This is a genomic window from Streptomyces sp. M2CJ-2, from assembly GCF_016757295.1.
Taxonomy (GTDB): Bacteria; Actinomycetota; Actinomycetes; order Streptomycetales; family Streptomycetaceae; genus Streptomyces.
Genome location: NZ_JAESIF010000057.1, coordinates 1 through 42,883 on the forward strand (window position 1 = coordinate 1; position 42,883 = coordinate 42,883).

Here is a 42,883-nt window from a genome sequence, read left to right on the forward strand (position 1 = left end):
ACAGGCCGCATCGCGCTGACCTGCGACAACGACGCCCCGGACCCATTCATGTGCCCATCAACTGATGAACTCGGGGGCGGGGGCCGGCACCGATGTCGTCACGGCCTGTCCCGGGACGCCCGGCGGGACGGTCCGTATGCCCTCGTCCGTATGCCCTCGAGGGAGGTCCGCCGTCCCTCAAGGACACCCGCTGTCCTCAGAGGAGGTCCTCGATCGTGATCGGCAGCTTGCGCACCCGGCGCCCGGTGGCGTGATGCACGGCGTTGGCGATCGCCGCCGCCACGCCGACCTGGCCGATCTCGCCGACGCCCTTCACGCCCAACGGGTTGACGATGGCGTCCTCGACCTCGATGAGCTCGACGTCCACGTCCGGAGCGTCCGCATTGACCGCGACGAGGTACTCGCCGAGGCTCGAGTCGACCCAGCGGCCGGTGTCCGGCGCCGTGTGGTCGGCCTCCAGCAGCGCCTGCCCCAGCCCCCACAGCATGCCCCCCATCAGCTGGCTGCGGGCCGTCTTGGCGTTGAGCACCCGGCCCGGGGCGAAGGCGCCGGTCATGCGCCGCACCCGGACCAGACCCAGTTCCGCGTCCACCGCGACCTCGGCGAACTGGGCGCCGAAGGTCATCATCCCGTAGGGGATGTCGTGGGCGGGCGGGTTCCACTGGCCCAAGGCCTCGACGTCCGGCTGGGACGTGCGCCGCAGCAGATCGGTGTACGCCTCGGACGCGGTCCCGGCGGTCATGACGCCGTCCCGTACCACGACGTCGACCGGGTCCGCGCCGTGCAGAGGTGAACCGGCGTCGTTCACCGCCTTGTCGATGAGCCGGCCGCGCAGGGCGGTGGCGGCACTGTGCACGGCCGCGCTGATCATGCCGGCGCCCGCCGAACCCACCGCGGCGGCGATGGTGGGCAGGTCGCTGTCCCCGTTCTCGAAGCGGCAGCGTTCCACGCCCATGCCGAGTCCGTCGGCGGCGACCTGGGTCATGACCGTGGCGACGCCGGTGCCGAAATCGGGGGTGGCGGCCTGGACGACCGCCGTCCCGTCGGCGTAGAGACGCGCGCGGGCGCGCTGCGGGTTGGCGAGCGGGGCGACGGGATACGCCGCGGTGGCCATGCCGGTGCCGATCAGCCAGTCGCCCTCACGGCGCACGGCCGGCCGGGGATCGCGGCCGGACCAGCCGAACCGCCGGGCTCCGCGCTCGTAGCACTCCCGCAGCCCGCTGCTGGACCAGGGGAAGCCCGACATGGCGTCGACGTCGGTGTGGTTGCGCAGCCGCAGTTCGACGGGATCCACGCCGAGTTCGTGGGCGAGTTCGTCCATCGCGCACTCGAGCGCGTGCATGCCGGTCGCCTCACCCGGCGCCCGCATGAACGTCGGGGTCATGGTGTTGGCCCGGAACAACCGGTAGACGCCCTGGTAGTCGGGGCACGCGTAGATCTGCGACGAGATGCCGACGGAGGGTTCGGCCCAGTCGTCGAAGTGGGAGGTCGGGGAGAGTTTGTGGTGCCGGACGGCGGTCAGCCGGCCGTCGCGTGTCGCGCCGAGCGTCAGGTGCTGCTCCTGCTCCTCTCGATGGCCGACGGAGGTGAACATCTGCTCGCGGGTGAGGGCGAGCTTGACGGGCCGGCCGACGGCGCTCGCCGCCATGGCGGCGAGCGTCGGGTGGGCGTGGACCATCGCCTTGCAGCCGAAACTGCCGCCGACGTAGTGGCCGATGACCCGGATCCGCGACATCGGAACGCCGAGCAGCCGTGACACGGTCATCTGCGTGGCGTTGACTCCCTGGGTGGAGTCGTACAGCAGCAGGGTGTCACCGTCCCAGTCGGCCGTGGTGGCGGCCGGCTCGATCGGATGGTGGTGGTTCGCCGCGTAGGTGTACGTGCCCTCCACCCGCACGTCCGCGCCGCTCAGCCCGGCCTCCACGTCTCCGCGCTCGATGTGCCCCGGTATCCACCCTCCGAAGATCCTCTCGGGCACGTAGGCCCGGTCCCGGCCCTGGTCGAGCGTGGTGACCGGGGCGGTCTCCTCGTACGAGACACGCAGCAGGCGCGCCGCGTGCCGGGCGCGTTCCCAGGTGTCGGCGACGACGAGCGCGATCTGCTGGCCCGCGTAGTGGACGACGTCGTCCTGCATCGGGAAGAACGTCTGTCCGGGTGCCGCCGTGCCGGCGAGCGAGGGCACCAGCGGCGGCTGCTCCGCGATCCTCGGCAGGTTCTCGTGGGTGAGCACCGCCAGTACGCCCTCCGCGGCCGTCGCGGCGCTCGTGTCGATCCCGGTGACCCGTCCGGCGGCGATGCGGGAGCCGACCACGTAGGCGTACGCCATGTCCGGGAGGGGGATCTCGGCGGAGTAGCGCGCGCCCCCGGTGACCTTGGGGCGGCCGTCGACGCGGTCGAGGGGCCGTCCGATGGCGGACGGTGTCGTCGTGGTCATGGCGGGCTCCCGGTCCCGGGTGCGCGCTCGGACCCGGATCCCGTTCCGTCGCTCAGCAGCTCGAGGGTGCGGACCACGGCGCGCTGCACGAGTTCGACCTTGAAGGCGTTCATGGGGGTCGGCCGGGCATCGACCGTCTCGACACGGGCGGCCATGGCGAAGTTGTCCCGCTGGACGCGTGCGCCGACCAGGAAGTCCTCGGCCCGCCTGGCCCGCCAGGGTTTGGTGGCCACTCCGCCCAGAGCCATCCGCACGTCGGCGATCACGCCGTCCACGACGGAGAGCGCGGCCGCGACCGAGACGAGCGCGAACTCGTACGACGCGCGGTCCCTGACCTTCAGGTAGTGGGAGTGCCGTGCGACGGGCGTGGCGGGCACCTCGATCCCGGTGATCAGTTCACCGTGTTCCAGGGGGTGCTCCCGGTGCGGGGAGTCACCGGGGAGGAGGAAGAAGTCGTCGATGGCGTAGGCGCGTTCGCCGTGCGGGCCCGTCGTGCGCACCCGGGCGTCCAGCGCGACGAGAGCCACGGCCACGTCCGAGGGGTGCGTGGCGATGCAGTGCTCGCTGGTGCCGAGCACCGCGTGCCCCCGGCTGAAGCCCTCGACGGCCGGGCAACCGGTGCCGGGCTCGCGCTTGTTGCAGGGGGACTGCGCGTCGCGGAAGTACGAACAGCGCACGCGCTGGAGCAGGTTGCCTCCCATGGACGCCATGTTGCGGAGCTGTGCGGACGCTCCCAGCTCCAGTGCCTGGGCGATCAGCGGGAAACGCTCACGGACGACGGGGTCGGCGGCGACGTCGCTCATCCGGGCCAGCGCGCCGATCCGCACCCCTCCTGCCGGGGTGCCCTCGACATCGGTCAGCGGGAGATCGTTGATGTCGACGAGGCGGCGCGGGTTCAGCACGTTCTGGCGCAGCAGATCGACCTCGGTGGTGCCCCCGGCGAGGAAGTCGCTGGTGGGGTCGGTGCTCACGGCGGTGACGGCGCTCGCCGTGTCGGTCGCGCGGAGGTAGGTGATGGGCCGCACCGGGCGCCTCCCTACATACGGTCGCGGGCGGCGCGTATCGCGGCCCGTATGTGGGGATAGGCGGCGCAGCGGCAGATGTTGCCGCTCATCCACTCCTTGATCTCGTCGTCGTCCCCGGCGTGCCCCTCATGGACCAGCGCCACGGCGGACATGATCTGGCCGGGAGTGCAGTAGCCGCACTGGAAGGCGTCCTCGGCGATGAAGGCCCGTTGCATCTCGTGCAGTTCGCCGTCCCCGGACAGCCCTTCCACGGTGGTGATCTCGTGGCCTTCGCAGGTCATCGCGAGGGTGAGGCAGGCCAGCGCGCGCCGCCCGTCGACCCACACGGTGCACGCCCCGCAGGTCCCCTGGTCGCACCCTTTCTTGGCGCCCGTCAGGTGCAGGTGTTCACGCAGCGCGTCGAGCAGGCTGACGCGTGGCTCGATGTCCAGGGTGCGCTCGGTTCCGTTGACCGACAGAGCGACCCGGACCGGGCCGGGGCCCTGTTCCAGCAGTGCCGCGCCTCGCTCGGTGAGGGTCGGGCCGCGTGCGGGCATGACACACCTCCAGAAGAGCCGGCCCCCTCATTCTCCTGGACACCCGAAAGCGCCGCAAACGCCCGCGGGGGCGGCCACCCGACGGTGACGGCCACCCCCGGCGGGCGGGCCGGGCAGACCGCGGTGATCCACCGTCCGGCGGACGCCCCGGCCGCCGGACCGCACGGCTGGGAGAAGATCTGATCGTGAGCCCCCCGCTGGCGGAGGCCGTCTCCGTCGTTCTGCTCCTGACGGTGCTGGCGTGCGCCGTCGTCCGCCCGTTCGGCTGGCCGGAGGCCGTCGTCGCCGTCCCGGCCGCGGGCGTGGTCGTCGCCACCGGAGCGATCTCGCTCGACCACGCCCGTGACGAGGCCGCACGGCTCGGACCGGTGATCGGCTTCCTCGCTGCCGTCCTGGTCCTGGCCCAGCTCTGCGACGACGAGGGCCTGTTCCACGCGTGCGGGGCGTGGATGGCCCGTACCTCGGCGGGCCGCCCGCGTCGCCTGCTGGTCCAGGTGTTCGCAGCCGCGTCAGTGATCACCGCGGTGCTCAGCCTGGACGCCACCGTCGTGCTCCTCACCCCGGTGGTCTTCGCCACCGCCGCCCGGCTCGGCGCCCGGCCCACACCGCACGTCTACGCCTGCACCCACCTGTCGAACACCGCCTCGCTGCTGCTGCCGGTCTCCAATCTCACGAACCTGCTCGCGTTCACCGCCAGCGGACTGAGTTTCACCCGCTTCGCCGCCCTGATGGCCCTGCCCTGGCTGGTCGCCGTCACCACCGAATACGTGGTCTTCCGCCGGTTCTTCGCCACCGACCTGGACGCCGGAGCCCGGACTCCGCCCACCGCCGAGCCCCGCGAGCTGCCGGTCTTCGCCCTGGCCACCGTGGCCTGCACCCTGGCCGGGTTCGTCCTGACCTCCGCCCTCGGGGTCAACCCCGCCTGGGCGGCCTTCGCCGGCGCCGTCGTGCTGGCCGTGCGTGCTCTGGCGCAGCGCCGCACCAGGCCCGCCGCCCTCGTGCGCGCCGCCGCGGTCCCGTTCCTCGCCTTCGTCCTGGCCCTGGGCATCGTGGTCCGCGCGGTCGTCGACAACGGCCTCGCCACCGGCCTGGGCCGTCTCGTCCCGGACGGAACCGGCTTCGCGGCCCTGCTCGCCGTCGCGGCGCTGGCCGCGGTGCTGGCGAACCTCATCAACAACCTGCCCGCCGTGCTGGTGCTGCTGCCCCTGACCGCACCGTCCGGGCCCGGTGCCGTCCTCGCGGTGCTGCTCGGGGTGAACATCGGACCCAACCTCACCTACGCAGGCTCCCTGGCCACCCTGCTGTGGCGGCGCATCGTGCGCGAACACGACAGTGACGTCGAGCTCGGTCAGTTCACCCGGCTCGGCCTGTGCACCGTGCCCGCCGCCCTGCTGCTCGCGGTGGTGGCACTGTGGACCTCACTCACCGTCATCGGAGGCTGATCACCGTGAGAGTCATCGCCTGGATCACCGAGGGCACCTGGCCCTCCTGCGTCGACGCCGCCCGCAGCCACGCCCCCGAGGCCGCCGACATCGTGCTGCTGCACGTCACCGGTCCCGAAGCCCCCGGCGCGGCGCACGGCGCCTTCGCCGGGCTGCTCGGCCGTGGCCGTCCCGAACGCGACCCCGGCACGGCGGTCGAGCACCTGGCCACCGCCTCCGCCGAACGGCTCCTCGCAGAGGCCGCGCAGCGTCTGGCGCGTCCCTGTGACCGCGTCGAGCGCGCCGGCCGCGTCGAGCGGGAAGTCGTGGCCGCCGCCGAAGGCGCCGACCTGCTCGTCCTCGCCCGCGACGGCGACCGCACCCGTCTCGGGCCTCGCAGTCTCGGCCCCGCCGGCCGCTTCGTCGTCGACCACGCCCCCTGTCCCGTCCTGCTCGTCTGGCCCGAAACCGCCCCCGACGTCACCACCATCCCACCCCCACCGCCCCACCACCGGTAGCCGCAGACACCGAACGCCGGACCGCACCGCAGAGCGGCACACCGGACCGAAGCGCCGGCCACGGCCACGGCCCACGGCGAGCAGGCCTGTGCCCGTCGCACCGGTCGTCAGGACCAGTGTCTTTGAGCCACTTTGGTTCACTGTTGAATGTGTGCCGCACACATCGCCAGTGTTCTCGTGTCACCTCTACTGTTCCGCTACCGCACGGACCGGCACCTCGACCGGACCTCATGCCTCAGGGAGCAGGTGCACTTGATGCGAGCCCGTCAACGCTTCTTCCGGTGGTCCCCCGCCTTGATACTCTCCGTCCTGGTGGCCCTGCTGACGTCGGCAGGTACCGCCCAGGCCGCCACTCCCCACACGGTGCCCCCGGTCTCGGGCAGTCTCACCGGCCACAACATATCCGGCGTGTACGTCTCCGGGATCTCCTCCGGGGGCTACATGGCAGGTCAGCTGCACGTCGCCTACTCGAAGAAGATCAAGGGCGCGGCGATCTTCGGGGCGGGACCGTACTACTGCGCCCAGAACAACGTCTACCAAGCCCTGTACGGCTGCGGGGACAACATCTACCCCACCTATACGAGCACTCTGACCTCGAGGACCTCCACCTGGTCCTCCTACGGGTGGATCGACCCGGTCGGCAACCTGTCCGGCAGCCCCGTGTACCTCTACCAGGGCAAGAACGACACCGTGGTGAAGCCCTCGGTCGGCGATGCCGGGAAGGCCTTCTACCAGCACTTCGGCGCGAACGTGACCTACGACAACACCTCCGCGGCGGGGCATTCCTGGGTCACCCCGTACGGGCCGAACAGCTGCACCGCCAACAGCGCGCCGTACCTGAACAACTGCGGCACCGACCCCCAGAGAGCGCTGCTGCAGAAGCTCTTCGGCTCGGTCTCCTCCCCCAACACCGGGCCGCTGACGGGCAAACTCATCAAGTTCGGGCAGAGCACCCACGCCGTCAACGGAATGCCGAGCACCCTGAGCATGGGCAGCTCCGGGTTCGCCTACGTCCCCAAGTCCTGTGAGTCGGGGCAGAGCTGCCGCCTGATGGTCTCCCTGCACGGCTGCCTGCAGGGGTACGACAAGATCGGTACGACCTTCGTCGACCGCGCCAACCTCAACCAGTACGCCGACAACAACAAGATGATCGTCCTGTACCCGCAGGCCACGTCGTCCTATGTGAACCCCAACGGATGCTGGGACTGGTGGGGCTACCTCGGCGCCACCAACTACCCCATCAAGGGCGGTGCCCAGGTCGAGACCATCATGAACATGGTCTCCGCACTCGGCGGCTGAGCCCCACCCGCCGGGGTGGGCCCGTACCGCGGGCCCACCCCGACGTGCTCCGCCCTCACGGTGAGCGGCTCTCCCGGGCATCTCGGGAACGACATGTGCGCCGACCCGGAGGCGGGGATCCTCGCGAGAAATGACGTCCCTCTCTCGTGCCTGGAATTCCCATTCCCGTGCCTGTTCTTGCCCGGGATCATGCCGGTATGACGATCTCTGCCGTGCTCTTCGACGTGGACGGAGTCCTGTTGGACTCCGCAGCCGCCCACCGGAGAGTCTGGACCTCCTGGTCACGAGCACGGGGACTGGATCCCGAGAAGGTCTGGACGCTCACCTTCGGACGGCGCCCCGAGGACACCGTCAGGGACGCGGCTCCGCATCTGGACGCAACCACCGAGCGAAAGGCGCTCGATGAGCTGTTGGCCCGGGAAAGGGGCGGTTTCCCGCCGATCGACGGAGCTGCCGATCTGCTGGAGGCGTTGTCCGACAGCCCTTGGGCGATCGTGACTTCCGGCGACCGGGACTCCGTCACGGAGCGTTTCACGGCGACCGGCCTCCCCCTCCCCGCGGTGCAGGTCTACGGCAGCGACGTGGAACACGCGAAACCCGCCCCGGACTGCTTCTCCCTTGCTGCCGCCCGGCTCGGCACGGCCCCCGCCGCGTGCCTGGTCGTCGAGGACGCGCCGGCAGGAGTGAGCGCGGCTGTGGCGGCGGGCTGCAAGGTGATCGGTTTGACCACCACCCATGCGGAAGCATCCCTCCGGCAGGCGCACATGTGCGCCGATTCTTTGGCCGAGGTACAGGAACTACTGCTCGCAGAAGGACTTTTGGCCAGGTCCTGAAGCAAGAACGCGCTCCGAGACGGGCCGGCAAGAACCCACCCCGCAAACGGGACTGAGCCGCCCTGAGATTCAGGGAAGAGCACGGGACGCTCGTCACGGTCACGGTCGACCGGCTGCCGCATCACGCGCACATCGTCCTGACCGAAGGCACCGGCCTCCGGCTGACCCGGGCGACCACGGGCCGCGGGGTCAAGCCGCTCCACCAGGTCCTGTCCGGCGGATCATGCGGCTCATAGACTGCGACAATGGAACGCGTGACCGAGGTGCCCGAGAACTTCGCCCAGTCCGCCGATCCGGCTCGGGTGAACGACTACAACGCTTTCGCCGAGGCGTACTCGGCGGAAACCGAGGACAACCTCGTGAACGCGTACTACGCGCGGCCCGCGATGGTGACCCTCGCCGGAGACGTGGCCGGCCGCCGGGTCCTGGACGCCGGCTGCGGTTCGGGCCCCCTGTCCGCCGCACTGCGCGACCGCGGCGCCGTCGTCACCGGCATCGACGCCAGCGCCGGGATGCTGGCACTGGCCAGGCGGCGGCTCGGTGACGACGTGGCCCTGCACCTGGTCGACCTGAGCGACCGTCTGCCGTTCGCCGACGGTGCGTTCGACGACGTGGTCGCGTCGCTGGTGCTGCACTACCTGGAGGACTGGGGGCCGACGCTGGCCGAGGTGCGGCGAGTGCTCAGGCCCGGCGGCCGGCTGATCGCGTCGGTGGATCACCCCTTCGTGGCCTACACGATCCAGGATCCTCGACCCGACTACTCCGCGACCACCAGCTACACCTTCGACTGGACGTTCGACGGGCGGTCCGTCCCGATGAGGTTCTGGCGCAAGCCACTGCACGCGATGACCGACGCCTTCACCACCGCCGGCTTCCGCCTTACCGTCATCAGCGAGCCGCAGCCCGACCCGGCCGCCCGTGAACTGTTCCCCGACGACTTCCACGACCTCTCGACCAAACCCACCTTCCTGTTCTTCGTCCTCGAGGTACCGTCGTCGGCCACCGGCTCGGACGACCGGACAGGCGCGGAGCACCAGCGGAGCCGGAGTCGGATCGAGGCGACCGTTCGCACCCCTGCCATCGACGAGCAGCGTGACCAGCAGTCATGCGAACCCGGCCAGGATGGCGCGTGAGCGTCAGGAGCTCATCGCGGCTCGGTCGGACTCGCTGCGCAGAACGCAGAATTCGTTGCCCTCGGGATCAGCAAGGATCGCCCAACCAGAGCCATCGGGATTCCGGTGATCGGCGACAAAGGTGGCGCCGAGGCCCAGCAGCCGTTCCACCTCCTGCTCGCGCGAGGTCTCAGGGCGCAGACACAGATGGATCCGGTTCTTGATCGTCTTGGCCTCGGGCACCTGGTTGAAGTGCAGCACCGGGCCCTCCGCCAGCAGCACCTGAACCTCCCGGTCGCCCGGTCTGTCCTCCGGATGCAGGGGACGGCCGGTCACCCCGCTCCAGAACCGGGCCAGCTCGTAGGCATCCGCACAGTCGATCGCCACGTTCTGCACCACCGAAACCATGCGCGCAAGCCTTCCCGACTTCCGCCCCGGACGCCACCGATTTGCGCTCGGCCTTCGTGCACACGGCTCAGCGGCCTCGGGGCCGAACGACGGGCTGAGCCGCCCCACCCTCGTGCCCCGGCGTGAACAGCGGACTCCTCCCGCCGCCCGCCCGGCCCTTAATCGCCTTTCGTGCCCTGCCGGGTGGGAGCTAGTGTTCGCGCAGCGAGTGACTCACAAGGAGCGAAGACATGGTCGTTCGTCCGAGCACGCGTTGACGTCTGAGGCCGCGAGCGGCCTGTCATCGCGTGCTGCCCTCACAGCGCGGCACAGCGAGCCTTCCCTTCCCGCTGCCTGAAACCGTCGGTGCGCCTGGCGTGCGCCGGCCGGCGGCTCTCGTCTTCGGTCATCCGAGGGGCCCTGTGCTGTCTTCTTCCTCCGCTTCCTCCGCTGGATCCGATTCCGTTCGGCCTGCTCCGTCAAGCCTGGGGCGGGACGGCGACTTCCGCCGGCTCTGGGTGGGCCAGACGGCCTCCCAACTGGGCGAACACGCGAGTCTGGTGGTTCTGCCGCTCTTCGCCGTCCTGACGCTCGACGCCGGCGCCGGCCAGTTGGGCGCCCTGCGCGCGGTGGGGCAGGCGCCGATTCTGCTACTCTCGCTCTTCGTCGGCGCGTGGGTGGACAGGTGGCGGACCCGCACGGTGATGGTGTTGACGGACGCCGGCCGGGCCCTGGCGCTGGGCGCCGCCGCCGTGGCCGGCCTCCTCGGCTGGCTCGTCCTGCCGGCGCTGCTCGTGGTCGCCTTCGCCGTCGGGGCACTGTCCGTGTTCTTCGACGTGGCGTACCAGGCGTCCTTGGTACGGCTGGTGAAACGCGATCAGTTGGTGCGGGCCAACAGTGCGCTCGAGGGCAGTCGGTCCGCGGCGCAGATCGGCGGCCCCGCCCTCGGTGGTGCGCTGGTGTCCGTGCTGTCGGCGCCGATCGCTGCCGCCTCCAGCGCGCTGTTCTTCGCGCTGTCGTTCCTGTCGATCCGACGGATCGGTCGCCACGAATCCGTCCCCGAGCGCTCGGAACATCCCCCTCGGGTCTGGCGGCGGATCCGGGAGGGCCTCCGCTTCGTCGCCGGCGACCCCTCGCTGCGGGCCGTGTGCCTCGCGTCGGCCGCCTTCCAGTTCTTCTTCGCGGCGGTGACGACCCTCTATCTGCTGTTCCTGCCGCGGGACCTGCACCTGTCGGGCACCGCCGTCGGGCTGGCACTGTCGGCGACGGGACCCGGAGCGCTCCTGGGCTCGCTGCTGGCCGCCCGCCTGCCGAGCCGGTTCGGGCATGGCGCCGTGCTCGTGTCCGCGGCGGCACTCGGCGACGGCGTGTTCCTGTGTGTGCCCGCACTGCACGGTTCCTCCGCGGTGACGGTTCCCGCGCTCCTTGTGATCAGCTTCGTGTTCGGGGCCTTCGGTCAGTTGGTGAACGTCACGCTCATGGCCGTCCGGCAGACCCTCACTCCGGACGGGATGCAGGGCCGCGCGACCGCGACGATCAACTTCGTCGGCATGGGGCTGCCCCCGCTCGGTTCGCTGCTCGGCGGCTTCCTCGCGGAAGCATGGGGGACGCGCACCAGTCTCCTGGTGACAGCCGCAGGCATGCTGCTGTCACCGGCACTGATGGCCCTGTCCCCACTCGCCCGCCTGGGACGCACGCTTCCCGCCCCGCCGGAGGCTCCGGCCCCGGCTGCGTGACGGCCTGGCCCCTGCCGCCGCGAACAAACGCGGGTACTGCGCACCAGCCGGTGCGCCTGTCCTTCTCATCGGGTGAGCACGTACCACTCGGGCGAGTCCGTGTCTCCGAGCTGGTAGTTCAGCTTGGGCCGGCCGTCCGTACCGCTCAGTGTCCACTGCCCCGACCAGCAGTCGCCGACATCGATGGTGACGCTCTGGAGCCAGGGGTTGTCGTCCGGTGCGAACCTCCACGTGCCCGAGCCCTCGCATCTCCCGTCCGTCGGCTCCACTCCACCTTCGCTCCAGGTGCCGGTGGCCACCGCACGCCCTTCCTCGTCCAGCCGCAGCGCGCCGCCACGGCCGTCGTTCCACGTGCCGACCAGGTCCGCGGCGTGGACCCGGGGCGGTGCGTACTCGTCCACCAGCCCGGTCCCGTAAGCCAAGGACCCCACGGCGACCACGGCGACCGCCGACAGCAGGCCGACCCCGACGACCGTCCCGTACGGGCGTCCACGGGTGAGGGCCCACCGCGTCAGCAGCGTCACCGTCGACAGCGCCGCCGTGCCGGACAGCCACACCCACAGCCAGGTCTCCAGGCCGTTCCCCCTCACCGCCGGCCACAGCGCCACCGCGGCCGCCCAGCAACCGGCCACCGCCGGAATCCACCACTCCACGTGCCGACCGGCACACCGTCGCCCCGCCCACACGGCGACCGACAGCGTCGGCAACACCCCGAACAACGTGCCCAGGAACGCCACGGGAAGACCGAAGCAGAACAGGAAAGGAAGCATCAGCAACACGATGCCGGGACCACCGCTGCGCATCGGAGACTCCCCTGCCATCTCCACGAAGCCCACGATCTCCACGGCCGTCGGAGCCATCATCAGCACCGCCACCATGGAAACGGAGATCGGCTGCGGCCCCCGCGAGCCGTGCGGGCGCCCCGGCTCCTTCACCCGCAGCCCCGGCGGCCGCTTCACTCTGTCGTTCACATGCCCCTCCCCCATCCGGTGTCATCATTCCTTGCCTTCGGGGCAGCTTCGACGACGCGGGCCGCGATGCTGACCTGCCCGTGTCGGAACCGCTCCCCGCAGGTGCGGGGAGCGGTTTCCGGGCTGGTACTACAGCGGCGGTCGGACCGAGTGCGTACGGAAGTTCCGGAGATTCGGTCAGGCCGGTACCGCCCGCCGCACGGCCTGCTCCCAGATACACAGCCCCACGCGGAGGAATTCGCGCACGACCGCGGTCTCCTCGCCCGTCCAGGCTCCTTCACCAGCGGTCGGTTCGAGAGCGTCACCGCCGAAGATCTTTTCGTAGGCGCTGTCGTGGATCGCCCCTTGGGAGGGAAGGGGCGGGCCGACCTTCAGACTGCGGGAGAGGTCTTCGAAGAAGTTCCACGCGTCCAGCAGCAGTCCCGCAGACACCGAGCCTGGGTCAGGGTGCTCGACCCACCGCCGTACGGCGGCCAGATCGAGAGCGGCTTCGTCCTCCCAGATGAGCTCCCGGTCGTTGCGACCGCAGTATTCCCGCAGCGTCTCGAGGTCATGGAACGCGAGGAGCCTTCCGAGGCCGTCGACGGCGAACTCATCGGGGGCATCTCCCTCTCCGGGCCGCCAGATCAGCGTCAGGTCCCCTCTCCCGGTCCCGATCCGGTACGGATGGTGCTCAGCCATGCAGGGGCTCCCGTGGTCTCGCGGCGACGCTCGCCGCGTGGGCCATCCTGCCTGCAATCGGGGCGCGGTTGAACGTCGAGGTGGCGATGCCGGGACACACTTCCACGCCCGAGGAGGACACCGTCCCAAAGCCGTGAGCACTTCGGACGCCATTGCCCCAATACCGCTCGTTTGAGCGCTTAAGTGACACGCGCTCGCCGACTGCTCACGGTTTTCGGCACGACATCCGTCTCCGGCCCCGCAGCACCGGGCCCTCGGAGGCCTCCACACCACCCGGCGGAACACCGTCCTCGACCTGGTGCAGCCACTCCCGCACCCGCACCCGCACCCGCACCCGCACCCGCACCCGCACCCGCACCCGCACCCGCACCCGCAGGGATGGTCCCGGTTCCGACGACCGCCGTGGGCACACCTGTCCTTGCCGGACACGGCCCCCGAAGCCGGCGGCCCCAGGGTCGGCCACGTGCGTCGCGGCTGGGGCGTGTGTTCGTCGGTCCCGCGTCCGGCGTCAGCGCGGTTCTCGGATGCCGTCGATGATGCGGGTCCAGTTGTCGCCGCCGTGTCCGTCCTCGATCGCGCGCCGGTAGTGGGCCTGCACGGCCAGGGGGAGCGCGAGGTCGAGGCCGAGTGACGTACTGGTCTCGACGATGTGGTCGGACGTCGCACCCATCATGGTGACCGTGCTGAGGTCGCCGGGGTGCTCTCCGGCGTCGAGCGCGGCGCCGGGGTTCTCTTCACCGGCCCTCAGGATGTCGCCTGTCGAGTCGGCGGAGGAGAGCAACTCCGGCAGCGCTTCCCGGGCCTTCATTCCTGCGGTGCCCAGCATCGCGGTGGCGTGCATCAGTCCGGACAAGGTGCTGAGGAACAGGGTGAGTTGGGCTTGGTACATCATCTGGGCGAGGCCTGGGTCCGCGCCCAGATGCTTCGGTGTCCCGAGCAGTGCCAACGTCGCCAGGTGGCGCTGCATCGCCTCGTCGGGGCCGCTGTAGTAGGCATGGGCGGCCTCCGTGCCGACCATCGGCGCGGGGACCATGAGACCTCCGGTGAGGAAGGCGGCGCCGTGGCCCGCTGCCCAGGTTGCTGCCTCGCGTGTGCGGCCGGGGGTGTCGGAGCTCAGGTTGACCAGAGTCCGGCCGGCGAGCGATTCGGTGGCGCTGTCGAGGACGTCGTACATCGCCCGGTAGTCGGTGAGGCTCAGGAGCACGAGGTCACTCGCTTCGACCGCCTCGCTGGGTGTCGCCGCGAGCGTCGCTCCGTCGGTGACGACGCCGTCGGCCCGACCGGCGGTGCGGTTCCAGACGGTGACCGGGTGGCCGGCGGTGAGGAGGGTGCGTGTCATCGCCCGGCCCATCGGGCCGAGTCCGATCACGGTGACAGCACTGTTCTGCCTGGTGGTGAGGTTCCGTTGTTCGTTCACTCCTCCATCCTCGAAGAGCGCCACTACTCTCGGAAGTACCCACTGTTTTCTGCGGTACTTACCTTTCAGTAAGGGGACCAGTGATGGCCAAGGCACCGAGACGCGGGCCTTACATCTGCGGCATCGACGCTGCGCTCGACGTGGTGAGCGGCAAGTGGAAGGGGCTGATCCTCTGGGAACTCGATTCCCGTCGTGTATGCCGCTTCGCTGAGCTCCGTCGCGCTCTGCCGGGAGTGAGCGAGAAGATGCTGACGCAGCATCTGCGCGAGATGGAGGCGGACGGTCTCGTGCACCGGGAGGTTTACGCCGAGGTGCCGCCGCGGGTGGAGTACTCCCTGACCGAGCACGGACGCACGCTCAATCAAGCGCTCGGGCAGCTCGGCATCTGGGGAAGTGAGCGGATGCGTCGCGAGGGCATCGAGCAGGTCGTGACGGCCACGGGCAGGTGACTTCGCGGAAGGCGACCACGTAGACGTGGGACCGTCTGCACCCCCGGCTGATCCGCTGCGGAGAAATTCCGTGAGGGTTCTCGCGGGTCGCGCCAGGGTGAGTGCGCGGCAAAGACCGAGACGGCAGATGCGCTTGCGGCCGGACGCCGTGGTGGGGACGGGAGTCTCTGTGCGTACCGGGTGCGGGGGCTCGGCCGCAGCGGGGGGGTTCTGCGGATCGGTGGCAGGGGCGACGAACCCGACCGGGTGCGCCGGCGCGTCCCCTCGGGTGCGGTGCTGGAACTGATCATGGCCGGGGTGGAGCTGTGGAACTCCTGCCCAGTGGTCGTGAAGCCCTGTTCGCGCAGCGTCTTCGGCAGTGGGCAGGGTACCCCCCGGGGTTTGTGATTCGTGGCGGTGGTGGTTTTCCAGGAGACCCTGCCGGTCCGGCCGTCGTCGGTTCGTAAGATCGCGTATGTGGCTCCCTGCTGACCGCCGAGCGCTTGAGCTGGGAGAGAATACGGCTGGATTCGTGAGGCATCGTGGGTCCCCGCGGCCTCCTGCCGGAACGGACACGGAGCGAGGGCGGCACGCTCGACCGATGTCCGGTGGTGGTGAGTGACTTCACCAAGGGGGAGAAACGTGACCAAAGGTTGGTTCAAGCGCTGGTGGACGATGGCTCTCCTGGCTGTGGGGCTGGCCGGCATCGTGATCTACGACGTCTGGCGGGTGGTGAGGATTCTTGCGGAGCCGGTGGTGGACTGGTGGGGCCTTCTCGGGCCGTGTCTGGGGGGAATCTGGCTCGCGCTCCTGGCTGCTCAAGCTGCTCGCCGAGCGGTCAGCCTCTACAGGGCGGCGCGGCCCGTAGGCGGTGAGGCGCAGGTCGGCCACTGAATCCGTGGCAGGACTGCACGAACCTCGACCACGCGGTCGGCGGAGCCTTGATGGCCGGGTCACCGTCAGCAGCCGGCGCAACGGAGCGACTGGGTGGGTGGTCTTCTCCGCCTCGATGAACGCGTACACGTCGTTCATCGATCGCTCTCCTTCGCGAAGAAGACCGCCGCACCATGGCCGCCGAAGAGGACGACGCGTCACGGCGGGCGTTCCTGGAAGAGTTTCCGGACACCTTCGGGCTCGTCGAGGACGCGGCCTGACAGGATCTTCAGGCGAACCGCTGAGTCGCATGGCGGCAGTGGCGCGTGGGCGGGGCGGTGGTCAGGCGGCGCGGATCGCGGAGACGTCGAACTCCAGCTTCACCTTCTCGCCGACCAGCACGCCGCCGGTCTCCAGCACGCTGTTCCAGGTCAGGCCCCAGTCGGTGCGGTCGACCGTGGTGGAGCCCTCGAAACCGGCGCGCTCGTTGCCGAAGGGATCGGTTGCCGTGCCGGTGTGGGTCAGGCCCAGGACGACCGGGCGGGTGACGTCCTTGATGCTCAGGTCGCCGGTCAGACGGTAGGTGTCCGCGGAGAGCTGCTGCACGGAGGTGCTGCGGAAGGACAACGTGGGGTGGGCCTCGGCGTGGAAGAAGTCGGCGCTGCGCAGGTGCTGGTCGCGCTGCTTCTGGCGGGTGTGGAGACTGGCGGCCTTGATGGTCACGTCGGCGGTGGAGCGCCCGGGACGCTCGCCGTCCAGGTACAGGCGGCCGTCGAAGTCTTCGAAGGTGCCGCGGACCTTGGTGATCATGGCATACCGGGCGACGAAGGCGATGCTGCTGTGCGCGGGGTCGATGGTCCAGATGCCGGTCAACCGGGCGGTGTTCGGCGCGGAGGCTGAGTCGGCGGCCGGGGTGGGGGCGGTGGCGCGGCGACGGTTGAACAGGCCCATGGGGTCGTCCTTCGGGGAGGGGAGGTCTTCCGCCCTCCCCTAACATATTGAACCTTGAATCAATTCCGGGTGATTTCTGCATTCCCGGCGGTCCGGCAACCTGAGCACGGCAGCCACGAGAATCCGCCGACCCCACGGCCGGGAAGGTCGCCGACACGGTTGCCGTGCCGGGCGGGGATCCGCTGAACCGGCCGCACTGCGGAAACTTTCGTCAGGTCGCACCCCACGGGCCGACCGCACGGATCGCTGCGCGCGTCACGCCGCGGTGACGGCGGCGTGCATTTCCCACATCAGGACCTCGGCACCGTCGGGGCCGGCGGTGATGCGCTGACCCTCCGCACCGGTGACGCGGACCGCGTCACCGGTGGCCAGCGGGCCCGCGCCCTCCAGTTCGGCGCTGCCCCGGGCGAGGAAGAGGTGGGTGAAGGGGGCGGTGACGATCGGGAGGGTCTCGTCGGGGCGGATGCGGGCGACGTGCAGGGCCGCGTGTTTCTGCCGGAGGCCGATCGCGCGCTGGTGGGCGTGCCGGGGCATGCCGGAGGCGAGGGTGGTCCAGCCCCCGCGGGCGAGTTCACCGTTGATGTCGAGCTGCTCGTAGCCGGGCTTGATGCCGGCCTCGTCGGGGATGACCCACATCTGGATGAAGTGGACGGGATCCTGGTGGGCGGGCTCGCCGGTGAGGGTCCAGGAGTCGTTCTTCTCACTGTGGAGGATGCCGGTGCCGGCACTCATCCGCTGGGCGAGGCCCGGATAGATCACCCCGTTGTGGCCCTCGGAGTCCTGGTGGACCAGACCGCCGTCCAGCACCCAGGTGATGATCTCCATGTCGCGGTGGGGGTGGGTGTCGAAGCCGGTGCCCGGCGCGACGACGTCGTCGTTGGAGACCAGCAGCAGCCCGAAGTGGGTGTTCGCGGGGTCCCAGTGGCGGGAGAAGGAGAAGGAGTGCCGGGAGTCGAGCCAGCCGGCGCGGGTGCGGAAGCGCTCGCCGGCGCGGCGGACGTCGAGGGCGGAGGCCATGGCGGTGTCCTTGTCGTCGGTGGGGGCAGGTCATCGGACCAGGGGTTAGTTGAACGTTATACCAATCTGCGAGCCCGGCCGCCTCTCCACCCCCGCAGGCACGGACGCCCTCGCAATGGTTTACCGTTCAACTAACACCCGGCAGTGGGTGTTCAGCACCGGAACGAAAGCTGTCATGGGCATCTTCAGCCGTCACCGCACCCCCGACACCAACCGAACGGAGACCGCAGCCGTGCGCACCCAGACCAAGCTCGCCGTCGTCTACTACTCCTCCACCGGCATCGTCGCCGAGATCGGTAAGGAGATCGCCCAGGCGGCGGAGAAGGCCGGCGCCGAGGTCCGCCTGCTCAAGGCCGCCGAGCTGGCCCCGCAGGCCGCGATCGACTCCAACCCGGCCTGGGCCGCCACCGCCGCCGCCACCGCCGACATCCCCGTCGCCACCCCGGCCGACATCGAGTGGGCCGACGCCGTGATCTTCGGCTCGCCCACCCGCTTCGGCAACATCGCCTCGCAGCTCAAGCAGTTCATCGACACCCTCGGCGGCCTGTGGGCCCAGGGCAAGCTGGCCGACAAGGTCTACAGCGGCTTCACCGCCTCCTCCACCGCCCACGGCGGCCAGGAGTCCACCCTGCTCGCGCTGTACAACTCCGTCCACCACTTCGGCGGCATCCTCGTGGCCCCCGGCTACACCGACCCCGCCAAGTTCGCCGACGGCAACCCCTACGGCACCTCCCACGTCGACGCCCAGGGCAACAACCCGGTCGACGCCACCACCCGCACCGCCGCCCGCGTCCAGGCCGAGCGCGTCGTCAAGATCGCTTCCGGTCTCAAGGCCGGCCTCGCCGCCGCCTGAGCCGTCCCTCCTTCGGGAGCGCGCCGGAGCCCGGCCCGTCGGCCGCACAACGGGGTGCGGCCGACGGGCCGTCACGGATCCGACCGATCCCCGCCCAGTCGGCGGACCGGCACCCGCCCACCTTTTGCCTTGCGCTCAAGCGGGTACTGCGATGTGTCGGGTTCGTGCATGAAGCCGAGAGGTCGCAGGCGACATCACCCGCTTCCGTTTCAGAGGAACCGGCGAGACCCGTGAGACCAAAACAAGCGAGTCACCGAACACCCTGGTCCCGGGGCCCTGTTCGACGGCTGGTGACGGGGTGGCGCGCCGGCCTGGAGCCGGGATCGCGCCAGGTCGGCGCTGTGCAGAAAAGTGTCGAGCGGGAGCGGCTGCGTGGCGAGGGCACCCTCGTGCAGCACGAGGAGCCGGGTGGCGAGGAGGTCCTGGCGATGGGTGTGCCCGAGTCCATGTGCGCGGTGCGCATCACAGGACACGGAGGGCCGGAGGTTCTTGAGCTGACGGAAGTGGCCGTGCCTGCTCCGCGGGCGGGAGAGGTACTGGTCCGGGTCGGCGCGGTGGCGCTGAACGACACCGACCTGTGGACCCGGGAAGGCGCCTACGGCCGCCCGGGAGACCCGAAGGCGCTGTCGGGCCGGCGGGGCCCGATCGACTTCCCGCGCGTTCAAGGCGCCGACGTGGCCGGCCGGGTCGTGGCGGTCGGCGCCGACGTGGACGGGAGCCTCGTCGGGTGCCGGGTGGTCGTCGACCCGGCGGTCTACGACACCGAAGGGCCGGACGCGAACCCGGTGGGTCTGATGGGGAGCGAGCGCGACGGTGGTTACGCCGAGTACGTGACCGCGCCGGCGGAGCGTGTGCACGACGTGACGCGGTCCCCGCTCACGGACGATCAGCTCGCGACACTGCCGACCGCCTACGGCACGGCGCTGGGCATGATCGAGCGGGGTCGGCTGCGGGAGGGGGAGACCGTCCTGGTCTCGGGGGCGTCCGGCGGCGTCGGCCTCGCGCTGGTGCAGATCGCCCGCGCGCGGTGCGAGGGTGCTCGCCATCAGTAGTGGGCCCAAGATCGATGCGGTGCGCGAGGCAGGCGCGCACGAAGTCGTCGACCGCGCGGGAAACGTCGCCGAGCAGATCCGCGCCGCCGCCCCGGAGGGCATCGACGTCGCACTCGACGTCGTGGCCGGCGAACTGGTGGGTGAGGGGCTGCCGCTGCTGCGCGAAGGAGGCCGGTGGGTGATCGCCGGCGCACTGGGCGGGTACGACGTGACCTTCGACGTGCGCCGCCTCTACCTGCATAACGCGCAGGTCGTCGGCTCCGCGATGCACACGCCCACGCACTTCGGCCTCCTCATGGACCTGGCTCGTCAGGCCGAGGTCCAGCCCGTTGTCTCCGCGGCCCTCCCACTGGAGCAGGCCGCTCAGGCGCAGGAGGAACTCGCCCGCGGGAGGCACGTGGGAAAGATCGTCATGCACCCCTGAGTTCTCCATCCGGCGGATCACGGTCCGCCCCTCTCACGCGGACCGGAGCGGGCCGGGTGAGAGGGGCGTCGAAGAGGGAGGCACACCATACGCGTGGCGGGCCTGGGGGTCCGGGAGTTCTACAGGTCCTGCAGGAGGCTCGTCACCGAACCGTTCTCGAAGATCTCCCGTATCGCCTGGGCGATCAGTGGGGCGATGGACAGGACCTCGACCTTGTCCAGTCCGGTCGCGGCGGCGGTCGGCAGGGTGTCGGTGAAGACGAACCGGCTGACCCTGCTGTTCTTCAGGCGGTCGAGGGCCGGTCCGGACAGGATGCCGTGCGTCGCGGCGACGATGACGTCCTCCGCGCCGGCGTCGTAGAGGGCGTCCGCCGCCGCGCAGATCGTGCCGGCGGTGTCCACCATGTCGTCCACCAGGACACAGACCCGGCCCTCCACCTCGCCCACCACCTCGTGAACGCTCACCTGGTGCGCGACGTCCTTGTCCCTCTTCTTGTGGACGATCGCGAGCGGCACGCCCAGCCGGTCGCACCACCGGTCGGCCACCCGCACCCGCCCTGCGTCGGGCGACACCACCGTGAGCCGGTGGTGCTCGGTGAGGCCGGCCACGTGGTCGGCGAGCAGGGGAAGCGCGAACAGGTGGTCGACGGGGCCGTCGAAGAAGCCCACGATCTGGTCGGTGTGCAGGTCGACCGTAATGATCCGGTCCGCGCCGGCCGCCGTGAGCAGGTCCGCCAGCAGACGGGCGGAGATCGGCTCGCGGCCCTTGTGCTTCTTGTCCTGGCGCGAGTAGCCGTAGAAGGGCGCCACGGCGGTGATGCTGCGGGCGGAGGCCCGTTTCAACGCGTCGATCATGATGAGCTGTTCCATGATCCACGTGTTGATGGGGTGGGTGTGGGACTGGATGAGGAAGCAGTCCGCGCCGCGCACGGACTCCTCGTGGCGGACGTAGATCTCGCCGTTGGCGAAGTCCCGTGCCTGGGTGGGGACGAGGGCCGTGCCGAGCCCGGCGGAGATGCGTTCGGCGAGGTCGGGGTGGGCCCTTCCGGTGAAGATCTGCAGCCGGCGCCCGACGGCCGGCGACCCCGGCTTCACCGGCTGCTTTCCCGGCCGAGGGCCGGGTAGTCGGTGTAGCCGCGGTGGTCGCCGCCGTAGTAGGCGGACTCGTCGGGGGTGTTGAAGGGGCCGCCTGCCTGGATACGGGCGGGCAGATCGGGGTTGGCGAGGAAGAGGGCGCCGAGGGAGACGGCGTCGGCGAGGCCCTCGTCGAGCACCTGCCGGGCGGCCTCGACGCCGGCCGGGAAGGAGTCCGGGGTGGCGTGCGGGTTGACGATCAGGTTGCCCTGCCACAGGTCGCGCACGGTCCTGGTGACGGGACGGGTGACGATCTCGCAGACCTCCAGGAAGGCCAGGTCCGGCAGAGCCTGGACGAGGGCCGTGTACAGCTCCTCGGTTTCGCCTTCGGCGATGTCGTTGTAGGTGTTGCCGGGTGAGACGCGCACGCTGGTGCGCTCGTTGCCGATGGCGGCGGCGACGGCCTCGGTGACCTCGACGGTGAAGCGGATGCGGTTCGCGATCGAGCCGCCGTAGGCGTCGGTGCGGTGGTTGGTGTTCGCGGCCAGGAACTGGTGCAGCAGGAAGCCGTTGCCCGCGTGGATCTGCACACCGTCGAAGCCGGCCTCGACCGCGTTGCGGGAGGCGGTGACGAAGTCCTGGACGGTGGCGGCGATCTCGTCGGCGGTCAGCTCGTGCGGAACCGGATAGTCCTGCGGGCCGTCCGGGGTGAAGCACCGGCCCGCGGCGGCGACCGGCGAGGGAGCGACCGACTGGTGGGCGCTGTCGTAGAGGGAGGGGTGGCCGATGCGGCCGGAGTGCATCAGCTGGACGACGATCCTGCCGCCGCGGGCGTGCACCGCGTCCGTGACGGCGCGCCATGTCCTGACCTGCTCCGGGTGGTGCAGGCCCGGCGTGTTGAGGAAGCCCTGACCGACCTGGGACGGCTGGGTGCCCTCCGTGATGACGAGGCCGGCGGAGGCGCGCTGAGCGTAGTACTCGGCCATCTGCTCGGTGGCGCCGCCGCACGGCTTGGCCCGGTTGCGGGTCATGGGCGCCATCACGAGGCGGTTGGCGAGCGTGATCTTGCCGAAGGTGACGGAGTCGAACAACGTGGTCATGTTCTTCCTTGGCTGGTTCTAGTTCTGGGATTCGGCGGTCTGGTGGCGGGCGTAGGCGGCGGCCAGGCGGCCCCCGACTTCGGCCGTGGAGATGAGGACGGCCATGTTGGCCTGCGCGGTCCGTCCCCCGGTGGCCCTGTCGACGGCGTGCATCAGGTACTTGGTGAGGCCCTGGCCGGTGACACCGTCCCGCTCCGCCCTGGCGAGCGCGTCGGCGATCGCGGCCTCGGCCTCGGCGGCGTCGACGGCGTCCTCCGCGCGCGGCGGGGTCGTGAGGACCACACCGCCGGGGTGGCCCGTGGCCCAGTGGGTGGCGACGACCTTCGCGACGAGGTCCTCGTCGTCGATGCGGTGCGGGGCGCGGACGCCGCTGGAGGCGCAGTAGAACGCGGGGAAGTCGTCGGAGCCGTGGGAGATCACCGGGACGCACTGCGTCTCCAGGTACTCCATGGTCAGCTTCAGGTCGAGGATCATCTTGGCGCCCGCGCAGACGACCGCGACCTTGGAGCGGGTGAGCTGGATCAGGTCCGAGGAGATGTCCATCGTCGTCTCGGCGCCGCGGTGCACGCCGCCCAGGCCGGCCGAGGAGAAGAACGGGATGCCGGCCAGTTCGGCGGCCACCAGCGAGGAGGCGACGGTGGTGGCGCCGCGTCCGCCACGGGCCAGTGTCACCGGCAGGTCGCGGCTGGAGACCTTCGGGATGCCGGATTCGGCCGCGAAGCGCTCGATGTCCCGCTCGGTCATGCCGACCCGGATCGTGCCGGCCTCGACGCAGATGGTCGCGGGGACGGAGCCGCCCTTGCGGACGGCGGCCTCGACCTTGAGCGCGGTCTCGGCGTTGTGCGGGTACTTCAGTCCGTGCGTGATGACGTTGGACTCCAGGGCGACGACCGGGCGGCCCTCGTGCAGGGCCTCACGGACCTCTTCGGTGTACGCGACGGGTATCGCGGGGCTCATCGGGTTCCTTCGGTCGGGACGGGCTGGGAGTAGTGCGGCTGCTTCCACAGCAGGTGGGCCTTGGCCTCGATCTCCGGGGTGTGCACATCGGCCGTCCAGTCGGACGGGGCGACGGGCTCGACGGCGATCGACACCGCTCCCGGCTCGACGCCGAACACCCGGGTGACCGTCCGCGTCAGTGCGGTGACCAGGTCGGCCTTCTCGGAGTCGGTGAACGTGCGGGAGAAGTGCTTGATGCTGACGTGCGGCACGGCGGCGGAAACCTTTCGTGCGGAGGGGGACCTCGCCCCGCGGCGGGGGACACGCGGGGCGAGGTGCTCGGGCGGCGGTGTGCCGGTCGTGTACGGGACGCGCTTACCGCCGGTCGCTGACGTGCCGTATGCGGTCGATGAGTTCGTTCACCCCGTGCTTCTTCAGCACGCCGTAGTGGTCGCCGTCGAGGTCGACGATCCGCGGCGGGTGGGCGGAGTAGCCGGAGCTGTTCTCCAGGAACGAGTAGTCGTCGCCGCGCGCCCTGAAGATGGTCACCGGGGCGTCGATCGTGCGTTCCTGCAGCTCACGGAAGCTGTACTCGAACTCGTAGGTCTCGGCGACGATCCGGCTGATGCGGCGGATCGTCCCCTCGTCGAGTGCGGGCATCCGGCCGTGGACGAAGGCGACGAAGGTGTCCTCGTCCGTCACCTGTTTCAGGCAGGCCCGTACGGCGGGGCCGTGGGCGGTGCCCGCGAAGACGGAGAAGAGGATGGTGACGTAGGCGGGGTTGGCGAAGGATGCCTCGCGGCCCCAGCGCCGCGTGTCCTCGTTGCGGATCTCCGGGTTGCCGGGGCAGATCAGCAGCAGGTTCTCCACCTTCTCGCCGAACTGCTCCAGCTGCCAGGCCGCCTCGAAGGCCACCCGTGCTCCGAAGGAGTAGCCCCACAGGGTGTACGGCCCCGACGGCTGGACGCGGCGGATCTCGGCGACGTCGGCCATCGCCGTCTCCCGGATCGTGCTGTACGGCGTCTCGCCGGGGTTGATGCCGTGTGCCTGGATGCCGGTCACCGGCCGGCCGAGGCCGACGCCTTGGGCGAGCAGGCGCAGGTTCATCGGGTAGCCGCCCAGGCCCGGCCAGGCGAACACCGGGTCGCCGTAGCCGCCGGGGTGCAGTGACACCAGACGGGAGCTGCGCCGCGGCGTGCCGTCGTCGACGCGGGTGGCCAGGTCCTGGAGCTTCGGCGTCTCGAAGATCACCTGCAGCGGGAGGTGTGTCCCGAACTCCTTGTTGATCCGGTTCACCAGCGCCACGGCGTGCAGGGAGTTGCCGCCCGAGGCGAAGAACTCGTCCTGTGTGGAGACGTCGTCGTACCTCAGCATCCGGCCCCACTCGGCCGCCAGCCACTGCTCGGTCGGGGTCGCCGGGGCGATGTGGACGGCCGAGACGCCGGTCGCGGCCACCTCCGGCAGCCGTGCGGTGGCCTTGGCGTCGATCTTGCCGTTGGCGGTGAGCGGCAGTTCGTTCACCACCACCACGCGGGCCGGGATCATGTAGTCGGGCAGGAACTGCGCGAGGTCGTCGCGGATCGTCTCCGCCGGGCCGTTGGTGTGCACGGCGTCCTCGTTCATGCCCTCGTGTGCGGCCTGTTCAGGGGTGATGCGGCCACCCACGAAGAAGTACGACGCGGGAGCCGCGGGGAGGCCCGCTTCGGCGAGCAGGTCGTCCAGGCGCCGGGAGGCCGGCAGCGGGTTGCCGGTCTTCGAGGAGTAGCCGGAGGACATGAAACCCATGTGCGGGGTGCGCTGCAGGCGGTGCAGCAGCGTGCCGAGCACGATGTAGTGCCGCTGCTCCTCGCCCGCCCGGGACACCGCGCTGATGCCGAACGCGGACCGGTCGTAGACGCCCTGGTTGATGGCGATGACGTGCCGGCGCTCCACCACCTTCTCGCCGAGCGGCTTCAGTTCGCCGTCCTGGTGGTGGTAGAGCCCCGCGGGCAGGCCGGCGACGCGATCGCCGTGTGCCTGTACGAACAGCTCGACCTCGTCGGGGCGGGTGCGGCCGTGGTGCGTGGTGACGGCGTAGGTGCCGATGTAGTGGTCGTCGTCCGCCAGGTCGAGCCGGGACATGACCGCGGGGTGGTGGCCGGCCGGGTCGATGGTCAGGCCGTACTCCGGCAGCACCTCCTCGAACACGCCGAGCATGTGGCCGGCCTCGAACTCCAGCACCTCGACGATGTTGTTCTTGTAGACGGGCTCGATGGCCTGCCGCTTGCCGACGAAGTGGACCCTGAGGCCGCCTTCGCCCCGGTGGGACGCATCGCCGACGCGGACCAGGGTGTGATCGACCGGATGGTGGTAGTAGAGGCCGTCGAGGCCCGCCAGGCCGTCGGCCTCCAGGTACATCTGGGTGGCGTAGAGGGCGCCGGGCGAAGCGTAGGCGTACTTGGGCAGAAGCCGCTCGCCGCTGCGGAACGGTCCGAACCAGCGGAGGATGCAGCCGAGTTCACCGAGCGTGAGGGAGCTGACCTCACGTGGCTCCGCGGCCTCGACGGGGCGCGGGGCGAGCAGGTCGAGGACATCGCCGGCGGTCAGGCCGCCGCCGTCGTAGAACCGGTAGGTCTTGCGGGCGAAGGCCGTCCTGCGCTGCTCCGCGCTGCCCTCCTTGCCCGGCAGCGCGACGACCTGACGTCCTTCCAGCTGGTGTTCCTCGCGCAGGCCCGGGTTGGACAGCTGGGCCTTGACCTGGAGTTTGGACGTCTTCGACTGGTGGTGGGCGGCGTCGCTGCGGCCCTGGTCCATCACCGCGGCCGTACGTTCGTTGAGCTCGACCGCGGCGACGAGGGTCTTGCCGCCGGTGCGGGCGTCGTCGGTGACGACCGCCGCGGCCCTGCGCACCCATGTGTGTTCTTCGATCCGGGAGGCCACTTCCTCCAGTTCGACCCGGTAGCCGCGCAGCTTCACCTGGTTGTCGGCGCGGCCCGTGAACTGGATCGTGCCGTCCGGGTTCCACTGGGCGAGGTCGCCGGTCCGGTAGAGCCGCTCGGTGGGGTTGAACGGCGACACGAGGAAACGTTCCCTCGTCACCTCGGGCAGACCGATGTAGCCGCGGGCCACCTGGACTCCGCCGATGAACAGTTCACCGCTCTCGCCGATGTTCACCGGCCGGCGGTTCTCGTCGAGGATGTAGCAGGTGACGTTGTCGGCCGGGACACCGACCGGAATGATCCCGGGCGACGACCCGGTGAGGGTCTCCGGGTCGACCCAGAACGACGTGGCGTTGATGGTCGTCTCGGTCGGGCCGTACAGATTGACCAGCGACACGCCGGGCAGCGCGCGGAACAGGTCCTGGGCGAGGGTGCGGGTGAGGGCCTCGCCTCCGGAGAAGATGTGGGTCAGGGAGGGGCAGGCGCCGAGTTCTTCCGTGTCGACGAGGGCCTGCAGCAGCGTCGGCACGCCCTGCAGGGCGGTCACCCGGTGCCGGCACATCGTGGTGATGATGCCCTCGGGGTCCCGGAAGAGCCCCGGGGTGCCCATGACGACCCGGGCGCCGACCGCGCAGGCGAGGATCTCCCACTGGGCGGCGTCGAAGCTCATCGGCGTCTTCTGCAGGATGGACACGTCCGGGCCGAGGTGGCCGCAGTCGGCCAGCCAGCGCAGCTGGGAGACGATGCTGCGCTGCTCGATCATCACGCCCTTGGGCTTGCCGGTGCTGCCGGAGGTGTGGATGACGTAGGCGAGGTGGTGGGCCTGTGTGTCGTCGGGCCGGAGGGGGTTGCCGGTTTCCGGGGCGTCGGCGGCGGTGACCACGATCGTGCCCGGGGGGACCAGGCGGTCGAGCCGGTCCGCCAGGTGCGGCTGGGTGACGACGATCCGGGCGCCCGCGTTCTCGACCATGTACCGCAGCCGGGCCTCGGGGTAGTCGGGTGACAGCGGCAGGTAGGCGGCGCCGGCGGTGAGGATGCCCCAGACGCCGGTCACCAGGTCGGCGGAGGGTTCGGCGTAGAGCCCGACGCAGGTGTCGGGTGCTGCGCCGAGCGCCGCCAGGTGGGAGCCGAGCCGGTCGGCCTCGGCCTTGAGTTCGCGGAAGGTGAGGTCGCCGCCGGCGGCGGTGACCGCGATGTCGTCGGGTCTGGACCGCACCTGGTGGTGCAGCAGACCGCGCAGTGACGCGTGCTTGAAGGACACGCCTGATATCGGTACTTGGGTGCTCATTGTCGAGTGGATCCCCCCCGAACGAGTGTGGATCGCGCTAGACCCGGCTGGTGGCCCGGGCCGGCTGCGACGGTGCTTGTCTGGTTCTGCGGGTGCGCGGCTGGGCCAGGACGACGGCTCCGACCACGGCCGCCGCGCCGAGCAGTTGCAGCGGTCGCAGGGTCTCGTCCAGGAAGAGGTATCCCAGGACCGCGGCGCACAGTGGCGAGGCGAACGACAGGAACGAGGCGGCGAGCGCCGGCAACTGCGACAGGCCTCGGAACCACAGCACATAGGCGATCAGCGCGCCGATGATGCTGAGGTAGGCGAAGCCGCCGACGTTGCCCCAGGTGAGGTGGCCCGGCAGGTCTTCGCCGATCAGGGTGACGGGCAGCAGGACCAGGCCGCCCACGGTCAGCTGCCAGCCGGTGAAGGTCAGCAGACCGACGCCCTCGGGGCGCCCCCACCTCTTGGTGAGAACGATGCCGGAACCCATGGACAGCGCGCCGAGCAGGCCGGCCATGATGCCGATGGCGTCCAGGCCCGCGTCCGGCTGGAGAACCAGCAGGGCCACGCCCGCCGCGCCGAGGAGACACGACGCGATGTGAACCGGCCGGATGCGGTCCTGCAGCAGCACCGGACCCAGCAGGAGGACGATCATCGGCTGGACGGACATCACCAGCGCGGCCACTCCGCCGGGCAGGTGATAGGCGGCGAGGAACAGGAAGTAGAAGAACGCGCCGATGTTCAGCACACCGAGTACGACGGCCCTCCACCACCAGATGCCCCTGGGCAGTGTGCGGGTGATCAGCAGCAGGATCAGTCCGGCCGGCAGCGCCCGCACGGTGGAGGCCAGCAACGGCCGGTCGGGCGGCAGGAATTCGGTGGTGACCAGATAGGTGGAGCCCCAGACCGCGGGAGCGAGGGCGGTGACCGCGGACGTGACCGCGACGCGTTGGCTGTTCACTTCTCGGCTCCGGAGTCGGTGGTCCCGAAGAACCGGTCGCCGAAGTCGCCGATGCCGGGGATCATGAACGCGTGTTCGTTGAGCCGGTCCTCGATCGCGCTGGTGACGATCTTCACCCGGGGCCGCTCGATGCCGACGCGGCGCAGCCCTTCGGGGGAGGACAGGAAATTGACCATGACGATGTGGTCCTCGCGCACCCCCGCCTCCAGCAGGACGTCGATGGCGGCGAGGGCGGACCCGGCGGTGGCCAGCATCGGCTCGAGGAGCAGCACGTGCCGGTCGGCGATGTCGTCGGGCAGGTGCTTGTAGTACAGCTGCGGCAGCTTGGTCTGCTTGTCGCGCTGGATGAGGACCTTCCCGATGCGGATGCCGGGATGGATGTCGCGCAGTTCGCTCTCCATGGCCTCGCCGGCCCGGATCACGGGGACGGCGCAGACCTTCGTGGCGAACGCGAGTCCGTGATAGGTGGCACCGACCGGGGTGGTGACCTCCTGCTTGGTGAACGGCAGCAGGTCGAGGCCGTGTTCGAGCAGGAGACGGATGACTCTCCGCGCGTAGAACACGAAGTCCTCGCGGGTGCAGTCACGGTCCCGGATGATCGTGTGGATGGCGCGGAGCTGGTCGGTCTGCGGAAGCAGGTGGACATGGTGGCCCGTGGTCACGTGTGACTCCTCGATGTCGGCTGTCGGCGGAGCGCCGCAGAGGGAGGACGCCGGGGCGGGTGGACACCGGGGCGGGCGGCGGGGCCGGACGCCGCCCCGGTGCACGGCCGTGATCCGGGAAGCCTGGAATGCGGCACGGTCAGCCGATCTCGTCGAAGGCCCGGCGGGCCTCGGCGACGAACTTCGCGACCTTGGCGCGGTCCTTGCGTCCGTCGGGGCCCTCCAGCCCGGTGTGGGCGTCGACCGCGGCGGGCCTGACGGCGCGGATCGCGGCGCCGACGTTCTCCGGGTTCAGGCCGCCGGCCATCATCAGCGGTTTGGGGGAACGGCGGACGAGCTCGGCCGAGACGTTCCAGTCGTGGGTCAGGCCGGTGGCGCCCTTGGCACCGGTCCTCGGGTCGAACGTGTCCGTGATGTACATGTCGACGAAGGGATGGGTGTCGTCGACCAGCTTCAGCAGTTCCTCGGCGTTGTCCTGCTTGACGACGAGGGACTTGAGCACGAACAGGTCGGGACGCAGCCGCTGGAGCCGTCGCAGCTGGTCGGTGTCCACGTCGCCGTGCAGCTGAACGGCGACCACGCCGAGCTCGTGGCAGAACTCGCTGATCTCCTCGGCGTCGGTGAGGTAGCTGATGAGCACGCCCGCGTGCGGGGCTCGAAGGTTCTTGATGATCGCGGCAGCGTCCTGCTCGGCGATGTCGTCCTTCCCGGACGGCAGTCGCAGGGCGAAGCCGAGCCAGTCCGCCCCCTCATCGATGATCATGTCCGCCTCGGCGGCATCGATGACGCCGGCGACCTGGACGAGCTTGTTGACAACGGTCACGAGGACCAACCCCCTGTGTGGTTCGGTGCGAAAGCAGGTACGTGTGCCCTTACCGGCCGTAGGTCTCCTGGAAAACGGTCAGGGAACGGCCTCGGCGGCCGGGATGGACACGGGTCTCGGCCGGGTGGCCGAGCGGGACGAGCAGAGCGATGTGCAGGTCGTCGCGGTCCGCGATGCCGATGGCCTTCTTGACCTCCGCCTCGTCCCAGCCGTTCATGGGACTGGTGGCCAGACCGGCGGCGTGCGCGGCGATCATCAGGAAGGAAGCGGCGATCATGGCGTCCTTGACCGCGTACTCACGTCCCAGACCGCGGGTGTGCAGATCCTCGTGGAAGGCGCGTACGTCCTCGGGCAGGTCCGCGGCGAACCGCTCGGACCAGGCGTCGTTCAGCCGGGCCTGCTCCCAGATGTCGCCGCGGTCCTCACGCCAGGCGCCGGACTCCGCGACGAACACCAGCATCACGGGTGCTTCCTGGGGATGCGGCTGCCCGCCGGTGGCCTCCGTGAGGGCCTTGCGGCCCTGCTCGCCGGTGACGACGACGATGGACCGGGACTGCAGGTTGAAGCTCGACGGCGCTTCCAGGGCGAGGTCGACCAGTTCCCGAAGCAGCGTGGCGGGCACCGGATCCGGCCGGTAATGGCGGACGCTGCGCCGCGAGCGGATGACGCGGGACACCGTGCCGTGGTCCGTCGCAGACAACTCCACGACCCCCCCTTATACTTCGATATCGAACTACCTGACGTCGAAACATTATGGCATGCTCTAGTCTTGAGTCAAACAGTTCGCCATCGAATTAACCTGGGTGAACAAAACATGAAGGCGAGGCAACCCCGCATGCGCGACGCCGTCGACGACTTCCTCGACCAGTGGAGAGCTCAGCGCGGAGACCTGGACCTCGACGCCATGGGCGCCGTCGGCCGCATCCTGCGCCTGTCACGCCTGGTCAACGGACACCTCAAGGAGTACTTCGCCCAGTACGACATGGAGACGTGGGAGTTCGACGTGCTCGCCACGCTCCGCCGCAGCAGCCGGCCGCTCACCGCCAAGGAACTGGCCGCAAGCGTCATGATCGGTTCGGCGGCGCTGACCAACCGCGTCGACCGGCTCGTCGCGCGCGGCCTGGTCGTCCGCGAGCCCGTGCAGGGAGACCGGCGCAGCCTGCACATCGCCCTGACCGACAAGGGCGGGGAACTCGTCGACAGAACCGTCCAGGGCCATGTGCACAACCAGCGCAAGATCCTCTCGGGCCTCGACAACGATGCCACCGACGAACTCAACCAGCTCCTGCGCACGCTGCTCGCCTCCCTCGGGGACGTCCGCCGAGGGCCTGCCGGAGGCCGGTGACGGCGGTGACGGCACCCGTCATGCCGCCTCGCCCCGCACGCTCATCGGCCGCGCGACCGGCACCGTTCCCGGCGTGCCCGCGCCGGTGCGCGGTCGGCACGGCCCGTTCATCGCCCGGTGGTCACTTCGAGCGGACGAGAGCGGCCGGGCCGTTCCTCCTTCGCGGGCCGTCCTGGCCGCTCTCCCCGTCCGCCGCGTTCTTCGCCGTCACCGTGTCCCAGTGGACCGTGTGGTCGCACCAGCGGTCGAGGAGGGTGCGGTCGTGGCCCACGGCGAGGAGGCCGGCGCCGGTTTCGGTGCGGTAGGCCTCGACCACCGCCACCAGTGCGGCCGTGGTCGACGCGTCGAGCATCGCGGTCATCTCGTCGCAGATCAGCCGGCGGGGGCAGAGCACCAACGCGCGGGCCAGGCAGGCGCGTTGGAGTTGGCCGTCGCCACCCCCTGAGTTGTGTTCAGCCTTCGCGCACACAGCTCAGGCTCATGGCAGCACAGAGATCATCCCCGCGGGTGCAGGGAGCAGGGCTACGTCGTCAAGGACGCCGCCGGCAACACGGGGCCATCCCCGCGGGTGCAGGGAGCAGCGTGGCCTGTCCCTTGACCGGCCGCGCGTCGAGGGGCCATCCCCGCGGGTGCGGGGAGCAGCCCAGGCCCGTCAGCGTCAGCGGGGTCGGGACGGGACCATCCCCGCGGGTGCGGGGAGCAGGCCGTCGGGGACGTCTGGGTGAGCCCGGCCGCGGGACCATCCCCGCGGGTGCGGGGAGCAGGGGAGGGTGTTCCTTGATCAGGTCCTTGAGCTGGGACCATCCCCGCGGGTGCGGGGAGCAGGTGCGCAGGATGCCGCCGTTGATGGTCGCGCCGGGACCATCCCCGCGGGTGCGGGGAGCAGCTGCGCGAGCTGCACGACCGGGGCGTACGCACGGGACCATCCCCGCGGGTGCGGGGAGCAGGAGGAGGACGGCGCGGAGTTCGCCGAGGAGACGGGACCATCCCCGCGGGTGCGGGGAGCAGAAGATGACGCCGCAGCCGCAGCCGCCGGCGTCGGGACCATCCCCGCGGGTGCGGGGAGCAGACGGGTGCGGTGGTGCGGCAGCCGGGTATCGAGGGACCATCCCCGCGGGTGCGGGGAGCAGGCGGCGAGTTCGCCGTCGATGAGGCCGTCGTTGGGACCATCCCCGCGGGTGCGGGGAGCAGCGGGCCCACCAAGACCGGGGCGCTCATGCGGTCGGACCATCCCCGCGGGTGCGGGGAGCAGACTGTGTGAGCTGCGGGTTTACCTGGGGCAGTGGCAATTTTGGAGTACTTTCGTCGATTCCGGCAATTCCGCTGAATGGTGCATAGCGCGCACTACGATCGCCCGAAGCGGCGGCGTTTGGATGCCTTGCTCCAGCCTCGTAGCGGAGCTGCCGTAGGGCCGGGCCCGTCAGTCTTGGGGTTGGGGCGGCGGATCAGGGTGATGCCCTCGTGGTCGATCGGGTGCCAGTTGTGGTCGTGGGTGCGGAAGGTGAAGCCCTGTTCGTTGTTCGTGGTGTGGGCGAGCAGGGCGCGGCCCTGGCCGGCGTATTGCTGGACCTCGTCCCACAGCACGTCGCGGATGCGCGCCGACGGGTTGCCGATGAAGACACCGGCGGAGATTTCGAGGAGCCAGCGGGTGAGGAATCCGCGGAGGCCTGCCGGGCAGTTGGTCAGGACGATCACGGTCACCAGGTCATCTCCTTGCCCGCGTCCGGACCGCCGTAGTTGCGTCCGGCAGGGACATCGTGGCCGCCCTCGCTCTGGAGCGTGACGACGTCCCGGTCGGCACCCGCTCCGGCGGAGGATGCGGCGTCGTGCAGGAGGAGGCGTTTGATGTCGTCGACGCAGCGGTCCAGCAGGGACGTCTCGTTGATGCGGTCGCGCAGTGCGCGGCGGGTGCGCGGGCCGACGTCCTCCTCGTCCTCCGCCGCGATGTCGAAGGCCAGCGGGATGCCGATCTCGGTCTTGTAGAGGTCGGCGACGTCGAGGACGAAGGACAGTTCGTGGCCGGAGTGGACGAAGCCGAGTGCCGGGCTGCAGCCGAGGGATGCGACGACCGCGTGCGCGATGCCGTACATGCACTGGGCGGCGGCCGTGACCGCCTGGTTGACCGCGTCGCCGCCGGTGAAGTCGCCGGGGACGTACTTACGGCCGCGCCACGGGATGCCGGTGCGGGCGGCCTGGGCCTTGTAGCAGTCCTTGACGCGTCGGCCTTCACGGCCGAGGAGTTCATGGCGGGTGAGACCGGCGGGGTCCTCGTCAGGGAAGCGCAGTCGGTACATGGCGCGGGCGACGGCCAGGCGGTTGCGCGGGTTGGCCCACTGGCGGGCCTGTGCCTCCATGAGGGCGGAGGAACGGGTCAGGGCGCGGCCACCGGCGTAGTAGCGCACACCTTGCTCTCCCACCCAGCACACGGCGGCACCGGTCTCCCCCAGCACGCTCATCGCCTGGTGGGTGATGCGTGTTCCGGGGCCGAGGATGAGGGTGCCGATGGTCGCCGACGGAATGTGGGTGGTGCCGTCGGCGTCCTCGGCAGTGATGGCGTTGGCGTCCCGGTGCACCGTGCAGCGCTCCAGGTACACGAAGGACAGCCGTTCGCCGGTGCGGGTCAGGTGGCGCGGGGTGAGCGCGGTGCGCCGGGAGACCGTGGTCACCATCTCACCCGACCGGGCCGAGCGGGGCCAGAGTGATCAGGCCGCAGCCGTAGGCCTTGGCCTTGCCGATCCCCTGTGTGAGGGTGCGACGCAGGAGCACGGGGTCGGTGACCTCGAGCCGGCCGTCGAAGGTGACGGTGACCAGGCTGACGGGGGACGGCTTGCGGCTGCCGGCGCCGGTACTGCGGGACTTGTCGAAGGCGAGGGAGCGCTTGTCGCGGACGGCCAGTTCGTACCGGTCGCCGTGGTGCGGCTGCCCGGTGTGGGTGGTACCGCTGGGCAGCAGACGCTTCCCCTCAGGTTTCTCCAGGACGCGGAAGCCGCACGACTCCTGCTTCTTGAGGAGCCAGCCCATCTGGTGCACCGCGGTGAGGTGCGCCGTGCGCTTGGTCGGCTCGCCGTCCTTGCGGCGGGCGTGGTGAACCGGGTTGGCGGTGAGCCGGAACGCCCACCGGTCACCTGCTGCCAGCCGGTCGAGGAACGGGCCGTAGGGCCTGCTCTGCCAACCGGGTCGGTCCGGGTCCGCGGCAGCAGCCGCAGGCCAACCGGCCTGCTCGACGAGGTGGGTGAGGTCGGGCCGGTCGGGGCTGGCCACGTACAACATGACCTCGGCTCGTGCCGTCTGGTCCAGGCGCCACAGCACGCGCGGGGCATCGGGCGTGGGCGTGTCCGTGGGCAGCAGCCCGGGGAAGGACGACATGACGGCGGCGTGCATGGCCTGCGGCGAGGAGAGGAGGCGGCGGGCGCCGGGGCGCGCGGTGTTCACGCGGAAGCGGGTGAGGAACATCAGGCGCTCTCCTCGTCCAGGGCGTCGAACGGGTCGTGCCGGGGCAGGTGCCGGGCGGACGGGTTGGGAATGCGGACGCTGTCGCTGAGTTGGGTGCGCAGGGCGTGGCGGCGGTGTTCGGCGGCGAAGCTGAGTGGCTGGTCGCGCAGGACGTCGGCAGCGTGCTGCTCGCCCTCGTCCGCCTCGCGCAGCACGGTCAGTTCGATCTCGTCCCGGCCGCGGTACGGCCTGCGGTACCAGGCGGATGCCTGCCACGGCATCTCGCGCAGCACGTCCATCAGACCGCCCTCGTCATGGAGGCCGAGTTCGACCGGCAGGGCGGGTGGGCAGGAACGGCGGCCCAGGAACGGCGCGTACACGGGGGTGCGCAGCGCGGTGTGCAACTCGGCGAGCAGTGTGCGGTCGCCTTCGAGAGCGGCGACGAAGACGGCGTCGGCGAGGTAGAAGCGCTCGGACAGCGGCATGGACTTACCGGTGACGCCGTGATGGGCGGTGTGGAAGTCCCGTACCCGGGTGCCGGGTTGGTCGATCCGTACGCCGAACTTCAGCGCGGCCAGCGGTGCCAGCCTGCGGTCGTCGCCGCGTTCGATGCCGGCCGCGGCGGCGAGCATGCCGACGACGCCGCTCTTGGTGGGCGCGGACTCGGTGGTACGTCGGGTGAAACGGGCCGAGGCCCCCCAGGACTGCAGGGGGCCCGCGAGCCGAAGGGTGAGCACGCTCATGCGGGCTTCTCCAGGCGCTCTGCGACGGCCTGCCCGACGGCGGCGACGAGTTCACCGATGTTCTGCGACTCGGTACCGATTCCGGCGAGCTTCTGCGTGTTCGGACCGACGCGCAGCACCCAGGTGAGGGTGGAGTCCTCGTCGCCGTACGCCCGCTCCATGTCGGGGATGTACTCGGCCAGGCGCTCGGACGCCTCACGGACGTGGCCACCCTGGTCGCCGCGCACCGGATCCTCGAAGGCCGCGACGAAGCTGACGGGCCGGGTGGTGCGCAGCTTGACGATCACGGCGTCCGGCAGCGTGTGGTGCCCGAAGGTGTTGATCTTGCCGGTGGGCAGCGAGGCGACGAAGCCGTGCACGAAGGCCTCGACGGCCCGGCGGACGGGGTCGGTACGCGGCTCCTCGTCCCGCAGCCCCTGGCCGAGGGTGGCGGCGAGCTGCTGGACACCGAGGGCGGCGTAGCGGTAGAGGGTGGCGGAGTTGAAGTCGACGGTGCCGATCATGCCGGCGCCGGTCTCCTCGTCGGTGTTCTCGTCGTCGACGGCCGTGTAGTAGTCGGACTCGTTCTCGACGCGGTGGACGCTGATGGCGTGGGCGACCTGGACGGCGGCGTCGACGTTGATGTCCGGTGCGTCGGCGACCATGCGGCCGAAGAGCGCGATGTCGACGGAGTGGCGGGTGTCGGCGAGTTCCTTGGCCTTGTCCTTGTTCTTCTTGTCCTTGAAGAAGGCCGTGATGTCGGCCTCGTCGTCGACGGCGAGGCGGGCCAGGCCGTCGAGCTGGCGAGCGCTGAGGAATACGAGGTACTTCGCCTCGGGCGCCGGGTCCGGCTCGCCCTCCTTGGCGGAGTCGGCCTTGCGCTTGGGCACTTCGGTCTTCAGGCCGGTGGCCTTCACGGTCTCGTCCGCGATGCGCAGTGCGGTCTCACGGGTGAGCGAGGGGTCGAGGGCGGTGATCCGTTCGGCGATCGCCTCCACGATCTTCTTGGTCCGCACGCCGAGTTCGCTCGGGTCCAGCAGGTGCTCGTCCTTGAAGTAGGTGCGCGTTGCCCGCTTCCAGGCCTGGCTGGAGACGCGGGCGCGCGGCACTCCCCCGTACACCGCGGTCTTCGGCGCACCCGTGTCGTCGCGGTTGAGGTTGCTGGGCGGGACGGTCTGCAGGGCGTGCACGTCGAGGAAGATGCGGTTCACGAGGCGTCCTTGTCGGTGTCCGTGGTGCTGGTGGTGTCGGTGTCTGCGGTCACGCCGGCGGTGAGGGGCGGGCGTCCGTCCTTGGACTTGTCATGCAAGGCGTGGAAGGAACGGCCCCATTCCCTGCGGACGGCGTCCACTCCCCCGGGCCGCTGCCAGGTGTAGAGCTGTCCGGCGAGGAGCGCGTAGTCGAGTTCGAAACCCTCGCGGCGCAGCAGGACGACGATTTCGCGCAGCCGTTGGGCGAGGGTGGTCAGGTCGGGGGCGGTGCCTGCGCGGACCAGCCGCTTGTGCACGGGTTCGTCGATCTCGCCGGGCTTCATCATCCGGCGCACCGCGGCTCCGAGGCCCCGGCGGCGGTCCGGCCTGTCGGCCTGGTGCATGCCGGTGGAACGGGACTGCTGGTGCAGCGCGTAGAGGGTGAGCGCGACGTGCAGGGCGTCCTCGGCCCGGACCAGTTCGCTCTCGCTCATCGGCCGAGCGCCGTCCGGGGTGTAGTGCAGAGAACCGGTGTCGATCAGGGCCCACAGGTCGGGCAGCTGCCCGGCATCCCGGCCGGCGCCGCGCCGGAGCCGGGCCAGGGCCGCGACGGCGAGGGACCGGTCGGCGAGGTACTCCCGCTGCAGATCGTCGATGCGGTCGGCAGCGAGCCGGGCGACCCGTTCGCGCGGAGTGACGGGTGCGGTGACGGTGGTCATGCGGGTGCCTTCGCGGTGGTCTCGGGCGCGGACGCCGTGTCCGCGTCCGGCGGCGTGTCGGTGGAATCGGGGCGCCCCAGGCCCTTGTGCAGCGCGGCACGGAACCACTTGCCGGCGAGTGCGGAGTTGAGCCACTCGGTGCCGTGCTTGAGCTGCACGGTCCGGCCCTGCCAGGCGGCGTCCCCGGCTGCGGCCATCAGCCGGTCTCCGAGCCCGCCGACGATCTTGTACACCTGCTGCTGCCAGGCGGTGCGCTGCACGTACGGGTCATCGGTGTCGGCAAGACGGGCGAGCCACGTGCGGTACGGAGCCTCGAGGAGCCCGTAGGCGAGATCGCGTGCGGTGGAGCGGGGCCCGTCGCTCTCGGTGCCGGCCGCGCGGGCCAGGTTGGTGGCCAGATCCCCCAGGGCGTTGACCGCGAGGTCGGCATCAGCAACGGCTGCGACGGCCTGCTCGGCATAGCGCCGGTCCTGCTGGTGGAGCAGGACGACGGCCATGGAGACGTGGTCGTCGACGACCTCGTCGATCACGGACTGCTGCGTGCCGTAGCAGGCGCCGACGACCCGGGCCCGGACGAGGAAGCCGCGTGGCAGCTCTCCCTCCGTCACCAGACGGGCCACCCACTCCAGAATCCCCGGCCGCAGGTAGGCGGCCGCTTCCGACCCTTGGGCCTTGCCGACCTCCCCCGCGACCAGTGAGCCGATCCCGCGCCAGGCGGAACGCTCGGGAGCGTGCTCGCGCGGCAGATAGACGGGGGTCTTCTTGAGCTTCTTCTCCTGGGGCTTGCTGCGCCGCCAGGCGGTCATCGGCTCCCGGTGCTGACGGTCGCGTGCGGGGAGCGGGTCACCGTAGCCGAGGACGACGCCGTGCACGCCGGTCTCGTCGAAGTGCAGGCGCAGGCGCCGCGTCTGCCAGGTGTACAGGTCGCGTACGCCGGTCGGGGCGCGCTCCGCGCCACCCGGGCCGCAGGGTTCCCTGCGCCACGCGGGGGCGTCCTGGTCGTCGATCTCCAGGTTGGCGGTGTCGGCGGCCACGAGGTTCAGCAGCAGCGTCTCGCGCAGGGTGCGGCCTTCGACGTAGACGCCGCCGAGGTTCCCTGCCCAGCCGACACCGAGCGGGTAGACCCTGCCGCCCTTGACACGCTCGTCGCCTTCCACACCGGTCTTGATGCCGGAGGTGTCGTAGGCATGCGTATGGACGACCCAGCGGGCCGCCTCCGCGAAGGTGAGCCGCTCGACGGTGGGCATACGGGCGGTGAAGAACGGCTCCCCGTTGGGGACGTCGGCCACGATCCGGTTGAGGGAGAACACCTCGTCCTTCCCCGTCCGCAGCCCAGCGGTCTGGAAGAACGGCGCGCCGGCGTCCAACAGGTCGAACCGGCCGCGGTGCGTCTCGAGATACGCCCCGACCGGAGCGAAGCAGCTCTCCTCGGCCCACAGCTCCGACCACGCGTCGATGTCCTGCGGTCCCTCGAGTGCGTCGTGCGCGACGGCGAGCAGCAGACGCACCAAGGCGAACTCCTGGGTGGGCAGATCACCGACGACACGCCGCAGGTCATGCGCCTGCTCGAACACCTCACGCAGCGACAACTCGTCCTGCGAACCGTCGCGTCTGAGCACCGGGATCCACGGCCGGGCGGTGAGGTCGAACGACAGCGCGCCGTCGCCTCCACTGCTATCGGTTTCAGACACGGGTCACCTCGAGGCCGTCGCTCTTGCTGTACCGGAGGGAGAAGCCTGCCAGCCGGGTCTGACAGTCCTCGTCGAGCGGCAGGATCAGCTGACCGGCCAGCCAGTGACTGTCCTTCATCTGCCAGGCGGGCACGTACAGTTCCTCGAGCTCTGCGATCGCCTGGTCCATGACGTCGGCGTAGCTGAACTGGATCGGCAACCGCAGTCCGCAGCTCGCCGCTGTGCGCGCCGCCAGGGTGGCCGGCACCTGATCGGTGGGCAGATCCAGTCCGGCCAGCACACGGTCCTTGCGGTCAGGTTCCAGCCACGGCACCGTGGCCAGGGTGCCGTCGGCACGCCGCTGTACGACGACGACCTCGAGACTCTCGCAGCTGTCGCGTACCTGGGCCTTGCCGGCCGCGGTGTCGTCCGCGTCGCCGACGCCTGCCGCGACCCACCCGAACAGCGGCCTGCCGGGCCTGGCCGCCGCATCGAGCCGGAAGGTCGCAGCCCGCTCGGCCTGGTCCGCGCGGTGCTCCACGAACCGTGCGTGAGCGGCTTCGAGCGCCTCGGCCCATTCGGCCGGGCCGTCGGTGCCGTCGGCGTACGCGCGCTGCACCAGCGGACTGATGTCGCCCGGCAGCCGTACCGGTCTCCGCGGGCCGCCGTTTCCGCCGTCGAGATGCGGCAGCAGGGCGGCGGCGGAACGCAGCAGCGCGTACGCCCCGTACACGGCGACCGAGCCGGGCACCGGCTCAGGAACGTCTTCGCTCCAATCCACGCCGGTGACCAGGCAGCGCGCTGTGCGCAGCCGCTCGGGCCGGTCGGACTGCTTCTCCCCTCCACGCAGGTGGCGGTGGAGACGCCCCATGCGCTGCAACAGCAGGTCGACGGGTGCGAGGTCGGTGACCAGAAGATCGAAATCGACATCGAGGGACTGCTCCGCGACCTGACTGGCGACAACGATGTGCGCCTCCTCGGGCCGACCCTCGGCCTTGCCCGGTGGTCCGAAGCGCCACAGCAGGTCTGCGTCCTTGGCCGCCCGGTCGACGTCGATGAAACAGGAATGGGCAACGGTCACACTCGTGTCGCCGAACCTCCGCCGCAGCACGGCTGCCGTGTCAAGAACCCGGCGGACGGTGTTGCGTACGACGAGGACGCACCCACCACCTGCGAGTTCGGTCTCCAGCCGGTCGGCCAGGGTGGCCAGGTCGTCCTCGAGACGTTCCAGCTCGACGTCAACGGTGCGGCCGGAGGCTGCCGGATGACGCATGACGGGCGCGCCACCGGGCGTGACGACCGTCAGGAGCGGATAGCCGTCGGCCTCGGCGACGGCGTCGAACGCCGCCGCGGTGTCCTGCGTCACCTTGCCCGCGTACGCCTCTACCAGCTCCCGCCGTCGCCCGGAGGGCAAGGTCGCGGAGAGCACCACCACGGGTACGCGGTAGGCACCGAGCCACGACAGCACCCGGTCGAGGTAGACGCTCATATAGGTGTCGTAGGCATGCGCCTCGTCGATGACGACGACCTTCCCGGCGACCGCGAGGTGGCGCAGCGCCAAGTGACGGCTTTTCAGCCCTGCGAACAGCAGTTGGTCGATCGTGCCCGCGACGAACGAGGACAGCATGGCCTTCTTCCGGCCACGCAGCCATGCGTGGGCGACAAGCTCGGCCGGGGCGGCGGCACGTGTGCCGTCCGACGGCCGTCGCGGGGCGACTTGTGGTGCGTCGAAGTCGACGGCAGCGACACGCCCGCTGTTGCGCATGAGGTCGGCGAAGTCCTCGTTGAGGGCCGCCTTCGAATGGGCGAGGAGAACGGAGTGACGAGCCCCGTCCTCGGCGGGAAGACGCTCAAGCCAGTCCAGCAGACGGGGAAACATCGCGCTGCCGGTGGCCATCGTCGGCAGCGCGAAGAACACGCCGCCCGCGCCGGAGCGCGCCGCGAGGATCTCGGCGGCGGCCAGCGCAGCCTCGGTCTTCCCCTCCCCCATCGGCGCCTCGATCACCATCAGTCCCGGCTCGTCCATCGTCCGCGCCAGCTCGACGGCCGCCTCCTGCACCGGCCGGACCTTCGCCCCCGGCGGCAGCTCGAAGCGGGACGCGAACAACTCCTGTGCGTCCCCGGCCGGTTCCTCGGGGCGCCACGGTCCGGGCAGGTTCAGCCCGCGCCAGGCCGCAGCGATGCGCTCCTCACTGGTCCGGGGGACGTCCTGCGGGAAGTACGGGAACAGGTCCGGGTTGCTGGCGACCCAGTCGGAGACGATGACCAGTGCGGTGAGCAACACCTGTACAGGCTGGGGGAGTTTCACCGCTCGCCAGTCACTGAGGCGTTCCCGTACGCCGAACTCGTCCGCACACGCCTCGAGCAACTCCTCCTGCACCCGCTGCCACAGCCCCCGGCTCGGGCCGGGCGTCCGCAGGAGTTCGGGGTGGCTGTCGAGTGCGGTGATCTGACCGTGCTCGGGGGGTACTCCGTGGTGCCCACCCAGCGCCACCACGAACTGCCCGGTCTGCCTCGCCGGCCAGCCGTGCCGCTCCTCCAGCCACTCCCCCAGCAGCACCTGTCCGGCCAGCCCATGCGGCGCGAGCCGCCGGTCCATACCCATGGCCGACTGGGAGCGCATCTCGAGCCCGTGGTCCCGCATGGTCTGCGCCAACGACTCGACCTGGCAGGCGAAGGCCGGCGTCGCCTTACCGAGGTCGTGCACACCCGCAAGCCACACTGCGAGCCGCCGGGCATCCGCTTCCCCTTCGGGCAGCGCATCGGCAACCAACTTCCGTACGCCCACGGGCAACCACTCGTCCCACAGCCGTCCGGCAACAGCAGCGCTGTCCTCCATGTGCCGCCACAGCGGCAGCCACCCATCGGAGTCCCAGTCGTGCTTCGCCCACACGGTCAGCACCGGCCCGTCGAGCCTGGCCCGTAACCCCGTGCGGGCTCCCCCCTCGTCTGTCATGCCAGAGGTATACAAGATAGGGAGAACTCGCGATGGAGATATGAAGAAAACGCGGATGATCCGCCCCCGATCGAACCGTAACGCCACGGAGGCTTCGATCGACACATAGGGTCGACCCTTTGCGCTGCGGCCACTTCAGCTACACGAGACAAGGCAAGAATAGTCAAATGCCCCACTTGCCGGTTTCTGTGAAAGTGCATGAAACCATGCCCACCCCCCGATAAACTCCCAGGTCACGCAGTCTGCTCCCCGCACCCGCGGGGATGGTCCCTGCACGTCTACCGATTCACTCATGGGGGGAGCCTGCTCCCCGCACCCGCGGGGATGGTCCCCCCGAACCCGGTGCGCGTTCTGGCAGTGCAACCTGCTCCCCGCACCCGCGGGGATGGTCCCATGGGCCGCCGGCCGTAGGGTCCGCTCCAGTACTGCTCCCCGCACCCGCGGGGATGGTCCCGACCAGGGCGCGCCCGTCAGCCTGGTCGCCGTCTGCTCCCCGCGTCTGCGGGGATGGTCCCGACCGGTTCTTCGGGCAGGGCCCGTTCGGGCACTACTCCCAGCCGAAGCGGGGTGCTCCGCATGGCCTCGTTGGCTGACGGAAGACGGCCCCGTGCTCAACTATTCGGTGTACACGGGGCCGTTATTGACCTCCGCCGGGTAGGTCAGGCACCCAGCTCGCCGGTCTTCACGGCAGTAACGAAGGAGGTCCAGCCTTCCGTCGCCAGGATGAGTACCGGGCCGCCCGGCGTTTTACTGTCACGCACGGGGACGACGGTGGTGAAGTCGTCGGCAACTTCGACGCATGCGCCGCCGTCCTGGTTGCTGTGACTGCTCTTGCGCCACGCAGCGGCGCTCACGTCGACGATCCGCACGGCACTTCCTCCAGCAGGCGCAGGATGTAGTTCCGCGACTCGGCTGGGGACAGCGCCAGGTCGCGCACTGAATCGTACGCCTTCTGGAGGCGCACAACCGGCGCTGTTTCTTCAATGAGTTCACCCCGGTACCCGTTCTCCGTGTAGACGACGGTGTGGCCGTGCGGCAGGAGTAGGTACCAGACGTCGAAGAGTAATCGTCAAGACCTGTGGGCCGATTGACCTCAGTTTCGTTCGGGCGGGTTGATCGCGACGAGTTCGACCTC

Annotated in this window: 38 protein-coding genes, 4 pseudogenes and 2 CRISPR repeat arrays; of the genes and pseudogenes, 11 read left to right on the plus strand and 31 right to left on the minus strand. The window is 70.4% G+C overall.

Annotated features, from left to right (window positions below; genetic code table 11):
• Positions 1-196 precede the first annotated feature (196 nt).
• From JL475_RS29800 to JL475_RS29810, 3 genes are read right to left on the minus strand one after another with little or no spacing between them, the layout of a single operon-like run.
• Positions 197-2,434 (minus strand): xanthine dehydrogenase family protein molybdopterin-binding subunit, encoded by a 2,238-nt coding sequence (locus tag JL475_RS29800; RefSeq protein ID WP_202281079.1) that lies wholly within the window; start codon positions 2,432-2,434, stop codon positions 197-199.
• Entirely contained in the window at positions 2,431-3,459 is a 1,029-nt protein-coding gene (locus tag JL475_RS29805) for a xanthine dehydrogenase family protein subunit M (protein ID WP_202281080.1), read from the minus strand. Before JL475_RS29805 ends, JL475_RS29800 begins: the two co-directional genes overlap by 4 nt.
• An 11-nt stretch (positions 3,460-3,470) precedes the next feature.
• Positions 3,471-3,995: a (2Fe-2S)-binding protein gene (locus JL475_RS29810; protein ID WP_202281081.1), complete on the minus strand. Its 525-nt coding sequence runs from the start codon at positions 3,993-3,995 to the stop codon at positions 3,471-3,473.
• 185 nt (positions 3,996-4,180) lie between these two features.
• Between JL475_RS29810 and JL475_RS29815 the strand changes: the two genes are divergently transcribed.
• From JL475_RS29815 to JL475_RS29835, 5 genes are all read left to right on the plus strand, one after another.
• Positions 4,181-5,437 carry an SLC13 family permease gene (locus JL475_RS29815; RefSeq protein ID WP_202281082.1) on the plus strand — a complete coding sequence of 419 codons (1,257 nt, stop codon included), beginning with the start codon at positions 4,181-4,183 and terminating at the stop codon, positions 5,435-5,437.
• A gap of 5 nt (positions 5,438-5,442) precedes the next feature.
• A complete protein-coding gene (locus JL475_RS29820) occupies positions 5,443-5,934 on the plus strand; it encodes a universal stress protein (RefSeq protein WP_202281083.1) in 492 nt (163 codons plus the stop codon).
• Between the two features lie 255 nt (positions 5,935-6,189).
• The gene (locus tag JL475_RS29825) at positions 6,190-7,233 is read left to right on the plus strand and encodes a PHB depolymerase family esterase (protein ID WP_202281084.1); all 1,044 of its coding nucleotides are present in this window, start codon (positions 6,190-6,192) and stop codon (positions 7,231-7,233) included.
• Between the two features lie 197 nt (positions 7,234-7,430).
• On the plus strand, positions 7,431-8,066 hold the full coding sequence (locus tag JL475_RS29830) for an HAD family phosphatase (protein WP_202281085.1): 636 nt from the start codon (positions 7,431-7,433) through the stop codon (positions 8,064-8,066).
• Between the two features lie 245 nt (positions 8,067-8,311).
• Positions 8,312-9,199, plus strand: a complete 888-nt coding sequence (locus tag JL475_RS29835) for a class I SAM-dependent methyltransferase (RefSeq protein ID WP_237408658.1) — start codon at positions 8,312-8,314, stop codon at positions 9,197-9,199.
• Between the two features lie 3 nt (positions 9,200-9,202).
• Here the strand turns inward: JL475_RS29835 and JL475_RS29840 are convergent, their stop codons facing one another.
• Positions 9,203-9,586 carry a VOC family protein gene (locus JL475_RS29840; protein ID WP_202281086.1) on the minus strand — a complete coding sequence of 128 codons (384 nt, stop codon included), beginning with the start codon at positions 9,584-9,586 and terminating at the stop codon, positions 9,203-9,205.
• Positions 9,587-10,050: 464 nt separating this feature from the next.
• Between JL475_RS29840 and JL475_RS29845 the strand changes: the two genes are divergently transcribed.
• Positions 10,051-11,301 carry an MFS transporter gene (locus JL475_RS29845; RefSeq protein WP_202281112.1) on the plus strand — a complete coding sequence of 417 codons (1,251 nt, stop codon included), beginning with the start codon at positions 10,051-10,053 and terminating at the stop codon, positions 11,299-11,301.
• Positions 11,302-11,366: 65 nt separating this feature from the next.
• Here JL475_RS29845 and JL475_RS29850 read toward each other — a convergent pair whose 3' ends face one another.
• The 4 genes from JL475_RS29850 to JL475_RS29865 all read right to left on the minus strand — a co-directional run bounded on the left by JL475_RS29850 (position 11,367) and on the right by JL475_RS29865 (position 14,370).
• Positions 11,367-12,272: a hypothetical protein gene (locus JL475_RS29850; RefSeq protein WP_202281087.1), complete on the minus strand. Its 906-nt coding sequence runs from the start codon at positions 12,270-12,272 to the stop codon at positions 11,367-11,369.
• Between the two features lie 177 nt (positions 12,273-12,449).
• On the minus strand, positions 12,450-12,953 hold the full coding sequence (locus JL475_RS29855) for a hypothetical protein (RefSeq protein WP_202281088.1): 504 nt from the start codon (positions 12,951-12,953) through the stop codon (positions 12,450-12,452).
• Between the two features lie 205 nt (positions 12,954-13,158).
• Positions 13,159-13,323 (minus strand): hypothetical protein, encoded by a 165-nt coding sequence (locus tag JL475_RS29860; protein WP_202281089.1) that lies wholly within the window; start codon positions 13,321-13,323, stop codon positions 13,159-13,161.
• Positions 13,324-13,461: 138 nt separating this feature from the next.
• Complete coding sequence (locus JL475_RS29865) at positions 13,462-14,370, minus strand: NAD(P)-binding domain-containing protein (RefSeq protein ID WP_202281090.1); 909 nt, start codon at positions 14,368-14,370, stop codon at positions 13,462-13,464.
• 83 nt (positions 14,371-14,453) lie between these two features.
• Between JL475_RS29865 and JL475_RS29870 the strand changes: the two genes are divergently transcribed.
• The gene (locus JL475_RS29870) at positions 14,454-14,819 is read left to right on the plus strand and encodes a helix-turn-helix domain-containing protein (RefSeq protein ID WP_202281091.1); all 366 of its coding nucleotides are present in this window, start codon (positions 14,454-14,456) and stop codon (positions 14,817-14,819) included.
• Between the two features lie 621 nt (positions 14,820-15,440).
• On the plus strand, positions 15,441-15,692 hold the full coding sequence (locus JL475_RS29875) for a hypothetical protein (RefSeq protein ID WP_202281092.1): 252 nt from the start codon (positions 15,441-15,443) through the stop codon (positions 15,690-15,692).
• 321 nt (positions 15,693-16,013) lie between these two features.
• Here the strand turns inward: JL475_RS29875 and JL475_RS29880 are convergent, their stop codons facing one another.
• Positions 16,014-16,622, minus strand: coding sequence for a YceI family protein (locus JL475_RS29880; protein ID WP_202281093.1), 609 nt, complete (start codon positions 16,620-16,622; stop codon positions 16,014-16,016).
• 255 nt (positions 16,623-16,877) lie between these two features.
• Positions 16,878-17,639 (minus strand): pirin-like bicupin family protein, encoded by a 762-nt coding sequence (locus tag JL475_RS29885; RefSeq protein ID WP_202281094.1) that lies wholly within the window; start codon positions 17,637-17,639, stop codon positions 16,878-16,880.
• 232 nt (positions 17,640-17,871) lie between these two features.
• Here JL475_RS29885 and wrbA point away from each other — a divergent pair, with 232 nt between their 5' ends.
• Complete coding sequence (gene wrbA / locus JL475_RS29890) at positions 17,872-18,492, plus strand: NAD(P)H:quinone oxidoreductase (protein WP_202281113.1); 621 nt, start codon at positions 17,872-17,874, stop codon at positions 18,490-18,492.
• A gap of 308 nt (positions 18,493-18,800) precedes the next feature.
• On the opposite strand, the pseudogene JL475_RS40430 reads toward wrbA, so the two are convergent.
• Positions 18,801-18,911: pseudogene (locus tag JL475_RS40430) on the minus strand (TetR family transcriptional regulator); the annotation flags it as partial.
• A 9-nt stretch (positions 18,912-18,920) separates the two neighbouring features.
• Here JL475_RS40430 and JL475_RS29895 point away from each other — a divergent pair.
• Positions 18,921-19,968: pseudogene (locus JL475_RS29895) on the plus strand (zinc-binding dehydrogenase).
• A 119-nt stretch (positions 19,969-20,087) separates the two neighbouring features.
• Here JL475_RS29895 and JL475_RS29900 read toward each other — a convergent pair.
• From JL475_RS29900 to JL475_RS29940, 9 genes are all read right to left on the minus strand, one after another.
• A complete protein-coding gene (locus JL475_RS29900) occupies positions 20,088-21,062 on the minus strand; it encodes a ribose-phosphate diphosphokinase (protein WP_202281095.1) in 975 nt (324 codons plus the stop codon).
• Positions 21,059-22,141, minus strand: coding sequence for an alkene reductase (locus tag JL475_RS29905; protein ID WP_202281096.1), 1,083 nt, complete (start codon positions 22,139-22,141; stop codon positions 21,059-21,061). Before JL475_RS29905 ends, JL475_RS29900 begins: the two co-directional genes overlap by 4 nt.
• An 18-nt stretch (positions 22,142-22,159) precedes the next feature.
• Positions 22,160-23,098, minus strand: a complete 939-nt coding sequence (locus JL475_RS29910) for a pseudouridine-5'-phosphate glycosidase (RefSeq protein ID WP_202281097.1) — start codon at positions 23,096-23,098, stop codon at positions 22,160-22,162.
• Entirely contained in the window at positions 23,095-23,349 is a 255-nt protein-coding gene (locus JL475_RS29915; RefSeq protein ID WP_202281098.1) for a tautomerase family protein, read from the minus strand. The genes JL475_RS29910 and JL475_RS29915 overlap by 4 nt, the downstream gene beginning before the upstream one ends.
• A 103-nt stretch (positions 23,350-23,452) precedes the next feature.
• Positions 23,453-27,283 (minus strand): amino acid adenylation domain-containing protein, encoded by a 3,831-nt coding sequence (locus JL475_RS29920; protein WP_202281099.1) that lies wholly within the window; start codon positions 27,281-27,283, stop codon positions 23,453-23,455.
• Between the two features lie 37 nt (positions 27,284-27,320).
• A complete protein-coding gene (locus JL475_RS29925; RefSeq protein WP_202281100.1) occupies positions 27,321-28,229 on the minus strand; it encodes an EamA family transporter in 909 nt (302 codons plus the stop codon).
• Positions 28,226-28,891 (minus strand): uracil phosphoribosyltransferase, encoded by a 666-nt coding sequence (gene upp, locus JL475_RS29930; RefSeq protein ID WP_202281101.1) that lies wholly within the window; start codon positions 28,889-28,891, stop codon positions 28,226-28,228. The genes JL475_RS29925 and upp overlap by 4 nt, the downstream gene beginning before the upstream one ends.
• Positions 28,892-29,030: 139 nt before the next feature.
• The gene (locus JL475_RS29935) at positions 29,031-29,714 is read right to left on the minus strand and encodes a phosphoribosylanthranilate isomerase (protein ID WP_202281102.1); all 684 of its coding nucleotides are present in this window, start codon (positions 29,712-29,714) and stop codon (positions 29,031-29,033) included.
• A gap of 49 nt (positions 29,715-29,763) precedes the next feature.
• The gene (locus tag JL475_RS29940; protein WP_307825195.1) at positions 29,764-30,420 is read right to left on the minus strand and encodes a nitroreductase family protein; all 657 of its coding nucleotides are present in this window, start codon (positions 30,418-30,420) and stop codon (positions 29,764-29,766) included.
• Positions 30,421-30,549: 129 nt separating this feature from the next.
• Here JL475_RS29940 and JL475_RS29945 point away from each other — a divergent pair, with 129 nt between their 5' ends.
• Positions 30,550-31,059, plus strand: a complete 510-nt coding sequence (locus JL475_RS29945; protein ID WP_202281103.1) for a MarR family winged helix-turn-helix transcriptional regulator — start codon at positions 30,550-30,552, stop codon at positions 31,057-31,059.
• 121 nt (positions 31,060-31,180) lie between these two features.
• Here JL475_RS29945 and JL475_RS29950 read toward each other — a convergent pair.
• The 11 genes and pseudogenes from JL475_RS29950 to JL475_RS40435 form a co-directional block, all read right to left on the minus strand.
• A pseudogene (locus JL475_RS29950) lies at positions 31,181-31,492 on the minus strand (ABC transporter ATP-binding protein); the annotation flags it as partial.
• A gap of 58 nt (positions 31,493-31,550) precedes the next feature.
• Positions 31,551-32,311: direct repeats of the CRISPR family, unit length 29 nt; unit sequence GGGACCATCCCCGCGGGTGCGGGGAGCAG.
• A gap of 92 nt (positions 32,312-32,403) precedes the next feature.
• Positions 32,404-32,760, minus strand: coding sequence for a type I-E CRISPR-associated endoribonuclease Cas2e (gene cas2e / locus JL475_RS29955; RefSeq protein WP_202281104.1), 357 nt, complete (start codon positions 32,758-32,760; stop codon positions 32,404-32,406).
• Entirely contained in the window at positions 32,757-33,725 is a 969-nt protein-coding gene (gene cas1e / locus JL475_RS29960) for a type I-E CRISPR-associated endonuclease Cas1e (RefSeq protein ID WP_202281115.1), read from the minus strand. The genes cas2e and cas1e overlap by 4 nt, the downstream gene beginning before the upstream one ends.
• Before the next feature lie 4 nt (positions 33,726-33,729).
• Positions 33,730-34,512: a type I-E CRISPR-associated protein Cas6/Cse3/CasE gene (gene cas6e, locus JL475_RS29965; RefSeq protein WP_202281105.1), complete on the minus strand. Its 783-nt coding sequence runs from the start codon at positions 34,510-34,512 to the stop codon at positions 33,730-33,732.
• On the minus strand, positions 34,512-35,234 hold the full coding sequence (gene cas5e, locus JL475_RS29970) for a type I-E CRISPR-associated protein Cas5/CasD (RefSeq protein WP_202281106.1): 723 nt from the start codon (positions 35,232-35,234) through the stop codon (positions 34,512-34,514). The genes cas6e and cas5e overlap by 1 nt, the downstream gene beginning before the upstream one ends.
• A complete protein-coding gene (gene cas7e / locus JL475_RS29975) occupies positions 35,231-36,424 on the minus strand; it encodes a type I-E CRISPR-associated protein Cas7/Cse4/CasC (protein WP_202281107.1) in 1,194 nt (397 codons plus the stop codon). Before cas7e ends, cas5e begins: the two co-directional genes overlap by 4 nt.
• Positions 36,421-37,122 carry a type I-E CRISPR-associated protein Cse2/CasB gene (casB, locus tag JL475_RS29980; RefSeq protein WP_202281108.1) on the minus strand — a complete coding sequence of 234 codons (702 nt, stop codon included), beginning with the start codon at positions 37,120-37,122 and terminating at the stop codon, positions 36,421-36,423. The genes cas7e and casB overlap by 4 nt, the downstream gene beginning before the upstream one ends.
• Positions 37,119-38,813, minus strand: a complete 1,695-nt coding sequence (gene casA / locus JL475_RS29985; RefSeq protein ID WP_202281109.1) for a type I-E CRISPR-associated protein Cse1/CasA — start codon at positions 38,811-38,813, stop codon at positions 37,119-37,121. Before casA ends, casB begins: the two co-directional genes overlap by 4 nt.
• Positions 38,806-41,748, minus strand: coding sequence for a CRISPR-associated helicase Cas3' (gene cas3, locus JL475_RS29990; RefSeq protein WP_202281110.1), 2,943 nt, complete (start codon positions 41,746-41,748; stop codon positions 38,806-38,808). Before cas3 ends, casA begins: the two co-directional genes overlap by 8 nt.
• 242 nt (positions 41,749-41,990) lie before the next feature.
• Positions 41,991-42,263: direct repeats of the CRISPR family, unit length 29 nt; unit sequence CTGCTCCCCGCACCCGCGGGGATGGTCCC.
• 144 nt (positions 42,264-42,407) lie between these two features.
• Positions 42,408-42,617 carry a DUF397 domain-containing protein gene (locus JL475_RS29995; RefSeq protein WP_202281111.1) on the minus strand — a complete coding sequence of 70 codons (210 nt, stop codon included), beginning with the start codon at positions 42,615-42,617 and terminating at the stop codon, positions 42,408-42,410.
• Positions 42,599-42,805, minus strand: a pseudogene (locus tag JL475_RS40435) (Scr1 family TA system antitoxin-like transcriptional regulator); the annotation flags it as partial. The gene JL475_RS29995 and the pseudogene JL475_RS40435, both read right to left, overlap by 19 nt.
• Positions 42,806-42,883 lie beyond the last annotated feature (78 nt).

What these genes read in the sequence shown, in the direction of transcription:
- JL475_RS29800 (WP_202281079.1), bottom strand. Translation starts at nt 2,434, where the DNA reads ATGACCACGACGACACCGTCCGCCATCGGACGGCCCCTCGACCGCGTC.
- JL475_RS29810 (WP_202281081.1), bottom strand. Translation starts at nt 3,995, where the DNA reads ATGCCCGCACGCGGCCCGACCCTCACCGAGCGAGGCGCGGCACTGCTG.
- JL475_RS29825 (WP_202281084.1), top strand. Translation starts at nt 6,190, where the DNA reads ATGCGAGCCCGTCAACGCTTCTTCCGGTGGTCCCCCGCCTTGATACTC.
- JL475_RS29830 (WP_202281085.1), top strand. Translation starts at nt 7,431, where the DNA reads ATGACGATCTCTGCCGTGCTCTTCGACGTGGACGGAGTCCTGTTGGAC.
- JL475_RS29835 (WP_237408658.1), top strand. Translation starts at nt 8,312, where the DNA reads ATGGAACGCGTGACCGAGGTGCCCGAGAACTTCGCCCAGTCCGCCGAT.
- JL475_RS29840 (WP_202281086.1), bottom strand. Translation starts at nt 9,586, where the DNA reads ATGGTTTCGGTGGTGCAGAACGTGGCGATCGACTGTGCGGATGCCTAC.
- JL475_RS29855 (WP_202281088.1), bottom strand. Translation starts at nt 12,953, where the DNA reads ATGGCTGAGCACCATCCGTACCGGATCGGGACCGGGAGAGGGGACCTG.
- JL475_RS29870 (WP_202281091.1), top strand. Translation starts at nt 14,454, where the DNA reads ATGGCCAAGGCACCGAGACGCGGGCCTTACATCTGCGGCATCGACGCT.
- JL475_RS29880 (WP_202281093.1), bottom strand. Translation starts at nt 16,622, where the DNA reads ATGGGCCTGTTCAACCGTCGCCGCGCCACCGCCCCCACCCCGGCCGCC.
- JL475_RS29885 (WP_202281094.1), bottom strand. Translation starts at nt 17,639, where the DNA reads ATGGCCTCCGCCCTCGACGTCCGCCGCGCCGGCGAGCGCTTCCGCACC.
- JL475_RS29905 (WP_202281096.1), bottom strand. Translation starts at nt 22,141, where the DNA reads ATGACCACGTTGTTCGACTCCGTCACCTTCGGCAAGATCACGCTCGCC.
- JL475_RS29910 (WP_202281097.1), bottom strand. Translation starts at nt 23,098, where the DNA reads ATGAGCCCCGCGATACCCGTCGCGTACACCGAAGAGGTCCGTGAGGCC.
- JL475_RS29920 (WP_202281099.1), bottom strand. Translation starts at nt 27,283, where the DNA reads ATGAGCACCCAAGTACCGATATCAGGCGTGTCCTTCAAGCACGCGTCA.
- JL475_RS29945 (WP_202281103.1), top strand. Translation starts at nt 30,550, where the DNA reads ATGCGCGACGCCGTCGACGACTTCCTCGACCAGTGGAGAGCTCAGCGC.
- cas6e (WP_202281105.1), bottom strand. Translation starts at nt 34,512, where the DNA reads ATGTTCCTCACCCGCTTCCGCGTGAACACCGCGCGCCCCGGCGCCCGC.
- cas5e (WP_202281106.1), bottom strand. Translation starts at nt 35,234, where the DNA reads ATGAGCGTGCTCACCCTTCGGCTCGCGGGCCCCCTGCAGTCCTGGGGG.
- casB (WP_202281108.1), bottom strand. Translation starts at nt 37,122, where the DNA reads ATGACCACCGTCACCGCACCCGTCACTCCGCGCGAACGGGTCGCCCGG.
- cas3 (WP_202281110.1), bottom strand. Translation starts at nt 41,748, where the DNA reads ATGACAGACGAGGGGGGAGCCCGCACGGGGTTACGGGCCAGGCTCGAC.